The organism is Enterococcus sp. B2E4, assembly GCF_030499455.1.
GTDB classification, from domain to species: domain Bacteria; phylum Bacillota; class Bacilli; order Lactobacillales; family Enterococcaceae; genus Enterococcus_D; species Enterococcus_D casseliflavus.
In genome coordinates this window covers 1-57,671 of the sequence record NZ_JAUKPK010000019.1, presented here as the reverse complement: position 1 = coordinate 57,671, position 57,671 = coordinate 1, and the positions used below count along the sequence as shown (strand labels likewise).

General features: G+C 43.3%; 50 protein-coding genes (1 of these 50 running past the window's edge). 36 read left to right on the top strand and 14 right to left on the bottom strand.

Going from position 1 to position 57,671, the window contains the following annotated elements; all coding sequences use genetic code 11:
* From secA to cls, 5 genes are all read left to right on the top strand, one after another.
* A protein-coding gene (gene secA, locus Q1X33_RS13760; protein ID WP_005228781.1) for a preprotein translocase subunit SecA crosses the window boundary here: on the top strand, positions 1-2,459 show its 3' portion. 46 nt of this gene lie to the left of the window's left edge; only the last 2,459 of its 2,505 coding nucleotides appear in the window; its start codon lies beyond the left edge, outside the window; its stop codon occupies positions 2,457-2,459.
* Between the two features lie 88 nt (positions 2,460-2,547).
* Positions 2,548-3,655 (top strand): peptide chain release factor 2 gene (gene prfB, locus Q1X33_RS13755; protein ID WP_118215357.1). Its coding sequence is split into 2 segments (ribosomal slippage): positions 2,548-2,619 and positions 2,621-3,655, totalling 1,107 coding nucleotides; the frame shifts between segments, so codons are not numbered across the junction.
* Positions 3,656-3,767: 112 nt separating this feature from the next.
* Entirely contained in the window at positions 3,768-4,454 is a 687-nt protein-coding gene (ftsE, locus tag Q1X33_RS13750; protein WP_005228783.1) for a cell division ATP-binding protein FtsE, read from the top strand.
* Positions 4,447-5,331, top strand: coding sequence for a permease-like cell division protein FtsX (gene ftsX, locus Q1X33_RS13745; protein WP_010749773.1), 885 nt, complete (start codon positions 4,447-4,449; stop codon positions 5,329-5,331). The genes ftsE and ftsX overlap by 8 nt, the downstream gene beginning before the upstream one ends.
* Before the next feature lie 122 nt (positions 5,332-5,453).
* The gene (cls, locus tag Q1X33_RS13740; RefSeq protein ID WP_005228785.1) at positions 5,454-6,899 is read left to right on the top strand and encodes a cardiolipin synthase; all 1,446 of its coding nucleotides are present in this window, start codon (positions 5,454-5,456) and stop codon (positions 6,897-6,899) included.
* Between the two features lie 64 nt (positions 6,900-6,963).
* Here the strand turns inward: cls and Q1X33_RS13735 are convergent, their stop codons facing one another.
* A complete protein-coding gene (locus Q1X33_RS13735; protein WP_005237290.1) occupies positions 6,964-7,083 on the bottom strand; it encodes a DUF4044 domain-containing protein in 120 nt (39 codons plus the stop codon).
* Positions 7,084-7,414: 331 nt separating this feature from the next.
* Here Q1X33_RS13735 and Q1X33_RS13730 point away from each other — a divergent pair, with 331 nt between their 5' ends.
* The 19 genes from Q1X33_RS13730 to Q1X33_RS13640 all read left to right on the top strand — a co-directional run bounded on the left by Q1X33_RS13730 (position 7,415) and on the right by Q1X33_RS13640 (position 32,306).
* Complete coding sequence (locus Q1X33_RS13730) at positions 7,415-7,783, top strand: DUF3397 domain-containing protein (protein WP_005228786.1); 369 nt, start codon at positions 7,415-7,417, stop codon at positions 7,781-7,783.
* A 198-nt stretch (positions 7,784-7,981) separates the two neighbouring features.
* Entirely contained in the window at positions 7,982-8,413 is a 432-nt protein-coding gene (gene mraZ, locus Q1X33_RS13725; RefSeq protein WP_005228792.1) for a division/cell wall cluster transcriptional repressor MraZ, read from the top strand.
* A 25-nt stretch (positions 8,414-8,438) separates the two neighbouring features.
* A complete protein-coding gene (gene rsmH, locus Q1X33_RS13720) occupies positions 8,439-9,398 on the top strand; it encodes a 16S rRNA (cytosine(1402)-N(4))-methyltransferase RsmH (RefSeq protein ID WP_005228794.1) in 960 nt (319 codons plus the stop codon).
* 5 nt (positions 9,399-9,403) lie between these two features.
* Positions 9,404-9,823: a cell division protein FtsL gene (gene ftsL / locus Q1X33_RS13715; protein WP_005228796.1), complete on the top strand. Its 420-nt coding sequence runs from the start codon at positions 9,404-9,406 to the stop codon at positions 9,821-9,823.
* A complete protein-coding gene (locus tag Q1X33_RS13710) occupies positions 9,824-12,019 on the top strand; it encodes a penicillin-binding transpeptidase domain-containing protein (RefSeq protein ID WP_270788061.1) in 2,196 nt (731 codons plus the stop codon).
* A 19-nt stretch (positions 12,020-12,038) separates the two neighbouring features.
* Positions 12,039-13,001 carry a phospho-N-acetylmuramoyl-pentapeptide-transferase gene (gene mraY / locus Q1X33_RS13705; protein WP_301969703.1) on the top strand — a complete coding sequence of 321 codons (963 nt, stop codon included), beginning with the start codon at positions 12,039-12,041 and terminating at the stop codon, positions 12,999-13,001.
* Between the two features lie 12 nt (positions 13,002-13,013).
* Entirely contained in the window at positions 13,014-14,372 is a 1,359-nt protein-coding gene (gene murD, locus Q1X33_RS13700; protein ID WP_034869168.1) for a UDP-N-acetylmuramoyl-L-alanine--D-glutamate ligase, read from the top strand.
* Between the two features lie 15 nt (positions 14,373-14,387).
* Positions 14,388-15,482 (top strand): undecaprenyldiphospho-muramoylpentapeptide beta-N-acetylglucosaminyltransferase, encoded by a 1,095-nt coding sequence (gene murG / locus Q1X33_RS13695; protein ID WP_010749767.1) that lies wholly within the window; start codon positions 14,388-14,390, stop codon positions 15,480-15,482.
* A gap of 86 nt (positions 15,483-15,568) precedes the next feature.
* Entirely contained in the window at positions 15,569-16,552 is a 984-nt protein-coding gene (locus Q1X33_RS13690; protein ID WP_015510164.1) for a cell division protein FtsQ/DivIB, read from the top strand.
* Between the two features lie 153 nt (positions 16,553-16,705).
* Entirely contained in the window at positions 16,706-18,028 is a 1,323-nt protein-coding gene (gene ftsA / locus Q1X33_RS13685) for a cell division protein FtsA (protein WP_005228814.1), read from the top strand.
* A gap of 31 nt (positions 18,029-18,059) precedes the next feature.
* Positions 18,060-19,304, top strand: coding sequence for a cell division protein FtsZ (gene ftsZ / locus Q1X33_RS13680; protein WP_005228816.1), 1,245 nt, complete (start codon positions 18,060-18,062; stop codon positions 19,302-19,304).
* Positions 19,305-19,316: 12 nt separating this feature from the next.
* Positions 19,317-19,988, top strand: a complete 672-nt coding sequence (locus tag Q1X33_RS13675; RefSeq protein ID WP_005228817.1) for a YggS family pyridoxal phosphate-dependent enzyme — start codon at positions 19,317-19,319, stop codon at positions 19,986-19,988.
* A 16-nt stretch (positions 19,989-20,004) separates the two neighbouring features.
* Positions 20,005-20,658 (top strand): cell division protein SepF, encoded by a 654-nt coding sequence (locus Q1X33_RS13670; protein ID WP_010749764.1) that lies wholly within the window; start codon positions 20,005-20,007, stop codon positions 20,656-20,658.
* A gap of 26 nt (positions 20,659-20,684) precedes the next feature.
* A complete protein-coding gene (locus Q1X33_RS13665) occupies positions 20,685-20,948 on the top strand; it encodes a YggT family protein (RefSeq protein ID WP_005228822.1) in 264 nt (87 codons plus the stop codon).
* Positions 20,949-20,966: 18 nt separating this feature from the next.
* Positions 20,967-21,749, top strand: coding sequence for an RNA-binding protein (locus tag Q1X33_RS13660; protein WP_005228823.1), 783 nt, complete (start codon positions 20,967-20,969; stop codon positions 21,747-21,749).
* A gap of 20 nt (positions 21,750-21,769) precedes the next feature.
* Positions 21,770-22,525: a DivIVA domain-containing protein gene (locus Q1X33_RS13655; protein WP_005228824.1), complete on the top strand. Its 756-nt coding sequence runs from the start codon at positions 21,770-21,772 to the stop codon at positions 22,523-22,525.
* A gap of 671 nt (positions 22,526-23,196) precedes the next feature.
* On the top strand, positions 23,197-25,992 hold the full coding sequence (ileS, locus tag Q1X33_RS13650; protein ID WP_005231868.1) for an isoleucine--tRNA ligase: 2,796 nt from the start codon (positions 23,197-23,199) through the stop codon (positions 25,990-25,992).
* 367 nt (positions 25,993-26,359) lie between these two features.
* On the top strand, positions 26,360-30,865 hold the full coding sequence (gltB, locus tag Q1X33_RS13645; RefSeq protein WP_005228828.1) for a glutamate synthase large subunit: 4,506 nt from the start codon (positions 26,360-26,362) through the stop codon (positions 30,863-30,865).
* 1 nt (position 30,866) lies between these two features.
* Positions 30,867-32,306 carry a glutamate synthase subunit beta gene (locus tag Q1X33_RS13640; protein WP_005228830.1) on the top strand — a complete coding sequence of 480 codons (1,440 nt, stop codon included), beginning with the start codon at positions 30,867-30,869 and terminating at the stop codon, positions 32,304-32,306.
* Positions 32,307-32,389: 83 nt separating this feature from the next.
* Here Q1X33_RS13640 and Q1X33_RS13635 read toward each other — a convergent pair whose 3' ends face one another.
* The 11 genes from Q1X33_RS13635 to Q1X33_RS13585 form a co-directional block, all read right to left on the bottom strand.
* Positions 32,390-33,520, bottom strand: coding sequence for a vancomycin resistance histidine kinase VanS-C (locus Q1X33_RS13635; RefSeq protein ID WP_034869172.1), 1,131 nt, complete (start codon positions 33,518-33,520; stop codon positions 32,390-32,392).
* The gene (gene vanR-C, locus Q1X33_RS13630; RefSeq protein WP_005228837.1) at positions 33,510-34,205 is read right to left on the bottom strand and encodes a vancomycin resistance response regulator transcription factor VanR-C; all 696 of its coding nucleotides are present in this window, start codon (positions 34,203-34,205) and stop codon (positions 33,510-33,512) included. Before vanR-C ends, Q1X33_RS13635 begins: the two co-directional genes overlap by 11 nt.
* Before the next feature lie 98 nt (positions 34,206-34,303).
* Entirely contained in the window at positions 34,304-36,406 is a 2,103-nt protein-coding gene (gene vanT, locus Q1X33_RS13625; protein ID WP_301969702.1) for a membrane-bound serine racemase VanT, read from the bottom strand.
* Positions 36,403-36,975 carry a D,D-carboxypeptidase/D,D-dipeptidase VanXY gene (gene vanXY, locus Q1X33_RS13620; RefSeq protein ID WP_005228842.1) on the bottom strand — a complete coding sequence of 191 codons (573 nt, stop codon included), beginning with the start codon at positions 36,973-36,975 and terminating at the stop codon, positions 36,403-36,405. Before vanXY ends, vanT begins: the two co-directional genes overlap by 4 nt.
* Positions 36,972-38,024, bottom strand: coding sequence for a D-alanine--D-serine ligase VanC2/3 (locus Q1X33_RS13615; RefSeq protein ID WP_005228844.1), 1,053 nt, complete (start codon positions 38,022-38,024; stop codon positions 36,972-36,974). Before Q1X33_RS13615 ends, vanXY begins: the two co-directional genes overlap by 4 nt.
* Positions 38,025-38,363: 339 nt before the next feature.
* On the bottom strand, positions 38,364-38,912 hold the full coding sequence (locus Q1X33_RS13610; RefSeq protein ID WP_034869176.1) for a TIGR01440 family protein: 549 nt from the start codon (positions 38,910-38,912) through the stop codon (positions 38,364-38,366).
* Positions 38,913-38,917: 5 nt separating this feature from the next.
* Complete coding sequence (locus Q1X33_RS13605) at positions 38,918-39,397, bottom strand: ECF transporter S component (protein ID WP_005228850.1); 480 nt, start codon at positions 39,395-39,397, stop codon at positions 38,918-38,920.
* Positions 39,394-40,182, bottom strand: a complete 789-nt coding sequence (locus Q1X33_RS13600; protein ID WP_005237263.1) for a bifunctional hydroxymethylpyrimidine kinase/phosphomethylpyrimidine kinase — start codon at positions 40,180-40,182, stop codon at positions 39,394-39,396. The genes Q1X33_RS13605 and Q1X33_RS13600 overlap by 4 nt, the downstream gene beginning before the upstream one ends.
* A gap of 103 nt (positions 40,183-40,285) precedes the next feature.
* Positions 40,286-41,812 carry a glucose-6-phosphate dehydrogenase gene (zwf, locus tag Q1X33_RS13595; RefSeq protein WP_010749749.1) on the bottom strand — a complete coding sequence of 509 codons (1,527 nt, stop codon included), beginning with the start codon at positions 41,810-41,812 and terminating at the stop codon, positions 40,286-40,288.
* A 9-nt stretch (positions 41,813-41,821) separates the two neighbouring features.
* Positions 41,822-42,469 (bottom strand): metal-dependent transcriptional regulator, encoded by a 648-nt coding sequence (locus tag Q1X33_RS13590; protein ID WP_015510150.1) that lies wholly within the window; start codon positions 42,467-42,469, stop codon positions 41,822-41,824.
* Between the two features lie 143 nt (positions 42,470-42,612).
* Positions 42,613-43,848: an aminopeptidase gene (locus Q1X33_RS13585; protein ID WP_005228857.1), complete on the bottom strand. Its 1,236-nt coding sequence runs from the start codon at positions 43,846-43,848 to the stop codon at positions 42,613-42,615.
* Between the two features lie 231 nt (positions 43,849-44,079).
* On the opposite strand from Q1X33_RS13585, the gene Q1X33_RS13580 reads away from it, so the two are divergent.
* On the top strand, positions 44,080-44,655 hold the full coding sequence (locus Q1X33_RS13580) for a TetR/AcrR family transcriptional regulator (protein WP_005228861.1): 576 nt from the start codon (positions 44,080-44,082) through the stop codon (positions 44,653-44,655).
* 55 nt (positions 44,656-44,710) lie between these two features.
* Here Q1X33_RS13580 and Q1X33_RS13575 read toward each other — a convergent pair whose 3' ends face one another.
* A complete protein-coding gene (locus tag Q1X33_RS13575; protein WP_005228862.1) occupies positions 44,711-45,157 on the bottom strand; it encodes a flavodoxin in 447 nt (148 codons plus the stop codon).
* Between the two features lie 176 nt (positions 45,158-45,333).
* On the opposite strand from Q1X33_RS13575, the gene map reads away from it, so the two are divergent.
* The 8 genes from map (at position 45,334) to Q1X33_RS13535 (ending at position 53,890) form a co-directional block, all read left to right on the top strand.
* A complete protein-coding gene (gene map, locus Q1X33_RS13570) occupies positions 45,334-46,098 on the top strand; it encodes a type I methionyl aminopeptidase (RefSeq protein ID WP_005228863.1) in 765 nt (254 codons plus the stop codon).
* A gap of 79 nt (positions 46,099-46,177) precedes the next feature.
* Positions 46,178-47,101: a YihY/virulence factor BrkB family protein gene (locus Q1X33_RS13565; RefSeq protein ID WP_005228865.1), complete on the top strand. Its 924-nt coding sequence runs from the start codon at positions 46,178-46,180 to the stop codon at positions 47,099-47,101.
* 19 nt (positions 47,102-47,120) lie between these two features.
* Complete coding sequence (locus tag Q1X33_RS13560) at positions 47,121-48,341, top strand: glycosyltransferase family 4 protein (protein ID WP_005228868.1); 1,221 nt, start codon at positions 47,121-47,123, stop codon at positions 48,339-48,341.
* Between the two features lie 282 nt (positions 48,342-48,623).
* Positions 48,624-49,610, top strand: a complete 987-nt coding sequence (locus tag Q1X33_RS13555; protein WP_301969701.1) for an aldose epimerase family protein — start codon at positions 48,624-48,626, stop codon at positions 49,608-49,610.
* A gap of 140 nt (positions 49,611-49,750) precedes the next feature.
* Positions 49,751-50,197, top strand: coding sequence for a CopY/TcrY family copper transport repressor (locus Q1X33_RS13550; RefSeq protein ID WP_034869179.1), 447 nt, complete (start codon positions 49,751-49,753; stop codon positions 50,195-50,197).
* 37 nt (positions 50,198-50,234) lie between these two features.
* Positions 50,235-50,444, top strand: coding sequence for a copper chaperone CopZ (copZ, locus tag Q1X33_RS13545; protein ID WP_005228873.1), 210 nt, complete (start codon positions 50,235-50,237; stop codon positions 50,442-50,444).
* Between the two features lie 126 nt (positions 50,445-50,570).
* Entirely contained in the window at positions 50,571-53,261 is a 2,691-nt protein-coding gene (locus Q1X33_RS13540) for a heavy metal translocating P-type ATPase (RefSeq protein WP_301969700.1), read from the top strand.
* A gap of 101 nt (positions 53,262-53,362) precedes the next feature.
* Positions 53,363-53,890, top strand: a complete 528-nt coding sequence (locus tag Q1X33_RS13535; RefSeq protein WP_010749742.1) for a hypothetical protein — start codon at positions 53,363-53,365, stop codon at positions 53,888-53,890.
* 163 nt (positions 53,891-54,053) lie between these two features.
* Here Q1X33_RS13535 and Q1X33_RS13530 read toward each other — a convergent pair whose 3' ends face one another.
* Entirely contained in the window at positions 54,054-54,773 is a 720-nt protein-coding gene (locus tag Q1X33_RS13530) for a DUF2087 domain-containing protein (protein WP_005228878.1), read from the bottom strand.
* Between the two features lie 178 nt (positions 54,774-54,951).
* On the opposite strand from Q1X33_RS13530, the gene Q1X33_RS13525 reads away from it, so the two are divergent.
* From Q1X33_RS13525 to tnpA, 3 genes are all read left to right on the top strand, one after another.
* Complete coding sequence (locus Q1X33_RS13525; RefSeq protein WP_005228890.1) at positions 54,952-56,121, top strand: pyridoxal phosphate-dependent aminotransferase; 1,170 nt, start codon at positions 54,952-54,954, stop codon at positions 56,119-56,121.
* A 194-nt stretch (positions 56,122-56,315) separates the two neighbouring features.
* Positions 56,316-57,224 (top strand): phosphate ABC transporter substrate-binding protein PstS family protein, encoded by a 909-nt coding sequence (locus Q1X33_RS13520; RefSeq protein WP_016608721.1) that lies wholly within the window; start codon positions 56,316-56,318, stop codon positions 57,222-57,224.
* 192 nt (positions 57,225-57,416) lie between these two features.
* Positions 57,417-57,671: IS200/IS605 family transposase (gene tnpA / locus Q1X33_RS13515; RefSeq protein WP_301996782.1), on the top strand; the 255-nt coding region annotated here is incomplete at its 3' end.

The window sequence follows — 57,671 nt, the reverse complement described above, 5'->3', positions numbered from 1 at the left end:
TAAAACGTCTTGACCATATTGCGAATCAAGTTGAATCACATGCGGATGAAATGGCCGCTTTATCTGATGAACAATTACGCGGGAAAACCGATGAATTTCGTCGTCGTTTCCAAGAGGGAGAGACTTTGGATAAATTATTACCTGAAGCCTTTGCAGTAGTACGTGAAGCTGCAAAACGCGTTTTGGGTCTTTATCCTTACCACGTCCAATTAATGGGTGGGATCGTCTTGCATGATGGGAATATCCCAGAGATGCGTACGGGTGAAGGGAAAACCTTGACGGCGACATTACCTGTTTATTTGAATGCTTTGAGCGGTCAAGGTGTCCACGTCGTAACTGTCAATGAATACTTGGCAACTCGTGACTCGACTGAGATGGGGGAGCTGTACAACTTTTTAGGGTTGACGGTCGGCTTGAACATCAACTCAAAATCAGCAGAAGAAAAACGTGCGGCATATGCTTGTGACATCACTTATAGTACAAACAACGAATTAGGGTTTGACTATTTGCGGGACAACATGGTGGTTTACCGTCATCAAATGGTACAGCGTCCATTAAACTATGCCATCGTCGATGAGGTCGATTCGATCTTGATCGATGAAGCGAGAACACCGTTGATCATTTCAGGACAAGCAGAAAAATCAACTGCGCTATACAATCGGGTCGACAATTTTGTCAAACGCTTGACGGAAGAAGAAGACTACAAAATCGATATCCAATCAAAAACGATCGGTTTGACAGAACGTGGGATCGAAAAAGCGGAAGAGACCTTCGGCTTAGAAAACTTGTATGATATTGAAAACACGGCATTGACCCATCACTTGGATCAAGCACTACGAGCGAATTACATTATGATTCGCGATATCGATTATGTCGTGCAAGATGGAAAAGTAATGATCGTTGACCAATTTACAGGTCGGATCATGGATGGTCGCCGATATTCTGATGGGCTCCATCAAGCGATCGAAGCGAAAGAAAGTGTCGAAATCGAAGATGAAACCAAAACGATGGCGACGATCACATTCCAGAACTACTTCCGGATGTACAAAAAACTGTCTGGGATGACTGGTACAGCAAAAACGGAAGAAGAAGAGTTTCGAGAAATCTATAACATGCAAGTCATTCAGATTCCAACGAACAAACCAATCTTACGGGATGATCGTGCGGACTTGCTTTATCCAACGCTTACGAGCAAATTCCAAGCAGTCGTTCAAGACATCAAAGAGCGTCACCGCAAAGGACAACCCGTGCTTGTAGGGACGGTCGCTGTTGAGACTTCTGAATTATTGTCATCAATGCTTGATCGTGAGAAAGTTCCTCATGAAGTATTGAATGCCAAGAATCACTTTAAAGAAGCAGAAATCATTTTGAATGCGGGACAAAAAGGTGCTGTAACGATCGCGACCAATATGGCTGGTCGGGGAACGGATATCAAGTTAGGTCTTGGTGTTGCAGAACTAGGCGGCTTGGCAGTTATCGGTACTGAGCGTCATGAATCCCGACGGATCGATAATCAGTTGCGGGGACGTGCGGGACGTCAAGGAGATCCAGGGATGTCGCAATTTTACTTGTCGTTAGAAGATGATTTAATGAAGCGTTTTGGTTCTGAACGAATCAAAGTGTTCTTGGATCGGATGAAGATCGATGAAGGCGACGCCGTGATCCAAAGCAAGATGCTTTCAAAACAAGTAGAATCTGCCCAACGACGAGTGGAAGGCAATAACTACGATACTCGGAAAAACGTCTTGCAATACGATGACGTGATGCGAGAACAGCGGGAAGTTATTTACGGACAACGTCAAGAAGTGATCATGGAAGAATCGGATCTTTCACCACAATTAATGAATATGGTGAAACGTTCCATCAGCCGAGTCGTCGACAGTCATACGCAATTAGAAGAAAGCAATTGGAACTACGAAGGAATCGTTGATTTTGCGGCGAATGCACTTGTTCATGAAGATACTATCAGTATCGAGGACATCAAGGGCAAATCAGCTCAAGAGATCAAAGACTACCTAAACCAACGGGCAGAAGAAGTCTTTGAACAAAAGAAAGCACAACTTAATAGTCCAGAACAATTACTGGAATTTGAAAAAGTCGTCATCTTACGAGTTGTCGATACGAAGTGGACCGACCACATCGATGCTATGGATCAGCTGCGTCAATCGGTTGGGTTACGGGCTTATGGACAAAACAATCCATTAGTTGAGTACCAAACAGAAGGATTCAATATGTTTGAGAACATGGTTGGAGCGATCGAATATGAAGTAACTCGTCTCTTTATGAAGGCAGAGATTCGTCAAAACGTTCAACGGGAACAAGTTGCTCAAGGGGAAGCACAAGGGGTAGAAGAAGCACCTGCTGCCCAAGCACCAAGTTTCAAAAACGTTGGTCGTAACGATCCTTGTCCATGCGGCAGCGGGAAAAAATTCAAGAATTGCCACGGGAAAAATATGTAACACGTTTTGAAAAAGTTGAGAGTAGGCTGGCAGACGTTTTTGTCCAGTCTACTTTCGTTTGTAAGAAAAAAAGAAAGAAGGAATTTTAATGGAAATCGCAGATATTCGGAATCAATTGACCCAGATGAATGAAAAAATAATCAGTTTTAGGGGGTCTCTTTGACTTAGATCAGTTAGAAGAGGACATTGCGGAAGCGGAACACCAAATGGCACATCCCACCTTTTGGGATGACTCAGAAAAAGCTCAACAAGTCATTAACGCAAACAATGCCAACAAAGAGACCTACGATCAGTTCAATCAGTTAGCAGAAGAATTGGAAGAGCTGGAAGTGATGTTGGAAATGATTCAAGAAGAAGCAGACCCAGAAATGGAAGCAGAACTTGAAGCACGGATCACGAAGCTAAACGAGAAAATGGCGTCTTATGAATTGTCGATGCTGTTAGATGAACCCTATGATCGAAATAACGCCATCATCGAGCTTCATCCTGGTGCAGGCGGTACCGAATCACAAGACTGGGGCAGCATGCTGTTACGGATGTATACTCGTTTTTGCGAACAACACGGGTATCAAGTAGAGACCCTCGACTATCAAGCTGGTGATGAAGCGGGGATCAAAAGTGTCACTTTACTTGTAAAAGGCCACAACGCCTATGGGTATTTGAAATCGGAAAAAGGCGTTCATCGTTTAGTTCGGATCTCACCTTTTGATTCAGCCAAGAGACGGCACACGTCATTTTGCTCGGTGGATGTGATGCCAGAATTAGATGGGGCGATCGATGTGGAAATCAACTCAGATGATTTGAAAATCGATACGTACCGCGCAAGTGGTGCGGGTGGACAGCACATCAACAAAACCGAATCTGCTGTGCGGATCACCCATATTCCGACAGGAACGGTCGTTGCTAGCCAAGCCCAGCGCTCACAATTGAAAAACCGTGAGCAAGCGATGGGGATGTTGAAAGCCAAGCTGTATCAATTAGAAGTGGAAAAGAAAGAGCAAGAGGCAGCAGCTTTGCGAGGCGAGCAGTTAGAAATTGGTTGGGGCTCGCAAATCCGTTCTTATGTCTTTCATCCCTATTCGATGGTCAAAGATCACCGAACGAATTTCGAAACTGGGAATGTACAGGCAGTCATGGATGGCGATTTGGATGGCTTTATCGACGCGTATTTGAAGCTGAAACTGAATCAAAAATAACCTTGTGTGACTTAAACAGATTGAAACATAATTGTAATCTGTTGCAAGCAAGGTGAAATATATTCATGCTATAATAAGCCAGAATGAAAATTTGAGATGGAGAGATAGCTGTATGATAGAAATGAAAGATATAATGAAAAAGTACTCTAATGGTACGACTGCTATCCGTAACCTTTCGATTTCAATTGATCAAGGAGAGTTTGTTTATGTCGTGGGCCCATCGGGTGCCGGCAAATCAACCTTTATCAAATTGATGTATCGGGAAGAAAAAGCAACTAAAGGCGTTTTGAATGTCGCAGGATATGATTTGGTCGGCATGAAAAACCGCGAGATCCCATTGATGCGTCGGGAAATCGGCGTGGTCTTTCAGGATTATAAACTTTTACCACGGAAAACGGTCTTTGAAAATGTTGCTTATGCTATGCAAGTTATCGGCCGCAAACCTCGTGATATCAAAAAACGGGTGATGGAAGTGTTAGACTTGGTCGGCCTGAAACATAAGGTGCGGGTATTTCCAAGTGAGCTTTCCGGTGGGGAACAACAACGGGTGTCGATCGCTCGTGCCATCGTAAATACGCCGAAAGTATTGATTGCGGATGAACCAACGGGGAATCTAGATCCTGAAAACTCATGGGAAATCATGAAGTTGCTTGATCGGATCAATGCCCAAGGAACAACGGTCGTTATGGCGACCCATAATAGTACGATCGTAAATACGATTCGTCATCGCGTGATCGCGATTGAAAATGGCCGCATTATTCGCGACCAAGCGGAAGGAGAATATGGTTACGATGATTAGAACATTTTTCCGTCATCTCCTGGAGAGTATCAAAAGTTTAAAGCGTAACGGCTGGATGACTATTGCGTCATTGAGTGCGGTAACGATCACACTGACATTAGTCGGTATTTTTCTAGGTGTAATCTTAAATGCAACAAAACTAGCTGAAGACATTCGCGAGAATGTGGACGTTTCGGTTTTCGTTGATATTGGTACGGAACAAGAAGACATGGATGCTTTGGAACAGTCCTTAAATGATCTGCCGAACGTTTCAGAAGTGAAATTTTCTAGCCGAGACGAAGAATTGCAGAAGATCCAAGATGCAATGGGGGATTCATGGAACTTGTTCGAAGGCGACAGCAATCCGCTGTATAACGTGTTTGTCGTCAGTGCAACAGATCCAGAGTATACGACAGAGATCGCTGAGCAAGCTGGCGAATTGCCAAATGTTTTCAAAGCCGATTACGGCGGAGATTCTTCTGACCGAATCTTTGAATTGTCTGCTGCTGTGCGGACTTGGGGCTTAGCTGCTGCTGTCTTATTGATTTTTGTGGCAATGTTCCTGATCTCTAATACGATTCGGATCACGATTTTGTCTCGTCAAAGAGAAATTCAGATCATGCGTCTGGTGGGGGCGAAAAACGGCTACATTCGTTGGCCATTCTTCCTTGAAGGCGGCTGGATCGGACTCTTAGGTTCGATCGTTCCGATTGCATTAATGTACTTCGGCTACCACCAAGTTTATGCAATGGTCAATCCATCCTTACTGCGTTCAAATTACAGTTTAATTGCACCAAATATGTTTCTATTACAAGTTTGCGGTGTGATGGCACTGATTGGGATCGTGATCGGTTCACTTGGTTCCGTCTTATCAATGCGCCGTTTCTTAAAATTCTAAACCGATGTTTTTTTAGTCGATCGTCAAGATCGGCTTTTTTTGTTTCATCACAGTGTTTCTTTACTTTAGGTACTATTTTTTGATATGCTTTAGTAGCGGGAAATCGGGGAAGAGGTGGAGAAATGGTTGTAATGGATAATTTGGTAACCATTTTATTTATAGTCAATATTTTGTTATCAATCATTATCATTTTCAGAGAAAGGCGGCAGACTGCTCAAACGTGGGCCTGGCTTTTGGTCTTGATGTTCATTCCAATCGTTGGCTTTGTGCTTTACTTTTTCTTTGGTAGAGGGATCTCTAAGGAAAAGATCTTTGATATGCGCTCACAGGCAAAGGTGGGGCTGAATGTTGAATTAGAAGAACAAAAACAAGCCCTCGCTCGTCAGCTGTTTCCGCATCCGCCGACCGCGCAGGTAGAAGTGCAGCAGCTGGTCTACCTGTTGACAGTCTTTGGGCAATCCCTGTATACGACAGCGAATAGTATGACGCTTTATACCGACGGACGGCAGAAATTTGATGCCTTGATCGCGGATATCGAACAGGCAAAAAATCACATTCATATGGAATATTACATTTATCGCAGTGATACATTGGGAAATGAAGTCAAAGAGGCACTGGTGCGCGCGGCGAAGCGAGGCGTAAAAGTAAGAGTCTTATTAGATGCTTGGGGCAGCACCCAAGTATCATTGAAGTTTTTTGATGAGTTGCGTCTACATGGCGGTCAAATTGCCTTCTTCTTTCCTTTATTCGTTCCTTATGTCAATCCGCGAATCAATTATCGAAATCATCGGAAAATCGTGGTGATCGATGGAGAAATTGGCTATACAGGCGGTTTTAATGTGGGAGATGAATATCTAGGGCAAGTGGAAAAATTCGGTTATTGGCGAGACAATCACTTGCGAATTGCCGGTTCAGCTGTCTATTCGCTGCAAAATCGGTTTTTGATGGATTGGAATTCACAACATGCGTTGGAGATCAAATATGATCCTTCCTTGTTTCCTGAAATTAAACAAGTCGGGACAGTTGCAGCCCAAGTCATCACGAGTGGTCCTGATACGGAACATGAAGAAATCAAAATGACCTATCTGAAAATGATCAACTTAGCCAAAAAGGAAATCTTGATCCAAACACCTTATTATATTCCGGATGAAGCTATTCACAATGCCTTGAAGTTGGCACTGCTTTCTGGGGTGAAAGTTCATATACAAATCCCTAACAAACCAGATCATCCCTTGGTATATTGGGCGACCTATTCCTTTGCGGCTGAGCTGCTGCATTTTGGGGCAGTCATCGAAACCTATGAGAAAGGGTTTATGCATGCAAAAACGATGATCATTGACAGTGGGCTCGTTTCGATTGGTTCAGCAAATATTGATGTCCGTTCGTTTCGTTTAGACTTTGAGGTCAATACGATCATCTACGATGCACAACTCGCGACGCAAACGAAAGAAGCGTTTCTGGCGGATTCGATTGATTCCAAGCACTTAACGATCGAAGCGTATCAGCAAAGAAAGCTGACGATCAAAATCAAAGAAGGCTTGGCACGCCTTGTGTCACCCTTGCTGTAAAAAAAGTGCCCTTTTCCAAAAGATGGAAGCCATCATTTTGGAAAAGGGCACTTTTTTAATAGGATTAACCCATAATACTTGTGTATGCTGCTAAGAAAATCGAGCCAACAGTGAGAATAAGCATGGTCCAGATCACGACTTGCGTGATTTTTGCAAAGGTACTTTTTGGTTTTTTCTCGTTCATTTTAATCCACCTTTTAGAGTTATTCTAGTGACAGTTTACCCTCAAATACACAAGAACTCAAGTTGAACCAAGGAGAAATTAAGAAATTTTCAATTTCAGGACAAAAAAATCATTAGAATGGCAAGATAGACTTGTTGAAGATACGCCCTTCTGTTTTAATAGGTAAAGAAATGCATTCTTCAAGACTTTCAAAAGTCAGCTGATGAACAAAGAGGCTCCTTAAAAAATTTCATGACTGTCTTATTCCAGCTCAGATTTTTAAAAGAACTGAAACACGGATGTAAAGAAAATAAAGTATAGTGACACTAGTTGTTAGAAAGGATTTTGCTGTATGTCTGGATTTAATCCAATCGTTTTGTTTTGGTATATCTTCCCTGTGCTCGTCTATTTCGCCTGTCGGTTTATTGTTTCCGCGTTGTCCTTGAATGATCGTTACCACGTGAAGGCACCGGATTTAGCAGTACCGTTTTTGATGGTCGGGATTCATCAATTATCAAAGTATACTTTTGATCAAGCGATCACATTGTACTATTTGATCTCCATTTTTTTATTAGGGATTCTGCTGGCAGTCTTTCAGGCGTATTACTATGAGGAGATCCAATATGGTCGCTATTTAAAGATGTATTGGCGTAGTATTTTTCTATTTACGATCATTTTTCATGTCGTTTTGATCATTCTAAATATTGTTAGTTACTTATAGTGTTTTGACTCTTGATAAACGCCCATTTTTTCACTTAAAGTTTTTTTAAAAACTTTAAGTAGTCGGTTTTCCTCTTTTTCCTCATTTGGTAAAGAAAAGTCAAACAACTTCCCTTTCAAATTTCATATAATTTGTGGTAGAAAGTGGGGGATTGTGGTAGACTGTGAATATCAGGTGGAGATCGGGGGTTATTTATCGATGTTTATGGGTGAATTTCAACATTCGATAGATGCAAAAGGCCGACTAATCGTCCCTTCAAAACTACGAGAAAAACTCGGAGAAAAATTTGTTGTGACACGTGGATTAGATGGCTGTTTATTTGGCTACCCCTTATCTGAATGGGAAAAACTTGAAGAAAAACTAAACGAAATGCCTTTAGCGAAAAAGGACGCTCGGACATTTGTCCGCTTCTTTTATTCTGCTGCAACAGAGTGCGAAATCGATAAACAAGGACGAATCAATATCCCTGTTACATTGAGAAATCATGCAGACCTTACCAAAAGTTGTGTGATCATCGGCGTTTCAAACCGAATCGAGATTTGGGATGAAACGCGTTGGCAAGCATTCTCTGAAGAAGCAGAAGAAAACTTTGATGAAATTGCTGAAACAATGATTGATTTTGGCTTATAGGCTTGATAGGAAGAGGAAAAAACACATGGCAGATTTTCAACACTACACCGTTATGCTACAGGAGACCGTTGATGGGTTAAAGATTCGTCCAGAAGGCGTCTATGTCGATTGTACATTAGGTGGAGCCGGTCATAGTGAATATTTATTGTCGCAACTGTCTGAAGAGGGACATCTCTTTGCTTTTGATCAAGACCAAACTGCTATCGATCATGCGAAAGAACGTTTAGCACCATATGTTGCTAAAGGAATGGTTACGTTCATTAAAAGTAATTTCCGCTATTTAAAGGAAGCATTGCATCAACACGGTGTGAGCCGAGTCGATGGGATTTTGTACGATTTAGGTGTTTCCTCACCCCAATTAGATGAAGCCGAACGCGGCTTTAGCTACCACCAAGATGCACCGCTGGATATGCGGATGGATCAAACTGCAGCATTGACTGCCTATGAAGTAGTCAATCAATTCGACTACCACCAATTAGTCAAAATCTTCTTCCGTTATGGAGAAGAAAAATTCTCGAAACAAATCGCTCGTGAAATCGAGCGGGTGCGACAAGATCATCCAATCGAAACAACGGGTGAGTTGGTCGATATCATCAAAACAGCCATTCCGGCGCCAGCAAGAAGAAAAGGCGGACACCCTGCAAAACGGGTTTTCCAAGCCATTCGCATTGCAGTCAATGATGAGCTAGGTGTGATTGAAGAATCACTTGAACAAGCGATTCATCTTTTAGCAGTCAACGGACGTGTGAGTGTCATCACGTTTCACTCTTTAGAAGATCGCATCGTGAAATCGATGTTCAAGGAATACAGCACACCGAAGGATATGCCGCCAGGTTTGCCGATGATACCAGAAGAATTCCAACCAACACTTAAACTTATAACAAGAAAACCACTACTTCCAACTGAGGAAGAAGTAGCTGAAAATAATCGTTCTCGCAGTGCGAAACTGCGAATCGCGGAAAAAATCAAGGAAAGCGAAGGGTAACAACTATGGCAGAACTAAAAGTTCATGACTATGAATTCAGAGAACCACTTGAATCACAACCTATGGAACACTCTGAACCGACAACTGAAAAACTGCCTACTGATCCCCAGCGTCCTGAGGTCATCCGCGTACCAGCATCTCCGGCTCGTCGGTTAAAAAGCATTTCTACTCTGGAAAAACTGATCGCTGCCTTTGTGATCATCTCTGTATTGACGTTGGCGATCTTGACCATCAATATTCGAACCAATATCAGTCAAGTCGAACACGATATTTCTTTGATCCAATCGGATATCAATGAAAAAACAACACAAGCAGAACAGTTGGAACAAGAGAAAAATGAACTTTCTAAAACCGAGCGCATCCAAAAGATTGCTGAGGATAATGGATTGTCGATCGATGACGGCAATTTAAGGAAAGTGGACTAAATGAAGTTAACAGATAAATTCAAGCAATACTTAAAAAAGAACAATCAAACTACAACGAACAATCGCAAAAAAGTAGGTATTATTCTCTTTGCTACGAGTATTGGATTGTTCTTTTTGTTTGTCACGCGTTTGAGCTACATCGTCATTGTCGGAGATGTTGCAGGGACTTCCTTAGCTGAAAAAACGAAAAATCTTTATGAAGGCAGTGAAGTCATCAAAGCGAAACGTGGAACGATCTATGACCGCAATGGGATTCCAATTGCTGAAGATGTGACCTCGTATTCGATTTACGCTGTTTTGAACCAAAATTACAAAGATGGCAAAAAGAATCTTTTTGCAGAAAAAGCAAACTTCAATAAATTGGGCAAAATCTTGTCGGATGTATTGTCCATCGACCAAGAAACAGCAGTCAATACATTAGAAGAAGGGCTTGAACAACAATTATGGCGTGTTTCTTTTGGAAGCAAAGGAAACAATATTACATTAGAACAAAAGAATGCGATTGAAGATGCAATGGAAAAAGAAGGGATTGCTGGCTTTCATTTTGACAGCCATCCAGCTCGACTTTATCCGAATGGTGTCTTTTCTTCTCACTTTATCGGGTATGCTGTTGCCAATGATGACGATACTGGTCTAGTTGGGAAAACTGGGCTAGAAGCTGCGTACAATGACGTGCTTTCTGGGACTGATGGCGAGATCGTTTATCAAAAAGACAACAATCAAAATCCGTTGCCAGGAACCGTAGCCGAAACTGTTGCAGCGGTGGATGGAAAAGATGTCTATACGACTATTGATAGTCGAATCCAAAGCTACTTGGAAACGCTGATGGACAGTGTCTTTAAAGAAAATAAACCAGAAAACTTAACAGCGAACTTAATGGATGCAAAAACGGGTGAGATCGTGGCGATGGCGCAGCGACCAACCTATAATCCAGAAAATTTGGATTCCATCAATGATTGGCAAAACCTGTTAGTTGAAGACAACTACGAGCCAGGATCAACCATGAAGATCTTGACGACGGCAGCAGCGATCGATCAAGGGATCTTCAATGAAAACGAAACTTTTACCCCAAGCCCTGATGGAATGAAACTTTATGATGCAACCATCAACGACTGGGACTTCGGTCAAAAAGGAACACTGACGATGCGCCAAGCACTTTCATGGTCGAGTAATATTGGAATGGTGACCTTGGAACAGCGAATGGCAGATCGTTGGCAACAATACTTAAAAGAATTTGGTTTTGGTCGCAGTACCTATTCAGGATTGCCTAACGAAAATACTGGGATCACACCAGAGGATAACCCTGTCAGCCAAGCGATGACGTCATTTGGTCAAGCGATTGGTGTGACGAATTTCCAAATGATGCAGGCCTTTACGTCGGTGGCAAATAACGGAACGATGTTGAAACCACAATTTATTAGTAAAATCGTTGATGGCAATACAGGAGAAGAAACGGTCACACAACCAGAAGAAGTTGGCCATCCCATTACAGCAGAAGCGGCAACAAAAGTACGGGAATATATGCGTGATGTTGTCGAAAGTGAAAATTACGGAAGTGCTTATGGTGTCTATGAACTACCGGGCTACAATATTTCCGCAAAAACGGGGACAGCCCAAGTAGCCGATTCAACGACCGGTAAGTATTTGTCTGGTGGTACCAATTATCTGTATTCTGTTGTTTTGATGTTTCCTTCAGAAGAACCAGAATATATTTTGTATTTGACAATCAAATTGCCAGAGAAGCACGAAAGCACCGTGTTGGGTGAAATTGCCAATCCATTGATGAAACGGGTCATGGATCTGAAAAACTCTGCATTAGAAGATAGTACAACCTCTGGTAGTGAAACGACTGTAGGGGATTATCGTAATCTTGATACAGAATCTGCGGCAACTGACGTTCAAAAAGCTGGGTTGACCCCTGTTGTCATCGGTGATGGCGAGAAGGTCATCGCACAGTCCGTTGACAGCGGCACTTCGATCATGCCTGGCGGACGGGTACTGCTGATTACGGATAGCGACAAGTATTACATGCCTGATACGACCTCCTGGTCCAAAGCAGATTTGATCAAATTTGGCAGTCTGTTGAATGTGGACGTCAGTTTTGAAGGGGACGGCTATTGTACCAAACAGAGCGTGGAGCCTTATACTGAGTTATCGGGACAATCGATCAAGTTTACACTAAGCGAAAACGAATAGAATAATAGGAGAGAACGATATGGAATGGACAGAGATGATATTACCTTTGGCAAGTGGCTTTGCGATCGTAACAGCCACAATGCCTTTGTTTATCGGCTATTTTCAAATGAATAAGTACGGACAGGAAATACGTGGGGACGGCCCCAAATGGCATAACGTAAAGGCCGGTACACCAACGATGGGTGGGTTTGTATTTTTGATTTCTGCAATGATCACTGCAATTTGGGTAGGGGCATGGCAAAATCAACTGACTGCTTCATTGTTCATTCTTTTGTTCATTACCTTGGTTTATGGTGCATTAGGATTTCTTGACGATTTCATCAAGATTTTCCGCAAAAGAAATATGGGCTTAAACTCGCTGCAAAAATTGATTGGACAGATTTTAGGCGGGCTTGTCTTTTACTTGGTTTTTCGAGCGGAAGGCAATGCAGACGTATTAAATTTCTTTGGAATCGATATACCATTGTCGATCTTTTACGGAGTGTTCGTCATCTTTTGGCTGGTCGGTTTTTCAAATGCAGTCAACTTGACCGACGGTATTGATGGACTGGTCGCAGGACTGGGCACGATTTCTTTTTCAACTTACGCACTGATTGCTTGGCGGCAAGATCAAATCGATGTGTTGATCGTTTGTCTAGCAATCATTGGCGGATTGATCGGCTTCTTTCCCTACAATCGCAAACCGGCTAAAATCTTTATGGGGGATGTTGGCTCACTGGCTTTAGGCGGTCTGCTGGCAGCAATTTCGATTCTTTTACACCAAGAATGGACCCTCTTGCTTGTCGGACTGGTCTATGTTTGTGAAACAGCAAGCGTGATGCTGCAAGTTGCCTCATTCAAATTAACGGGCAAACGAATCTTCAAGATGTCACCCATCCATCATCATTTTGAAATGAGCGGATGGTCTGAGTGGAAGATCGACACTGTATTTTGGTGTATTGCGTTAGGTTGCTCGTTGCTCACAATAGCCCTTGTATGGTAGGAGATGAAGAAAATGAAAAAAATTAAAACATATCAAAATAAAAAAGTTCTTGTGCTAGGATTAGCGCGTAGTGGATTCAGTGCGGCCAAATTGTTACATGATTTGGGCGCACTTGTGACCGTTAATGACGGCAAGCCATTTGCTGAAAATCCCGAAGCACAAGATCTTTTGGCGTTAGGGGTCAAAGTGATCACTGGCAGCCACCCAATCGAATTATTGGATGAAGGCTTTTCGTTAGTTGTGAAAAATCCCGGAATCCCTTATTCACAGCCACTTGTTCAAAAAGCTTTAGAGAAAAAAATTCCTGTGATCACGGAAGTGGAGTTAGCGTATCAAATCTCTGAGGCACCGATTATCGGCATCACTGGTACGAACGGAAAAACCACCACAACGACCATGATCGCTAATGTCTTAAACGCCGGGATGCAAAAAGGACAGGCACTGCTTTCTGGGAACATTGGGTTTCCTGCAAGTTCCGTTGCTCAAACAGCCAAAGCAGAAGACCGATTAGTCATGGAATTGTCTAGCTTCCAATTGATGGGGATCGATACTTTGCGACCAAAAATCGCCGTGATCACCAATATTTATGAAGCCCATATCGATTACCATGGCAGTCGCCCAGAATATGTCCTAGCAAAATGGCGCTTGCAACAACGAATGACTGCGGATGATTATTTGGTGATCAACTGGAACCAACCAGAGCTAGAAGCACTGTCGGCAAAATCAAAAGCGCAAATCATTCCTTTTTCCACCAAGGAAAAAGTAGCAGGCGCGTACATGCTTGACGGTATCCTCTATTATAAAGAAGAAGTGATCATGGCAGCTGATGAACTTGGCGTGCCAGGAGATCATAATATTGAAAATGCATTAGCAGCGATTGCTGTCGGTAAACTTTGCGATATGCCAAACGAAGCCATTAAGCAAGCGTTACAAACCTTTACGGGCGTGCCCCATCGGACTCAGTATGTCATCACCATCAATCAGGTGAAATTTTTCAATGACTCCAAAGCAACAAACATTCTAGCCACAGAAATGGCATTAGGCGGCTTTGACAATGAGAAACTGATTTTATTGGCAGGTGGTCTGGATCGGGGGAACAGCTTTGATGACTTAGTTCCCGCACTAAAAGGGCTAAAAGCCATCGTGTTGTTTGGTGAAACAAAGGAAAAATTGGCCGCTGCTGCTCAAGCAGCAGGGGTAAAAACAATTGAAATGACAGACAATGTTGAAACAGCCGTCCCATTAGCCTTTTCTTTAAGTGCTGCTGGAGATACGATTTTATTGTCACCTGCGAATGCAAGTTGGGATCAATACCCTAATTTTGAAGTTCGCGGCGACAAATTTATGGCGGCAGTAGCAGAACTTAAATAGAAATGAGTGACGGATATGAAAATACTTGTGACTGGCGGCGGTACTGGCGGACATATTTATCCAGCGTTGTCTTTTGTCGATTATGTAAAAGAGATTGACCCGACAGCCGAATTTTTATACATTGGTGCAACAAGGGGCTTGGAAAATAAAATCGTTCCTCCAACAGGTATTCCTTTTAAAACATTAGAAATCCAAGGCTTTAAGCGTAAGTTGTCCTTCGATAATGTAAAAACGATCCAACTTTTCATGAAAAGTTATTACGCAGCCAAAAAAATCATCAAGGAGTTTCAACCGGATGTCGTGATCGGCACCGGCGGCTACGTTTCTGGCGCGGTGGTCTTTGCTGCAGCGAAGTTGAAAATTCCTACAATTATTCATGAACAAAATAGTGTTCCCGGGATCACGAATAAATTTCTAACCAAATATGTGGACAAAATCGCCATTGCCTTTCACGATGCGTCCCAGTACTTTCCAGCGAAGAAAACAGTGCTGGTGGGGAATCCCAGAGGTCAAGAAGTACGCAACAGTCAAAAGTCAGCGATCTTGTCTTCCTACGATTTAAATCCGGCGAAAAAGACGGTCTTGGTTTTTGGTGGGAGTCAAGGAGCACTGAAAATCAATCAAGCGATCATTGATGCGCTGCCGCTGTTTGCTCAAAAAGAGTATCAGCTTCTCTATGCGTCAGGTGAACGGTATTACAAAGAGATCGAAGAAAAAATCGGCATGTCAAAAGATGCCTTTCCTAATATCAGTATTCGCCCTTACATTGATCAGATGGCAGAAGTGATGGCAAATAGTGATTTGTTGATTGGACGAGCAGGAGCCACATCGATCGCAGAATTCACTGCATTAGGGATTCCAGCGATTTTGATTCCTAGTCCTTATGTGACCAATGACCACCAAACGAAGAACGCCCAAAGTTTAGCCAATGCAGGAGCAGTCAAAATGATTGCCGATCATGAACTAAACAGTCAAAACCTCGTGGAAGCAGTAGACAGTATCATGCAAGATGAAGCCCTTCGTAGTAAGATGGCAAAAGCCTCAAAAGAACAAGGGATCAGCGATGCCTCAGAACGGTTATTTCGACTTGTGCAAGAGGTAATCAAATAGTACAATGTGTGGGATAGAAAGGAGCGATTATCATTAGTAAAGACAAAACACCTCATGATGATCAAACCCCCTCGTCAACGGAAGAGTTGACCCCTTGGCAAAAAGAAAATCTAAAGTATTTGCAAGAAAAAGGCAATCAGCCAGCTTGGTCTTCTCCTGCTCCTGAAGAAACAGAAGATACGTCCAAAGACCATGAAGACGAGCAAGAAGAAACATTTTTTGAAGCAGATGAAGCAATGGAAGAGTCTGTTGATGAGAAGGAAGCATTGCCAGAGCCAGAAAAGAAGGCCCGCTCCTTTGCTGATCGGCTGCCTAACCTAAAGGCGTACCGCAACCAAGTGTTGATTCGCCGTTTAGCCTTGATTATTGGATTGTTGATGATTCCTTTATTGATTGTTTTGTATTTCGTTTCGCCCCTTAGTCGTTTGGCGAATGTGGTCGTCAAAGGCAATCATGAAGTATCCGCAGAAGCAATTCTCGAAAATTCGGACCTAACCGTCAATGAAGAGATGTGGCCGCAATTTTTCGAACGTAATCAAAGCGTGTCTGCCATCAAAAAAGAATTGCCACGTATAAAAAATGCCTCAATTTCTCTATCTGGTATCAATCGCTTCGATATCACTGTCACTGAATTTCAAGAAGTTGCTTTACTAGCCCAAGATGGTGGCTATGCGCCGGTTTTAGAAAATGGCGTTGTGTTAGATGAAATCAGTGAGCAGCCAGTGGAAGGATTGCCGGTTTTAGAAAATTTTTCGGCTGAAGATAAAATCAAAGCAACACTTAGTGCCTATCAAGAATTAAGTTCAGAAATTCGCGATGGCGTTTCTCAAATCAAATATACCCCCCGTGACAGCAATGATGAGCTGCTGACTCTCTTTATGAATGATGGCAATCAAGTGATCGTCAACATTTCGAATATGGTGAGTCAAATGCAGTATTATCCGCAAATTGCCAAAGATTTGACCGAGGACAGTATTGTGGATATGGAAGTTGGAATCTTTACTTACCCAATTTCAAATACACAAGAAGACGATGCAGACGAAAATCAAACAGCTGATAGTGATTCTTAGGAAAAATTCAAGAGTTTTTTTCATTAACTTGTTTCTAAAAAGCGCCATTATATGGTAGAATTGGTAACAGTGAACAAATTATTCGAATGAACTCTAAAAACGGACTGTGATGGTTCGCTATATATCCAATTTAAGTAGGAGGGAACCCCATCCATGGCAAAAACGGGAATGTATGTTGGCCTTGATATCGGTACGACATCTGTAAAAGTTGTAGTAGCCGAATACGTTGACAGCCAAATGAATATCATTGGTGTAGGTAATGCAAAATCAGAAGGAATCAACCGTGGGATCATTGTAGATATCGATAAAACGGTACAAGCCATTCAAAGAGCAGTAAGACAAGCAGAAGAAAAAGCAGGAATTCAAATTCGCAGTGTAAGTGTTGGTGTACCAGCCAATCTTCTTGAAGTGGAAAATTGTCAAGGAATGATCGCTGTCAATAGTGAATCAAAAGAGATCACCGACGAAGACGTGCGTAATGTTGCCTCCGCAGCACTCGTTCGTTCTACCCCTCCTGAAAGACAGATCATTGCTATTTTACCGCAGGAATTTACCGTTGATGGTTTTGAAGGAATCAAAGATCCTCGTGGCATGATCGGGGTTCGCCTAGAAATGTTTGGTGTTGTGTATACAGGACCAAAAACCATCATTCACAACATTCGCAAATGTGTTGAAAAATCTGGTCTGATTGTTAATGAAGTAGTCATTACGCCATTAGCACTAACGGAATCGATTTTATCAGACGGTGAAAAAGATTTTGGTACGATCGTCATCGACATTGGTGGCGGCCAAACAACCACAGCAGCGATGCACGACAAGCAATTGAAATTCACCCATGTGAACCAAGAGGGCGGCGAATTTGTCACAAAAGACATTTCGACGGTTTTAAATACCTCTTTCAACAATGCAGAAGCATTGAAGATCAATTATGGGGATGCGTATCCTGAACGCACTTCAGCCAGTGAAGAATTTCCGGTTGATGTGATCGGGAAATCAGAACCAGTGAAAATCGATGAACGCTATTTATCAGAAATCATTGAAGCCCGTATGGAACAAATCTTCACCAAATCAAAAGAAGTCCTAGACGAAATCGATGGGCTTGATTTACCGGGTGGCGTGATCTTGACTGGTGGCGCTGCAAGTCTTCCTGGTGTCGTAGATCTTGCTCAAGAAGTATTCGAAACAAACGTCAAGCTTTACGTTCCTAATCATATGGGACTTAGAAATCCTGTTTTCACGAATGTGATCAGTATCGTTGACTATTCGGCAAACTTAAGCGAAGTGTACCAGCTTGCCAAAAGTGCGATCACTGGTGAAAAAACAGTGGCGCAACAGCCCGTTGCTATTCAACAACAAGAAGTGCATTACGAACAATATGAAGCGCCAGAAGAAACTTATGAAGAAGCAGAAGAAGAGAAAAAAGGTGAGTCGATCACAAACCGAGTAAAAGATTTCTTCTCAAATATCTTTGAATAATCTAAAACGATTCTCAGGAGGAAGATAAATTATGGAATTTTCAATTGATAATAACATCAATGACGGCGCTGTGATCAAAGTCATCGGAGTCGGTGGCGGTGGCGGCAACGCAGTCAATCGTATGATCGAAGAAAATGTCAAGGGCGTAGAATTTATTGCAGCCAACACTGACGTTCAAGCGTTAAAAAACTCAAAAGCAGAAACAGTCATTCAATTAGGCCCTAAATATACCCGCGGACTTGGTGCTGGCTCTCAACCAGAAGTTGGTCAAAAAGCAGCGGAAGAAAGTGAAGATTCTATTCGCGAATCATTAGAAGGCGCAGACATGATTTTCATTACCGCTGGTATGGGTGGCGGAACCGGAACAGGTGCTGCACCGATCGTAGCGAAAATCGCTAAAGAAATCGGCGCGTTGACAGTCGGTGTCGTTACTCGTCCGTTTACTTTTGAAGGACCAAAACGTGGCCGTTTTGCGGCTGAAGGCATCGCTAAATTAAAAGAGAATGTCGATACCTTATTGATCATCTCAAACAACCGTTTATTAGAAGTTGTTGACAAGAAAACGCCAATGCTTGAAGCATTCCGTGAAGCAGACAATGTCTTGCGTCAAGGGGTTCAAGGGATCTCAGACTTGATCACTGCACCTGGCTATGTCAACTTAGACTTCGCTGATGTGAAAACAGTAATGGAAAATCAAGGCACAGCCTTGATGGGAATCGGTGTTGCTAGCGGGGAAGAACGTGTAATCGAAGCAACGAAAAAAGCGATCTCTTCACCATTACTAGAAACGTCGATCGATGGCGCAGAACAAGTGCTATTGAACATCACTGGCGGATTGGATATGACTTTATTTGAAGCACAAGATGCTTCTGATATCGTCGCTCATGCGGCAACAGGCGACGTAAACATTATCTTAGGTACATCAATCAATGAAGACTTAGGCGATGAGATCCGTGTGACTGTCATTGCAACCGGCATTGACCCTTCAAAAAAAGAACGGGGTTCTCGCTCTAGCAGACAAAGCCAAGGTCAAATTCATTCTATCCCTCAAAAACCAACATTAGATATGGATCAAGCACGCCCAGCGCAAGCAGAAGAAAGCAATGGCTTTGGTGATTGGGATATCCGCAAAGAACAAAATGTACGACCTAAAGTAGAAGAAAACACATTTGAAAATGTAGAAAAGAAAGAATTCGATACCTTCAGCCGTGATGAAGTACGTTCGAATGATGACGACGAATTAAGCACACCACCATTTTTCCGTCGTAAACGCTAGGGGGCAGAGCACATGATTTCTGAGAACTTGCACAAGATTCAGCAAGAGATACAGGATTCCTGTGCTCTTGTTTCTAGAAATGCCAGTGATGTCTGTTTGACAGCTGTGACAAAATCCGTCGATACAGAAACAACAAGAGTCCTTTTAGAAAATGGTGTGCGGGATTGTGCAGAAAATCGAGTAGAAAAACTACTTGAAAAGAAGGCAGCACTAAAGGATTATCCAGATGTCCGTTGGCATTTTATTGGCAATTTGCAACGCAGAAAGGTAAAATCAATTATAAATGAGATTGATTTTTTCCATGCGTTAGATTCAATCAAACTGGCACAAGAAATTCAAAAACGAGCAGAGCATCCGATCAACTGCTTTGTGGAAGTGAATGTTTCGCAGGAAGCAACGAAACAAGGGATTTTTGTTGAAGAGGTAATGGCTTTTATTGAAGCACTTGCTTCGTTCGACAAAATTCGTGTTGTTGGATTGATGACGATGGCCCCGCTCACTGCTTCCAAAGACGAGCAGCATCAGATTTTTAAAGAATTAAAAAGGATTCAACAACAGATCGCTGACCTGCATCTTACACATGCCCCTTGCTTAGAAACGAGTATGGGAATGAGTAATGATTTTCCCATTGCGATTCAAGAAGGTGCAACATTTATTCGTGTAGGAACAGCATTATTTCAATAAAAAAGGAGGTTGACCGATGTCGCTCAAAGAGAAACTGACCAATTTTTTTGGATTGACTGACGAAGAAGATTACTACGAAGAAACATTTGCCACGGAAGAACCGGCACGCACAGCGTCTAAACAAGCTGTGAACCAAGGAGGAGCTTTTACAGCCCCCAGAGCAACCACGAATACGTATGCATCTGGCCAAGCGGCAACACGTACAACAAGTCAACCACAAAATCAAGCCTATCAATACAGACAGCAACCACAAGCAGCTGTCTATCAACAAGCCTCAGCTGCGGCTGAACGGGTAAGACCGGTGACGAAGACGGAAGAAAAAGTCGTTCCGATGGCACAACAAAGAAGCAATACGAGAGTCAAAGAAACAAAAGCAAAAGAAACACCCGCACAAGCAGCTGGTAAAATAACGATCGTAGAGCCACGCGTCTATTCCGAAGCGATGGGGATTGCCAAGCAGGTCATCAATGGGGATGCTGTACTTGTTAATTTTCATTTAATTGAAGAGTATCAAGCTCGTCGAATAGTTGATTTTTTAACAGGAACAGTGTACGCTGAAGATGGTGATATCAAGCGTGTTGGCGATGAAATTTTTCTTTGCACGCCTAAGGGTATGGAAATTGAAGGCACTGCCCAAACATTAGCAGATACCAATTTTTTTGATATCTAAAGTGAGGAGGAACGCCAATTTTATTTTTGAGATTCGTTAAATTACTAAGTGATGCTGTTTATCTGTATACCATTTTATTAGTGATCTATGCACTTTTGTCTTGGTTTCCAGGAGGGTATCAATCCGCTTTTGGCCGTTTCTTAGCAAAAGTGTGTGAACCGTATTTGAGTTTATTTGATCGATTGAAATTAAGTTTTGCTGGTATTGATTTTACGATTGCGTTTGCAATTATCGTCTTACAGCTAGCATCACAAGCATTGATATTGATCTTACAATCAATTTTATTTTAACGTAAGGGGTGGTTATCGGTGAACGCAAATGTCTATCAACATTTTCGAAACGATGAACGCCCTTTTATTGATTCCGCTCAAGGATGGATCGAACAAGTGCAAATGCAGTATGCGCCTTACTTAACTGATTTTTTAGATCCGAGACAAGCGTATATTTTAGAAAGCTTGATTCGTCAATCAACGGATTTAAGCTTCCGCTTTTTTGGTGGTTACGAAGCTGCTGAAAGACGACGTTGTTTGATTTATCCCGATTATTATGAGCCCACCACCGATGAGTTTGACATGACTTTGTTTACGATTCAATACCCGAAAAAATTTACGGTGTTGAGTCATGGAAAAGTTCTAGGCACGTTAATGGGGACTGGAGTCAAGAGGGAATACTTTGGAGACATTCTTTCCGATGGTGAAATATGGCAAGTATTCGTTGCTACTGAAGTCAGTCATTTTATCCAACTCCAAGTGGATAAAATCGGAAACGTATCGGTGCGCTTGGAAGAAACAAAATACACCGAGTTGATCGTTCCTAAAGATGGCTGGACCGAGGAAAGAGAAACGGTTAGTTCATTGCGTCTTGATACAGTGATCTCTGCCGTATACAACATCTCACGTCAGCGTTCGAAACAGTTGATCGAATCAGGAAAAGTAAAAGTAAACTGGACAGAAGCACTACGACCAGATTTTGTTCTGGATTTACTGGATATCGTTTCAGTAAGAGGATTTGGTCGGATTCAAATACAGGGGTTAGAAGGAACCACGAAAAAAGAAAAAGTTAGATTGTTATTAGGTGTATTACGTAAATAAATCAAAGAGGTGTATAGAATATGGCATTAACTCCATTAGACATTCAAAATAAAAACTTTTCAGTAAAAATGAGAGGATACAACCAAGACGAAGTCGATGACTTTTTGGATATGATCGTTCGCGATTATGAAGAAGCGGTTCAACGCAATCGCGAGTTAGAGAAATCATTGAAACACGCCGAAGAAAAACTAGAGTATTTCAATGAACTGAAAGACGCCTTGAACCAATCCATCATCGTGGCTCAAGATACCGCGGATAAAGTAAAAACAAGCGCAAGCAAAGAATCAGAAGTGATCGTTACGTCTGCCCAAAACCGTGCGGATGAAATGGTTGCTACTGCAGAAAAACATGCCCATGCCTTGATGACCTCAGCGGAAGAAAAAGCCAAAGAGATTTTGACGGATGCAACAGACAATGCCCGTCAATTGGCAACAGAAACAAATGACTTGAAGAAGAAAACCAGAGTCTTCCACAACAACTTATTGGTTATGTTACAAACCCAATTAGAACAAGTGAAGAGCCCCGAGTGGGAAGAGATTTTGGCGCCATTTTCAAGCTACGTGCAAGATTCCCATCAAGTAATCAGAGAAGTTTTATCAAAAGAACTTGACAGTGAAAATGGTTCTGGAGTAAACTCAGAAGCAGTGGACACATTTGATGTGGACGTTGTTGAATCAGATGAAAAAATCGTTGATGTAAGCGAAAGCCCTGAAGTGAAAACATTAGATGATGCGAGAAACTTATTAGACGAATTGAACAAAACAGATAACAACTAAGACACAGAACAGAAAAATTTCTTATATTTTTCAAGCGAGTTTGGGAGAGTGGAAGCCAAATAAAACCCTGTAAGAAATCAGATCATCTGTGAGTTGCGTTCTTTAAAGAGCCGATTATCCAAAGACTCAAGTAGAGAACGACGCCTGATCCCGTTACCGATCATCAAAGAATTGTCTAACGACAAGAAAAATTTGGGTGGTACCACGAACACGTTCGTCCCTTGCCAGGGACGGACGTGTTTTTTGCTGTGAATCACTATGATTGGCTTGCGAAGCAAGACAGAATAGATGATGAACAGTACTAGGCGACCATAGGGAGCGTAGTAACCCTACTAGGAATCACTATGATTGGCTTGCGAGGCAAGACAGAATAGATGATGAACAGTACTAGGCGACTATAAGGAGCGTAGTAACCCTACTAGGAATCACTATGACTGGCTTGCGGAAGCAAGACAGAATAGATGATGAACAGTACTAGGCGACCATAAGGAGCGTAGTAACCCTACTAGGAATCACTAGGATTGATTTTTAAAAATCAGTGAGACCTAAACACAAGGAAGTCATGGCAACCAATCCATTTTGATACGTTCAATAGAAGCAATTGATTGGTCGAGTCAATGGATTTAGAAATTATACGGAAACGTAGTGAGACGAAAAGGAGCGAAACAAGAATGAAAATGAAAGAAACACTGCATCTTGGAAAAACCGCTTTTCCAATGCGAGGCAACTTGCCGAACCGCGAAGTGGATTGGCAAAAAGAATGGGAAGAAAATCGATTGTATCAACGCCGTCAAGAATTAAATGAAGGCAAGCCAACCTTTGTCTTACACGATGGTCCTCCTTATGCAAATGGGAACATCCATATCGGACACTCATTGAACAAAATCAGTAAAGACATTATCGTACGTTCCAAATCAATGTCAGGTTTCCGTTCCCCTTATGTACCTGGTTGGGATACCCATGGTTTGCCGATCGAGCAAGTGTTGACGAATAAAGGAATCAAGCGCAAAGAAATGAGCTTGGCAGAATACCGCAAAAAATGTGAAGAATATGCTTTGACACAAGTGGATACACAAAGAGCTGACTTCAAACGTTTAGGGGTTTCTGGTGACTGGGAGCACCCATACATCACACTGACGCCCGATTATGAAGCTGCAGAAATTCGCGTTTTCGGAAAAATGGCAGAAAAAGGCTATATCTACAAAGGATTAAAACCAATCTACTGGTCACCATCTAGTGAATCATCACTAGCAGAAGCCGAGATCGAATACAAAGATGTGAAATCACCATCGATCTATGTTGCTTTCCCAGTCGCAGATGGCAAAGATCTGCTTGATTCAGATACATCTTTTGTTATCTGGACGACGACGCCATGGACCTTGCCAGCGAATCTAGGAATCTCTGTGAATCCAACCTTTGCCTATGTTCAAATCTTGGCTGATAGTCGTAAATTTGTCGTGGCAAAAGATTTATTAGAAACCGTGACGAATGAGATTGGTTGGGAATCTGTCGAAGTATTGCAAGAATTGGCAGGCGATCAATTAGAAAAAATGACGGCGCAACATCCTTTCTATGACCGTACGTCTCTGTTGATGTTAGGGGATCATGTGACATTGGATGCCGGTACTGGTTTGGTCCACACTGCACCAGGACACGGGGAAGATGACTACATCGTCAGCAAAAAATATGGACTGGATGTCTTATCACCAGTCGATAGCCGTGGGGTCTTCACAGAAGAAGCACCAGGATTTGAAGGGGTCTTTTATGACAAAGCCAATCCAATGATCACTGAGCTTTTAGAAGAAAAAGGGGCGCTATTAAAACTAAACTTCTTTACTCACAGCTATCCACATGATTGGCGGACGAAAAAACCAGTCATCTATCGGGCAACGCCACAATGGTTTGCTTCAATTGATAAGTTCCGTCAAAACATTTTGGATGAGATCGAAAAAGTAGATTGGATCATTCCATGGGGCAAAACCCGTTTATACAATATGATTCGCGATCGCGGCGACTGGGTGATCTCTCGTCAACGTGCGTGGGGTGTACCATTGCCAATCTTTTACGCAGAAAACGGCGAAGCCATCATCACGCCTGAAACGATCGAGCATGTGGCAAACTTGTTTGCTGAACATGGTTCAACGATTTGGTTTGAAAAAGAAGCCGAAGAATTGCTGCCGGCTGGCTTCACGCATCCAGGCTCACCAAACGGTAAATTCTCGAAAGAAACTGACATCATGGATGTTTGGTTTGATTCAGGTTCTTCTCACGAAGCCGTGTTACGTCAACGTCCAGAATTGACGTTCCCAGCTGACATGTACTTGGAAGGTTCAGATCAATATCGCGGATGGTTCAACTCAAGTATCACAACTAGTGTGGCGATCAATGAAGTCGCACCATACAAAGCCGTCTTGTCTCAAGGCTTCACCTTAGATGGCGAAGGCCGTAAGATGAGTAAATCTCTTGGAAATACCATTGCACCAGAAAAAGTGATCAACCAAATGGGTGCGGATATTTTGCGCCTTTGGGTCAGCAGTGTTGACTACGAAGCGGATGTTCGAGTGTCTATGGATATCTTGAATCAAGTATCAGAAGTCTATCGGAAAATTCGCAATACCATGCGTTTCTTATTGGCTAACACGAATGATTTTGATCCAGCAAAAGACAGCGTACCATTTGAAAACTTGCGTTCTGTTGATAAATACATGATGGTTCGTTTAAATCAAACGATCAAAACGATCCGAGAAGATGGTTATGAAAAATACAACTTCTTGCATATTTACCGAACAGTCATCAACTTCTTGACAGTCGATATGTCATCCTTCTATTTGGATTTTGCGAAAGATGTCGTTTATATCGAAGCTGAAAATGATTTCCAACGTCGCGCCATGCAAACCGTCTTTTATCAAACAGCGGTTGCGTTGACGAAATTACTGACGCCGATCATTCCGCATACGGCAGAAGAAATCTGGTCACATTTGAAAGAAGAAGAGGAATATGTCCAATTAGCGGAGTTCCCTGGCTATGATACATTTGCTAACCAAGAAGAGCTGCTTGATTTATGGCGTGCTTTCCTTGATTTCCGTGACAATGTCTTAAAAGCATTGGAAGAAGCGCGTAATGCAAAACTGATTGGGAAATCGTTTGAAGCAAAAGTGACTGTCTATCCAACCGAACCGGTTGCGGCATTATTAAAAGCCATTGATTCAGATATCGCTCAGTTGCTGATCATTTCACCGGACTTCTTAACGATCAAAGAAGCAGGTGAAGCAGCACCAGAAGCGGCCTATCAATTCGAAGACGTGGCGATCTTAGTGGAAAAAGCCGAAGGTGAAGTCTGCGAACGTTGTCGTCAAGTCCGTGTGGATGTCGGTGTAGAAGAGCAGCTACCAACACTTTGCGGCCATTGCGCAGCCATCGTCAAAGAAAACTATCCTGAAGCGGTTGCAGAAGGCTTTGAAAAATAAAAAAACGGAATAAGATGATCCCATTGCGGGTCATCTTTTTTTTTGAAATCAATCAAGCTTGTTCCTTGAAAATGGGACATAAGTAGCTGTTTGTGACATCCAAATGAGAAAATCCGCGTTAATTGATAACGATTCTCATTTGTTTGCAATAATTTTACGATAGTTTATTGTATAATAAAAAAACCTTATTAGACGAAGATTCCTGCCTGTGATTTACAAGTAACTACTTGTTCGATGGATGTAAGTAACTCTTGAAGGAAGAAAGCAACGAGATCGGATCAAGTAAAAAAAACTTGCCAGATAGAAAATCAGGTTGTAAACTGTTAAAAATCGGAATATTCAGAAAATTGAAAGAAAGTGTGATTCCATGAGTGATTTAGAGATGATGAAAACAACGAACCAAACGATGTACGATGCCGCTTTTGAAAAAGATGCTTGTGGGATGGGGTTCATTGCTCAGAAAAATGGTCATTATTCCCGAGAGCTCGTCCAAAATGCCTTAACGATGTTAGAACGGATGAATCATCGAGGGGGAACTGGCGCTGAACCTGACACGGGGGACGGAGCAGGAATCTTGATGGCGATGCCAGATCCTTTTTTTCAGCAGCGGGCAAAAGAGGCAGGAATCCCATTGCCTGAAAAAGGCGCCTATGCTGTTGGGATGTTTTTTTTACCGAAAGAAAAGCTCCGAGCAGCACAGGTCCAAGAAGAAGTAACTAAAGACATTCAACAAATGGGTTTTACGGTTTTATGGCAGCGTGACGTTCCATATGATTATTATCAGTGTGGGCCAGGGGCGCAAAAAGTCATGCCATCTTTCGTGCAAGTCTTTATTGAAAAGCCTGTCGATGTAGCAGCTGGCCGTCCCTTTGAAGATCAGCTTTATCGGCTACGACGTAAACTGGAAAAAACATATCATACCGATGAGCTGTCTATTTGCAGCTTGTCCAGTAAGACAGTTGTTTATAAAGGGATGCTGCATGCCTATCAAGTTGGCTTGTTTTTCAAAGATCTTCAAAGCCCAGAAATGACTTCGAGTATTGCTTTGACCCATTCTCGTTTTTCAACGAATACCTTTCCAAGCTGGAGTCGGGCGCAACCTTTTCGTTTCTTAGCCCATAATGGCGAAATCAACACGTTACGCGGGGCGGAAAATTGGATGCATGGACATCAGATCGAAGTCTACGATGACGAAAACTCCGATTCTGCGAAGCTGGAAAATTGTATGGAATACTTGTATCGTCAAGGTCGAGACATTCCCCAAGCACTGTTGATGATGGTACCAGAAGCGTGGTCTAAAGAAGCTGGCTTGACGCCAGAACTGACGGCTTTTAATGAATACAATGCAAGCTTTATGGCTCCTTGGGATGGACCAGCAGCTTTATGTTTTACCGATGGGGAGATGGTGGGAGCTGCCCTTGATCGTAATGGATTGCGACCATCTCGCTACTCAATCACGAAAGCTGGTTTTGTTGTCGTGGCCTCTGAGTCAGGAGTGGTGGATTTACCAGCGTCAGAAGTGATTGAAAAAGGGGTGCTTGGACCAGCAAATATGTTTTTGGTGGATACCCAAAAAGGGATGATCTTACGAAATCAAGAAATCAAAGCGCATTATGCGAATGCCCATCCTTACCAGGAGTGGCTAGCGGAACACCTATTGACACCAGAGCTGCTTCCTGGGACTAAGAAGCAGGAAGAAACAGCAGACGATGCGATCCAGACTCTTTGGAAACGAAATGGCTACACGGATGAGATCATACGCACGTTGATTTTACCAATGGCTCAAACGGGAGAAGAACCAGTGATCTCCATGGGGTTTGATTCACCCTTAGCTATTTTGAGCGAACGTCCCCAATCCTTGTTTACGTACTTCAAGCAACAATTCGCCCAAGTGACCAATCCACCCATTGATGCGATTCGCGAAAAATTAGTGATCGGTACCGAGCTGTTTTTAGGTCGAGATGGGGATGTTTCAAAGGACATCCGAATCAATTGTAATAAGCTGAAGATTGCTAGTCCTGTGTTAAAAACGAGTGAATATGAAAAGATCAAACAGTTAAATCAAAATGGTCAAAAAGCGGTTTTACAGTCGATTCTTTATGATTATGTACCAGAAAACGGGGTAGCTTTGCAACAAGCGTTAGAAGCGCTTTTTAAAGAAACGGAGCAAAAAATCGATGCTGGGGCAACGATCATCATTTTAAGTGATCGGGAAGTCATCCAAGCGCAAGAAGGAAAAGTGGCGATTCCGATTCTCTTGGCGGTATCAGGCCTGCACAATTATTTGGTGCGAAAAGGCAAACGTTCCTTGGCATCGATCGTTGCGGATACAGCGGAAGTCTGTGAGGTCCATCATTATGCCATGTTAGTCGGCTACGGAGCAAGTGGGGTCCATCCTTATGGGGCTTACCAGACATTGGCGCATTTTGAGCTTTCAGAGAAGATCGAAAGTTACCGCAAGGCATGTGAAAAGGGCATTGTCAAAATCATGTCACGAATGGGAATCTCAACGATCGCCGGTTACCACGGGGCACAATTGTTTGAAGCGGTTGGTATCTCTGAGAAAGTCATCGCTGAATATTTTACCGGCACGGTTACCCGTATCGGTGGTCTCTCGTTAGCGCAAATCGAGCAAGAATATCTGACGCGTTATGAGGCCGCATATGGTGAAAAACGAATGGATTATCTTGATTCTGGCGGTAGTTTCCAGTACAAAGCCGATGGGGAGCATCATTTGTTCAATCCAAAAACGATCTATGGGTTCCAAAAAGCCGTTCGCACAGGCAGTTATGAGCTTTATAAAGAATATGCGGCGGAAATGAATCAAGAGGCATTGGCCAATCCAACGACGTTACGGTCTATGTGGACCTTTGCGAACACAAGACGCAGTATTCCGTTAGCTGAGGTGGAGCCTGTCGAAACGATCGTCAAACGATTTAAAGTCGGGGCGATGTCCTACGGCTCACTAAGTGAAGAAGCGCATCGCTGTATTGCTGAAGGAATGAATGCGATCGGGGCAAAATCCAACAGTGGAGAAGGTGGCGAAAACCGAAATCGTTTCAAACCAGTGGAGGGCATTAATTATAATAGTCGCATCAAACAAGTAGCTTCTGGCCGTTTTGGTGTCAACGCCGAATATTTAATGAGTGCAGATGAACTCCAGATCAAAATGGCGCAAGGGGCGAAACCTGGAGAAGGCGGTCAATTACCAGGCAATAAAGTCTTCCCGTGGGTCGCCGAGATTCGAGGGTCCACGCCTGGTGTTCGGTTGATTTCACCGCCACCACATCACGACATTTATTCGATTGAAGATCTAGCCCAGCTGATCTATGACTTAAAAGCCATCAATCCGTATGCACGGATCAATGTCAAATTGGTTTCTAGTACGGGCGTGGGTACGATCGCTACCGGTGTCGTCAAAGCTGGCGCAGACGTAGTCGTGATCTCAGGCTATGACGGTGGGACCGGTGCTTCTCCGAGAAATTCGATCCGTGATGCCGGCTTGCCTTGGGAGATGGGGCTTGCAGAAGCCCATCAAACGTTAGCTATGAATCATTTGCGGCAGCGAATGACCTTAGAGACCGATGGAAAATTGATGACGGGTCGGGACATCGCCATTGCTGCTCTTTTAGGAGCAGAAGAATATAGCTTTGCCTCTTTAGCGCTAGTTGCGATTGGTTGTGTCATGATGCGGGTATGCAGTATCAATACATGTCCTGTGGGAATTGCTACACAGAACCCAGCGTTGCGAAAATTTTTTGCTGGAAAACCTGAGCACATCATCAACACGATGTACTTTTTAGCAGAAGATCTACGGGAAACGATGGCTGAGTTAGGCTTTCGTACTATCGATGAGATGGTAGGACATGCGGAATTGTTGACACCACGCTTCGTTGCTAAAGGCAAAGCAAAATCATTAGACTTTTCGAAAATGATTGGGACGACGATCCCAATCGAACGCAAAGTGACCGATCCATTCCTTGAGAAACGTCAATGGCCAGAATTAGATGCTTTTGCACAAGCTGCTATCGACAACAATCAAGAAATCGTGACGAATCATACGATCAATAATGTTCAACGCTCAGTCGGCGCGCGTTTAGGAGGCTGGATCGCGGAACGTTTTGGCAATTATGAAGTTACCCCAGGTCTGTTGCAGTTTACGTATCGAGGTATTGCTGGACAAAGCTTTGGGGCTTTTGCCACCCAGGGCATCCAGTTGAAACTGATCGGTGAGGCCAACGATTATGTAGCCAAAGGGTTAAGCGGTGCCCGCTTGATCATTGTGCCACCGGAAGATGCCGCTTATGACGCAGAACATTCACCAATTGTTGGTAATGTAGCGTGCTTCGGGGCAAATCGAGGCGAAGGCTATTTCCGAGGCATTGCTGGCGAACGCTTTTGTGTTCGTAACAGTGGAGCCAATGTCGTTGTCGAAGGTGTTGGCGATCATGGCTGTGAGTACATGACTGGCGGTGTCGTGGTGATATTAGGAAAAACCGGCCGCAACTTCGGTGCTGGAATGTCCGGTGGCGTGGCGTATGTTTACGACCCCGATCAAACCTTTGCCGATAAATGCAATCGGGAAATGGTTGATTTATATCGGATTGGCGAAAGCGGCGATGACCACCAACTAAAAGAAATGATCCAGCAGCATTTCGCCTATACAGATTCATTGAAGGCGGCTGAGATCCTAGAAGATTGGGAAAATCAGCAGCACCATTTCATCAAAGTCTATCCGACAGAATACCATCAGATGATCCAAGCGACGGAGAACTTGGCGGACCAAGGGTTTGTCGGAGATGAACTTGTGACGAAAGCCTTCGAAGCTGTCGTCGGTCCACAATTGACCATCCCAGGAAAGGAGCGTGACTAATATGGCAGATCCATTTGGTTTTTTAAAGTACCCAAGAGTAGAAAATCCTACCCGACCAGTGGCAGAACGAATCGAAGACTGGCAAGAATTACAGACGCCATTGCCTGAAAATGAGCGTCAAGAGCAAGCAGCACGCTGTATGAACTGCGGGATTCCTTTTTGTCATACCGGTTCTTTTTACGGGGGGCAACGAGCGGTTTCAGGTTGTCCCAATGACAACCTGATTCCTGAATGGAATGACTTGGTTTATCAAGGGCGTTTCCAAGCCGCTTTTGAGCGTCTTGCCAAAACCAACCCATTACCTGAAATGACTGGTCGTGTTTGTCCAGCTCCTTGTGAAAAAGGCTGTACCGAAGCACTGAATGGCTCAGGTGTCACGATCCACGACAATGAACGCTTTATTATCGATACTGCTTTTGAAAATGATTGGGTCAAAGCCTCGGGATTGCCTCAAGAAGCGACTGGGTTCAAAGTTGCCATCGTCGGCAGCGGACCAGCTGGTTTATCCGCTGCATGGCGCTTGAATCAACTAGGGCATCAAGTGACGGTCTATGAACGCAGTGATCGCTTTGGCGGTTTACTGATGTACGGTATTCCAAATATGAAATTAGATAAAGACGTCGTTCAGCGACGGATTGACTTGATGGCAGAGCTAGGCGTGACCTTTGTCGCTAATACGGAGATCGGTCGTGACTTGTCAGCAGAAGAATTGGCCGCTCAGTATGATCGGGTCATCTTGGCAACAGGAGCTAGTGTTCCTCGTGACTTGAAGATTCCAGGGCGTGAATTGACTGGGGTGCAATTTGCAGTCGATTATCTGACGGAAGCAACCAAAGATGTGTTAAAGCATGGCAAAGCGGCAACAAGTAAAAAACTTGCTGGCAAGCATGTTATCGTGATTGGTGGCGGCGACACTGGAAATGACTGTATTGGTTCAGCGATTCGGCAAGGAGCCGCTTCTGTGCGTCAATTGGAGATCACGCCCCAACTGCCATTGACACGGACCGACAGCAATCCTTGGCCAGAATACCCAATGACAGCCCGCACAGGATATGGGCAAGAAGAAGCGGCTGAAGTGCTACAAACACAAGTGACGTATCATGGAGTGTCCACAACGGCCTTTATCGGCGCCGAACGCGGCCAGTTGATCGCCATCGAAACGGTCTCAGTAGATCAACAGTTTCAGCCGATCCCTGGCACAGAGCAAGTGATCAAGGCGGATTTGGTCTTGCTGGCAATGGGCTTTGTTGGTGCAGAGACCCAACTCTTCGATGCCTTTGGTGTGCGAGAAGTGTACGATGATTACACGACGAACAATGAACGAGTGTTAGTCGCAGGAGATGCCAAACGAGGACCGAGTTTAGTCATCTGGGCGATTCGTGAAGGACGCTTAGCGGCAGAAAAAGTCGATCAAGCGTTACGATCGTTGGTGTATCAATAAGCAATCAATAAAAAACAACCTGAGCAGCTATTCCTCCTTCTGAATTAGAAGGGGAGCAGCGAAATGCTCAGGTTGTTTGCCTGTTAAGCGGTTGGTTCAGATGGATGGGGCTTTGACAGCTGTTCATTTTTTTCCATTGCTGCCTTCGGTAGGCGAATCGAAAAGACGATGGTTTCATCACGGCTTTCCGCCCAAATCTTTCCACCTAATGCTTCAACGATTTCTTTGGCGATCGGCAAACCAAGACCCGTCCCACCCGTCGCTGTTGCTCGGGAAGCATCCATGCGGTAGAAAGGCTCAAAAATCAAGACGATCTTTTCAGCTGGGATCGTTTTTCCTTGATTGGTCAAACGAATCAGGATATCATCAGACTCGCTGATGGCTAATCGCAAAGGGGAGTTAGGATAGCTATAATTGATGGCATTGCGGATCAAGTTATCAAAAACGCGTTCCATTTTCTCCGTATCAACGGTCGCAAAGACTTTTTTCTGTAGCTGAAGTTGCCAATGGAGGTTTTTTTCTTCTAACAGCGGCAAAAATTCAAACGTCAATTGTTCCAGCATCAAGCTCAGATCCGTGGTTTCAGTTTGCAGGGCGATCGTTGTAAGATTAAAGCGGGTGATTTCGAAAAATTCGCTGATCAATAGTTCCAGCCGTTGGGCTTTTTGCAAGGCGATCTTCGTATAGCGTGCGCGTAGTTCGGTAGAAAGCTGCGGTTCCTCTTCTAAAAGCGTCAAATAGCCGATCACACTGGTCAAAGGCGTTCGTAAATCATGTGCGAGATAGACGATCAAATCATTTTTTCGTTGTTCCGCTTCTTTGGCGGCTCGTTGATCCTGTAAGTTTTTCTCCCGCAACTGGTTCATTTCTTCTTGCACATCAATCATATTGCTGGAAAGAACGATTCGCTTCGTGGGTTCGGCAATCAGTTGGTTTGTGGCTTGGATCGTTTCATTCAAATAACTGATAGCTTTACTCATATAATAAATCGTTGTGCTCACCCAAATCAGTAAGGCCCCGATGGCTAAGCAAAGAAGCCAATAGTCAGCAAAAAGACGTAAAATTTGATAAATGGGTTCATAGCCATACCAGACCCTCATTCCAGCAACGAAGCGTACTGCGAAAGGAATGATGATCAAGATCGCCATCAAGATGCCCGTGGTGATAAAGTATTGGGTCAAGAGCTTGCGGATCAATGGACTTCTATTTTTCAATGATATAGCCGACCCCCCATACGGTTTTGATTAATTTCGGTTTGCGGGGTTGTTCGTTCAGTTTTTCCCGCAAACGGGCGATATGTGCCATCACTGTGTTATTGTTGTCTAAATACTTTTCTTTCCAAACTGCTTCAAAAAGGGTTTCCGAGGCAACGACCGATCCTTGGTGTTCAAATAAGTAAAGCAAGATTTTAAATTCGATGGGGGTCAAGAAAACCTCTTTGCCATAAAGAAAACATTGGTGGCTGTTGATTTTCAACAGTAAGCCTTCCTTTTCGTATTCTTCAATCTTCTGGGGATTCGCTGACTGGTTGTAACGCTGGTATCGCCGCAGCTGCGTTTTGACCCGAGCAACGACTTCTAAAGGATTGAAGGGCTTGGTCACATAATCATCTGCCCCAAGGCTTAGACCGGTGATTTTATCCAAGTCTTCCCCTTTTGCCGTGAGCATCAGTACTGGGAAAAAGTGGGTCTTACGAATTTGCTGCAGCAGCTGAAAGCCGTCGATATCCGGCAGCATCACATCTAAAACCGCCACGTCGACCGTTTCTTTTTCAAGATAAGCCAAAGCGCTCGTTCCATCATAAAAAGGTTCTACTTGGAAGCCTTCATTCCTTAGAAACGTCGTGACTAACTCCGCGATTTCTTTTTCATCATCAACAACAATTATTTTTTCTGCCATCCTTGATTCACTCCAACTATCTACGATCATTTTTCATTTACACAACCATTTACTCTACACCCATCATACCGTAATCGGTAAGCGAATGCATTCGTTTTCTACTTTGAACTAGAGGTGATGCGGGAACCTAGGCGGCTGATCAATTCATTGGTAATGGTTTGTGCTTGATCAGCGGTAGTCGTCCAATCGCTGATTACTTCGAGCGAACTTTCGACCGCCAGTTCTGGATAGTCCGTTAAATCGATCAAGAGCATATCCATACAAACCAACCCAATCTGCGGGAGTAAAGCACCCTGATAAGAAAGTTGGAACCCTTGGTTTGATAGGGCACGTGGAACCCCGTCGCAGTAGCCGATGCTAACGATCCCGATCGTGGCTGGTCGATCAAAAACAGTGCCTAATCCATAGCCGATCGCTTCACCAGCGGCAACTGTTTTTTTGTCTACCAGTAAGGCTTTGAGTGTCAAAATTGGCTGTACGTTTATCTTCTGCTTCGTTGGTTCGTTCGGGACGCTCAATGAACCAGTTAGAAGAATACCTGGACGTACATAATCATAGTGTTTCTCTGGGTAATTCAATATTCCGTAGCTGCTTTGCAGATGTGTCAGTCCATAGGCGATATTTCTAGCGGATAAGCCAGCCAACAGATCATCAAAACAAGTGATTTGGGCTTGTGTCCGCAAGATACTTGCCGTATCCAGCTGATCTGAAGAGCCTAGATGGGAAAAAATGCCTGTGATCTTGAGAGATGGCAAGGCGTAAAGTCCAGTAACTGTCTCAAGATCAGGTGCAACGCCTAAGCGGTGCATACCAGTATCTACCGCTAAATGGCATTCGATCGGAATGCTTGTTTGGGCTAAAGCATGCCCATGGGCCTCACTAACGATGGTTTGAATCAAGGAATAATGTTTCAGCTCTTTGGCACGTTGGGCAGAAGTGTACCCTAAAATCAGTAAGCGACTTTTGATGCCAGCTCGCCGTAATTCAATGGCTTCTTCAAGGGTAGCAACGGCAAAGAAATCAACGCCGGCTCTTTCTAGGGTACTGGCGACCGTCTTCGCATCACAACCATAAGCATCCGCTTTAACCACCGCCATCACTTTTGTTGTTGCTGGGATCAATCGCTTGATTTCCTGCAAGTTGTGCAACAAAGTGGGGGCGGAAAATTCTTTGGCTGCTCGCTGCAAGTGAAGCGGCGTTTTTTTCGAAAACGGGAACAGCTTTTGCAAAGCAAAGAGACCATGCACTACCCCAATGGTCAGTCCTAAGACCACGAAGAAATTGATCAGATTGTTTTGCAGCAAGGGCAGCTTTTGACTAAGAAAATGGGTCACTGCAATGGTATAAGGATGGAGCAAATAGAGCCAAAGGGACAGTCGACCCGCTTGTTTCCAGATCATGGGTGCTTGCCATTGCTGGATGATCGGAAATAAAAACAACAGGACGAAGGGCAAAAAAACATACATGCTGTCATGTTTCGGCGTGGTAAAGTGATGCAAAAGGTAACTTTCCAAAAGCAAGCAAATCAGACTGATCAGCAGATAACTATAGCGATGGGGAGAAGCTGGTTTCTTGGAAAATCTTCTGGCTAGTACCCCTAAGATCAAAAACAAAGGAGCAAAAAAAATGCCGTTGCGAGTTCCATCCAATAGTTGAAAAATCAGTGAATAGAGTGGCGTAATGGGTGTTTGTGCAGCCAGGCCAGACCAACTGTCCCCACCTAAACCAACCACATACAAACCGACAGCAATGAAAAACACCTGCTTGAAAGAAAGCCGTGTCAAGAGGCCCATCACTAGTAGACTGCCGGTAATGATCGCAGGAAAATACCAAAGATGGTAAAGAATGCCAGTGACCAACAATGTTTGGATAAAGGTGCCCAGCGGCATGTTCAACCCAAGCATGCCGCTGTACCAAGCAAGCGGCAAAAAGAGCAGTGTGGCTATGAGGTAGACTTGCAGCTGCTTTTTAATAAACTGCCAGACACGCTGTCTGGCAGGATAGCTGTTTTGGGTGGCTAAGTCGCTGAACACGTAATATCCGCTGATCATAAAAAAGAAGGGAACGGCAATTCTGAAGAGCGTCAACGTGATCAGGATATCACCATCAGGCCATAAGTGATGAAGAGGCAGACAGTGGATCGCCACCACCATCATCGCCAAAATCACCCGGAATTGCTCGATTCCTTGATTCTTCTTCATGCGAACTGCCTCGCAGTTTGTTCAAGGTATTGATGGTATTCTTCCAAGGTCCACTGTTGACTGGCGATGATTTGACTATGAGGCAGACCGACATAACGAAAATGCCATGGTTCATAGCCAATCCCTGTAATTTCCTGTTTGTCTGCGGGATAGCGTAAAATAAACCCATAGTTCATCATTTCCTGGGTAAATAAATCAGCGGCTGCGCTGTCACGAAATCGTGGGCAGATCAAATCATCCTGGCTGCCCTTTAAACCAACATCGATCGCTAAGCCTAACTGATGTTCACTGCAACCGGGCAACGCCACAAATTGTTTCGTATAGGCTAGCCCATTTTCTTTCAAGGAATATTCCCATAAATACCGTTGCTGCTTTTCGGTTCGGTAGCCATCTAACAAGCAGATCTCGTTTTCAAGCTTTAAGGCTTTGACGAGCCGTTTCCATTGTTTGGCTGCTTCTGGCTGCAAGTAAACCTCGTCTTCGCTGAAGGCAGCAAGGACTAAATGAGGGGGTTCTTGGTTTTTTTCTAACGGAAATTCTTTGCTAACTAACTGTAGATAGGGATTCATTTGACTTCCTCCTTTGCTAAGACAAGCAGTTTTTGTAGTAGTTCTTGATAGGATAAGCCGACCGCTGCCATCATGGCAGGATAGCGGGAGTGACTCGTAAAGCCCGGCATAGTATTGATTTCATTCAAGTATAGTTCTCCTTGATCCGTGACAAAAAAGTCGATGCGAGCAAGACCTTTAAGACCAAGACTACGATAGAGCAGCTGAGCTTGTTCTTTGACCTTGGTTTCAATCGTTTCAGGCAATGGCGCAGGGACGGTGATTTTGGCGCTGATCAGCTGGTACTTTTCTTCAAAATCGAAAAAGCCGTCTACTAATGAAATGGTGTCACAAGCACCGACAGTCAAAGAGTCGTTGCCCAAAATACCGCAACCGATCTCAACACCGACAATATTTTTTTGTAGGAGCACTGCGGAACAATAAGTAAAGGCTTCTTTTAAGGCAGAAGCGATTTCTTCAACGCAGGTGACTTTAGTGATCCCTTTTGAGGAGCCCGCTTCATTAGGCTTAAAGAAAACTGGAAAGCCATGGGTCTGGATAAAAGCTTCGATTTGTTCTTGCTGGTTGGCTTGATTTGTCAAGAGAATCGTAGGAGCACTTTGTACGCCAATGGCTGCTGCAGCTTGATGCAGCAGCCATTTGTTCATACATAAGGCAGAACCTGCCACCCCGCAGCCTACATAAGGCAGCTTCATCAATTCAAACAATCCTTGGATACTGCCATCTTCCCCGTATTTGCCATGCATAATGGGAAATAAAACATCAGGTACCAACGTTTGCTGCTCTTCACTTAGCCAAAAGCCGTTTCCTTCGAATAGCGGCTGTATTTTCTGTTTATGTTTCGTATCCAACAACCACGTGTCTTGTCGGATGTTTTCCAGTTCTCCTGTATACAAGTACCAATCCATAGCATCTGGGGTGATCCCGATCAAAGAGAGGTCATAGTCATAGGGAGATGATTGGAGTGCTTCGATTGCGCTAGTTGCTGAGGCTAAAGAAACGGTGTATTCCGGTGAATTGCCTCCAAAAATAATGGCGATTTTTTTCATGTTTTTCTTCCTTCCGCTTTTCGATTCTTACTACATTCAGTCTATCAAGGAAAGAAAAAAGAAATTTGCGGGCTTACTGGTATCTTTCTTTTCTTTTTGTGATGAAATTCTGACGAATTTATGACAAAAGGAAAGCGACAGCTGCCGCTCCTTTTACACCAGAAAGAAACTTGCCTTTGAAGTAGAAAAAGCTGCCATAAAATGGAATGGAAAAAATAGTGAAAAAAGAGCACTCTGAAGGAAAGGGGGAGGCAATAGCAGGAACGTTGACACAAAAAAAGCACGCCGAAGCATGCTTTTTCTTTTTGATGAGGGCTTTTCGATTATTATACGATTTGCTTATTGTGCGTAATGCGCACGAGGACCACCAATATATTTGGGCCGTGATCCCAGAGCTGTGACATGGGCAGCGCCGAGGGACTTGATAGAGGGACGGATCGGGATTTGAACATGTTTGACATGCATGCCGATTGCTGTGTCGCCAATATCGATGCCAGCTTTTGCTACTATGTGCTCCACTTCAATAGGCTCATCGAACAGCTGGAAAGCGGCAACTGAGCAAGCACCGCCTGCATGCAGCTGGGGCACTACTGCGACTTCTTCTAATTGATATAGTCGAGCCGTTTCACGCTCAACAGCTAAAGCCCGATTGAGATGTTCACAGCCTTGAATGGCTAAATGAATATTTTTGGGACGCAAGATCGCTCGTAGTGTTTCAACGATAACCATGCCTACTTCTTGACTGGAATTTTTGCCAATCAAGCCGCCCACGACTTCACTTGTTGAACAACCAAGGACAAAAAGATCATTTTCACCAACGTTCGCTGTCGTAATGACTTCTTCAACGATCGTAGTTAAATCCGTTTTTAATTGATTGATATCTGTCATAAGAATCACCTTTCATTTAAAGAAAACTTTTTCGTGCGGCGCAAGGCATGCGTCAGGGGTAAAGCAACGATGCTGCCAAAGACCGTTTGGATCAAATTACTTGGGATCGAGGCGATCCCAGCGCCTAAACCGAATAGCAAAACCGTTGCTGCTGCATAGCCGGCGATCATGATTAAACTGCCGACAATGACGGCTGCTAGTGGCCGATGGCTCATTCTACCTACGATCCAGCCTTGCACACCATGGATCACGATGGAAAAGAAGGCCCATTCAGGGTAACCTGATAGAAAATCAATGATGCCGCCGCTCATTCCACCGACGAAGGCACCGGCGCTAGGTCCGAACAAAAGGGCCGAGATATAGATCCCTGCTTCACATAAGGTCACAAAGCCCTTCGTTTGCGGAACAGGAATGATAATGGTCAAAGAAAGTGCACACGTGAGTGCCGTCAACATAGCGATCGTCGTTAGGTTTCTTACTTTCATAGGTGTTCCTCCTTTTTAAAATAGGCGAGCTGATTGACGTTGCCAGAGGTACCTAAAGGCAGACCGTCTTCAATCCCTGCCCAAACAAATGCTTTTGCGGTTTGGATAGCTGCTTCCAACGAAGTGCCTTTAGCAAGCATTGCGGCAATCGCTGATGAGAGGGTACAGCCAGCACCGTTGGTTGTGGTTCGCGTACTTTTTTCTGCCTCAAAAACGGTAAATTGTCCTTCTTGATACAAAACATCATAGGCTGTTTCCCCAGTTAGTCGACTGCCACCTTTGATCAGAACATTTGGGGCACCCAGCGCATGGATTTTTTTTGCCGCCGTTTTCATCTCTGCTAAAGAGGTAATGCTTTGTCCAGATAAGTGTTGTGCTTCGAGCAGATTAGGTGTTACTAATGCTGTGTAAGGAAACAATGAGATCAATCCTGCTTGATAGGAGTGGTTAAAAGCAGTATCTCCTTCTTTGAAGGCGAGAACGGGATCGAGCACGATCGGTCCGGTAAATGTTTGTAAAAAATCTCGCAGCAATTCAATGATGGCGGTTTGATGAAGCAGCCCGATTTTGATTGCATCTAGGGATACGACCGAACGCAGTGAATCCAGCTGTGCTTGGATCACAGGCTCAGGGAGATCATGGAACATAAGATCATCCTTGATGGCGACCACACATGTTAATAGGGCATGGCCAAACACCCCGAATTCCTCAAATGTTTTCAAATCAGCCGTCATGCCGCCACCTGCCAAACTGTCGAGACCGGCGATCGATAAGACTTGTTTCATGTCTGCTGCTCCTTTCATTTCTCATTTCTTTCTATTATAAACAGTCGGTAAAAAAGAAAAACGGCCAATTGGATGTTTTTTCCTCATCCAATTGACCATTTGCTTATTTCTCATTTAGTAAATCTCGCTCACGATACCATTCATCGGGACGCCAGATCCATTCAAAGCCATCGGCAGCTAAGAGATCATAGGCTGCTTGGGGGCCCATCGTTCCTGCGGCATAATTTGGAAAATCAGGTGTTTCTTGGTCCCAAGCGTGACGGATCACATCAACGATGCGCCAAGACTGGGCAACTTCATCCCAGTGGGTAAAGTTAGTGCCATCACCGTTCAAGGCATCTAGAATTAGTTTTTCGTAAGCTTCAGGGGTGTTTTCGACGATTTCAGTACTATTTCGGTAATCGAGCTTCACTGGCAATGTCTCAAACCCTTGGCCAATTTCTTTTCCGTTCAAGGAAAGAGAGAAGCCTTCCGTCGGTTGAATGTAAATCGTCAGCACATTCGGTGCCAAACTCTCGATTTGCTTTTGTTCATTCAGGTCTTGCTTAAAGACATTGACTGGGACTTGTTTAAAGACAATGTTGATGCGAGTGCCTTTTTCCGTCAACCGTTTCCCAGTGCGCACATAAAAAGGTACGCCGGACCAGCGGAAGTTATCGATCAAAAATTTCCCAGCAACGAAGGTTTCCGTTGCCGATTCTTCATCCACATTGGCTTCTTCACGGTAGCCAACAAATTTCTTGTCTTCTAATTGTCCTTTATCGTATTGACCACGTACGAAGTGTTGTTTCACTTCTTCTTCGGAGTATATACGGATCGCATTTAAGGCTTTGATTTTTTCTGTCCGTAATTCTTTTTCAGAAAAAGCCACTGGCGGTTCCATGGCTAATAAGGAAAGAATCTGCAGAATATGATTTTGGACCATATCCTTCAAGGCACCGCTCTTATCATAATAGCCGCCGCGTTCTTCTACGCCTAAGTTTTCTGCGATATTGATCTGAACATTGTCAATGTAACGATTGTTCCACATTGACTCAAAAATGTTATTGGCAAAACGAATCGCAGAAATATTTTGGATCATTTCTTTTCCTAAATAGTGATCGATTCGGTAGATTTCTTGTTCCGTAAAGACTTGATTGATCTCTTCATTCAATTCTTTTGCTGAATTATAGTCGCTTCCAAACGGTTTCTCGATGATCACCCGATGGTAGCCGTCAGTATCCAGCATTCCTTGGGATTTCAAGTGAGAAACGATCGTCCCAAAGAAATTAGGGGACATTGCTAAGTAAAAAATCTGATTGCCTTCTAAATGGTATTTCTGATCTAAGGTTTCCGCCAAATCCTTTAATGAATCATAATGGCTCGTATCTGTTACATCATGTGATTGGTAGTAGAAATGAGAAGCGAATGTCTCTGCTTGTTCTTGTGAGTCACTCAACTCTTTGATCGTACCCATCACCACTTCACGATAGTGTTCATCCGACCAAGGACGGCGTGCAGTACCAATGACTGCAAAATCTTCTTTCAAATCGCCTTTTTTGTACAACCGAAACAAAGAAGGATATAGTTTGCGTTGGGCAAGGTCGCCCGTACCGCCAAAAATCGTAAAAAGGACCTTTTTTTCCATCATCTTCACTCCTTACAGTTTATCGACAAAAATCGTGCTGGCGGCTTTGTAGCTGACAGCAATTTCTTTTGTGTCATTTTTGATCGTAATCGGACCCTCGTATGCTGCCGCATCGATGATCTCGTATTCTTCATGAATATTCAATTTGATCGAAACGAGATAATCCAGCAGTTCTCGTTCGTCAAGGACACGGGCGATACGAATCTTGGTTCCTACCGGATAAGAACTCATGGTGTTTTTTTCGCCTTCGTGAATGAGTTCTCCTTGTTCAGGAATCATTCCCCCATGTGGGCAATACCGAGGATGATCAAGGTAGGCTTCTAAGCGGCTCGCCAACGTTTCTGAGGTGACATGTTCTAAAACTTCTGCGTCATCATGAACTTCATTCCATGAATAATGCAGGTGCTCTACAAGAAAGACTTCCCATAAACGATGCTTACGAATGAGGGCACTTGCAGAAGCTAAACCAGTTTCAGTCAACTGTACCCCTTGATAAGGTGAATGTTCCACTAAGCCTTCTTTTAATAATTTTGAAATCATTTCACTTACTGAAGCTGCTGAGACGTCCAGACCTGACACGATTTGTTTGTTATTGATCTTCTTTTGGTCACCACCAAGCTCTAAGATGAGCTTTAAATAATCTTCACGATTTGGTGTCATCTGATCCATCCTCTCTTATCAAAGACTATCAAAGTAGATTTTATCAAAAAAGCCAGCTGATTACTATGAAAAAAGCCGCCGGTTCTCAATATTCTATGTAAAAAGAAGACCGAGGGGAGCAACTCCACCTCAGCCTTTTTTTATTAAGCCCAATCACCATTGCGGAAGACAGGAACTGTGGTGCCATCTTCTTTGATGCCATCGATGGACATTTGGTCAGAGCCGACCATGAAGTCTACGTGGGTTTGGCTGCGGTTTAAACCAGCCGCTGCCAGTTCTTCTTCACTCATCTCAGTGCCGCCTTGTAAGCTGAAGGCATAAGCGGATCCTAAAGCCAAGTGGTTTGAGGCATTTTCATCAAACAACGTATTGAAGAAGATGATGCCAGATTGTGAGATAGGGGAAGGGTCAGGGACTAAAGCGACTTCACCTAAAGATTTCGCTCCTTCATCGATCGCTAGCAATTTGCCTAACACTTCTTCGCCTTGTTCTGCAGAAAAGTCCACGACTTTACCGTCTTTGAAGGTGAATTTCATGCCAGAAATAATCGTTCCTGCGTAGCTCAATGGTTTCGTACTTGAAATATAGCCATCGATGCGACGATTATCTGGGGCAGTAAAGACTTCTTCTGTCGGCATGTTCGCCATGAATTTTTCATTGCGGGTGTTATAGCTGCCAGCCCCTTCCCACAAGTGATTTTTTGGTAGGCCGATGATCAAATCGGTACCCGGTGCTGTATAATGTAATGCGCTGAATTGTTCTTTGTTCAATTCTTCTGCCTTGACTTGCAGCGTTTCATCATGTTTTTTCCAAGCAGCAACAGGATCTTCTTCGTAGATACGCGTCGTTTTGAAAATTTGATCCCAAAGCTTGTCTTGTGCTTCTTCTGGGGAAGCATCAGGGAACACTTTTCGTGCCCAATCTTGACCTGCAGCAGCAACAACGGTCCAGCTGACTTTGTTGGCTTGTGTTGCTTGACGCAGTTTCATCATCGCTTTACCAGAAGCTGCTTGGAAAGCGGCGACCCGATCTGAGTCAACGCCCGCTAACGCATCGGGATTGGCAGAAACGACACTGATGCGGCTCGCACCTTTTTCTACCCAATCTTCTGTTTGATCAATTTTGTGTTGAGGGATCGTAGACAAACGATCCTCAGCTGCATGCGCAAGAAATTCTTTTTGAACCACATCGTCGGTCCATTGAACGATTACTTCGTCAGCGCCTAGCTCATACGCTTTTTTTGTCAATAGTCGAGCTAACGGTGCTTGGTCCACGGCGATTTGGATGACGATGGTGTGCCCTTTTTGGACATTTACACCAACTTCTGTGATCAGTTGGGCATATTTTTCAAGGTTCTGATTAAAGTTTGGTAAAACCATTAAAATTCCTCCATTTATTCTAAAATTATAACTGTCTTCATGATAGCACTAAGTATTTTTGAAAACAAACGAAAAAGAGAGCAAAAAAACAGAGGTCTTCAAATTGAAAAACTGGAAACACTAGGGGCAATAATTTTAAAAGTTTTTTTGCAAACTTAAAAAAACATGATACAATAAGTAAAAGGTATTTCTGAAAGCGATGTATAGCAGAATTAAGGAGATTAAAAAATTATGGCAAGAAAGAAAACTATTACTAGAGACCAGATTTTAAAAGCTGCCTATGAAGTTGTCGCAACCGAAGGATTTACACGTTTTACCGCACGCAATATCGCAGCGAAGATGAAATGTTCAACGCAACCGATCTACTTAGAATTTAAAAATATGGATGACTTAAAAAATGCATTGATCAATCAGATTTACGACTACTTAGCGACAGAAGTTTTTCCAGTTGAAAGACGGGGAGATGTCATCGTTGACTTAACGTTAAATTATATTGGCTTTGCAAATAAAGAAAAACGATTATACCGAGCGCTATACTTAGAAGAGCATGGTGGTGGGGATTCCATGCAGCAGTTTTCATTTGACCTTTTTGTGAAATCAGTGAAAAAAGAACCAAAGTATCAAGATCTATCGGACGTGAAATTACAGTCCTTGCATACTGGTGTCTGGATCGTCGCTACTGGCTTAGCGGCATTGATGTCTTCGGGGATCATTCATCCCACAGAAGATCAGATTGCTAAGCTGATGACGGAAACCACCGATAATATTTTAGCAAGAGAAACACCCATCGATATCAGTTATCATTAAGCAAACAAGAAAACCTCCGACAGAATCAAGTGATTTTGTCAGAGGTTTTCTTGTTTTATTCTGCAAATGCTTCCGCTAGCTTTTTGGCAAAGGCTTCTAAGTTTTGAATATCGTCTTCTTCCGCAGCCAAGTCGACCTTGACGCTATCTGCCCCTTTTGTTGCACCTGTCTTACTAAAGACGGCTTCAAAGTCATCGACGGACTTACAAAAGTCATCATAAAACGTATCGCCAGAGCCGCAGACCCCAAAGATTTTGCCACTTAAATCAAGTTCTTGCAAATCTTCGTAAAAATCGACGATCTCATCAGGCAATTCACCGTCACCGTATGTATAGGTTGCGACGATACAGATATCGGCGTCTTCAAACTCATCGGCATCCACTTGGGTACACTCATTCATTTCAACTTCCATGTCAAGATTTTCAAGGGCTTCAGAAACGATATCTGCAATTTCTTCCGTATTCCCCGTCATACTCGCATAGACGATTTTTGCTAAAACCATGGGCTTTTTCCTCCAATCTCATTCCTATTCTCAAGGAAAACTCTCTTACAGATTATAGCAAATGCACGAAAGATTGAAAACAAAACTTGAAAAACTCTTTACAATGTCTGTGAATTTTGTAAAATAAGGGATTTCTATGGTAAAATAAGAGGAATTTAATTAAGGGAGACGAGAACATGATTACATTAAAATCTGCCAGAGAAATAGACCGCATGGCCGAATCCGGCGCGCTGTTAGCAGATGTCCACAAACAATTACGCAGCTTCATCAAACCTGGTATCACCAGTTGGGATATCGAAGTGTTTGTCAGAGATTATATTGAAAGCCATGGCGGAATTGCCGCCCAAATTGGTTTTGAAGATTACAAATATGCCACTTGCTGCAGTATCAACGATGAGATTTGTCACGGGTTCCCCCGAAAAAAACCATTGAAAGATGGCGATTTGATCAAAGTTGATATGTGTATAGATTTAAAAGGCGCCATTTCTGATTCTTGCTGGAGTTATGTGGTAGGAAACTCGACACCTGAGATCGATCGTTTAATGGAAGTAACCAAAAAAGCGTTGTATCTAGGAATCGAACAAGCCCAAGTTGGCAACCGAATCGGTGACATCGGTCATGCCATTCAAACCTATGCGGAAAAAGAAGGCTACGGTGTCGTGCGCGATTTCGTAGGACACGGCATTGGCCCAACGATCCATGAAAGTCCGATGATTCCTCACTACGGAGAAGCCGGCAAAGGCTTACGTTTAAAAGAAGGAATGGTTATTACCATCGAACCTATGATCAATACAGGGACGTGGAAAATGAAAATGGATCCTAACGGCTGGACCGCCTATACTCTAGATGGTGGCTTAAGTTGCCAATACGAACATAGTTTGGCGATCACCAAAGAAGGGCCACGCATTTTGACTTCTCAAGGAGAAGAAGGAACCTACTAAATTTTGGCGGTAGGAGACTTCTGATTGTTACGTATGACAAAGAAAAAAAGGCAGATGATTCGCTGGCGGAGGAAGAAACATGAAAATCGTTGATAAAGTAAAAAGCAATCAAAAGCTGATGCGTTTCATTGAAACAACGCAAAATAGAATAACGGATTCAGAGATGGGGACCACATCGGTCGTCGTCGCCTACTATTTATTGCTTTCACTTTTCCCGTTAATGATTGCGCTGGGAAATCTGTTGCCTTATTTATCGATTGATCCGAACACGGTTTTATCTTATGTACAAGAATTGATCCCTAGTCAAATCTATGACTTTATCGGACCAGCGATCGAAAACCTCCTCACCACAAGCTCTGGCGGGTTGTTATCGATTTCCGCCTTGGCTGCGTTGTGGTCTGCGAGTCAAAGTATCAATGCCTTGCAAATTGCGATGAACAAAGCCTTCGGTGTGGACCAACGTTCCAATTTTATCGTGGTGCGCGCAGTATCATTTGTGATCATCCTGCTCTTTATGATTGCGATCGTTGGTGTTACGATGGTATTTGGGCTTGGAAAAATCATTCTTGATTTTTTGCAGCCGATTTTTAAGTTTCAAGACAATCTGATCGATACGTTCCAAACAGTCAAATGGCCAGTCACGATCGTTGCTTTGCTGTTTATCATGATGCTGATCTATTGGTTAGTGCCGAATGCAAAGGTCAAGTTGCGTTCGACTTTGCCAGGGGCGATCTTTGCAACGATTGGCTGGATGTTGCTGTCACAAGTGTTTGGCTTATACGCCCGTTACTTTGCTGCGAAAATCATTGGCTATCAAATTATTGGAAGTTTTATTGTTTTAATGATCTGGTTGAATCTTGCTGCGACGATTATTATCTTGGGTGGAATCATCAACGCAGTGGTAGAAGAGTATGTGTCGGGACAAGAGATCAAAGAACGAACAGATCCTGTTCAGCGGATTTCTTCGAAAATCGAAGATACATTTACCAATAAAGAGAAATAATGGAAAGCGAGAATAAACGATGGATTTTGCATTCAAATTTGTAATGCGCTTATTTATAACAATGATCGTGTCTTTAATCCTAACACCGATCATTAAATTGATCTCTTTTAAGATCGGCGCAGTCGATCGACCAGGAGAGCGTCGGATCAATACGAAGACCATGCCTTCAGCTGGGGGATTAAGTATTTTTTTAGCCTTTTCCTTTGCGCTGCTTTGGGAATTTCGAACAATGATTCCTTTCAACTTCGTTTGGCCGATTCTTTTAGGTGCAACAATAGTGGTGATTACAGGATTGTTGGATGATATATTTGAACTGTCGCCAATGCAAAAATTAATAGGTCTGACATTCGCAGCGCTGGAAATTTATTTCGTTGCTGGAATAAAAATCAGCACAGTCACGATTCCTTATTTTGGCTTTATTGATCTGGGATGGTTTGCCTTGCCTATGACTTTGATTTGGATACTGGCAATTACCAATGCGGTGAACTTGATCGATGGTCTCGATGGGTTGGCGAGCGGCGTCTCTATTATCAGTTTGACGACGATAGGGATTATCAGCTATTTCTTTCTGCCGAATTTTGTGGAAGTACCAATGGTCATTTTTACTTTGATCGCAGCAATCATCGGTTTCTTTCCATATAATTTTTATCCAGCAACCATTTTTCTAGGAGATACCGGAGCATTGTTTTTAGGGTTTATGATCTCTGTGCTCTCACTACAAGGATTGAAAAACGCAACTTTTATTTCTGTTCTGACGCCCATGTTTATTCTCGGTGTACCGATCACGGATACCGTTTATGCGATGATCCGAAGAAAGTTTAATAAACAGAAGATTTCCTCTGCCGATAAAATGCATTTGCATCATCGATTGCTGTCGTTAGGGTTTTCTCATCGCGGTACAGTGTTGACGATCTATGCCTTGGCACTAGTCTTCTCTTTTATTGCTTTACTAATGAATTACGCGAGCAATACAGCGATTGTTTTATTAATCATTAGTACAGGATTTGGAATTGAGCTGTTTATTGAGCTGATCGGATTAGTCGGTGAAAATCGCCAACCACTCATGTGTGCGTTAAAGTTTCTGGGAAATCGACGGTTCAGACAAAGTGTACTAACTGAACGTGCTGAAAGAAGAAATGCTGATCAAGAAAAAGAAAACCAAGATTTAGCTGCTAATGTTTCTCGGACTAAAGAAAAGCGGCGAAAGAGAAAACATTACCAAGCAAAACACAAAAAATAAACGATACAGTTGCGGCAAAGGTGTCCAACAGGTGAGATGAATACGAGTGATCGTTGAAGGTCAGGAGGAGTCAGTGCTTCTTCTAGCGCGTTCTCTTACGATCAGCTGTCGATGATTCGATCAATCCGTTGGCGATGCTTGCCGCTTTTTGTTTGTTTGAAAAATGGTCAGACAAACAGTATTTCCTGTCGAATTCTTCCGTCTTGAATTGACGGATCTAGTCCTAAACGTCTATACTTAAAAAGAGCAGCAGACTAACCAAAGAAAGAAGGATATGAACGAATGCCAAATGTGAAACAACTGACGTCAGAAAAAATGGGAACAATTTATGAGCTTTCCAATGATAGCGGTACCATCGTAAGGCTAAGTCCTGAAGGCGCACGCTTATTGGATTGGGTCGTTCCAGTAGAAGAAGGTCGCGACATCGTGGTCGGTTATGACACGATCGAAGGACATCGCCAAGCACGTTATTATGGCGCAACGATCGGCCCTGTGGCGGGAAGGATCGCAGGTACTCGCTTTGAGATCGACGGACAAGAATACCAAACGGAAGACAATGATGGCGGCAATACGCTTCATGGCGGTTCAAAGGGGCTGGATACTGATACATGGATCACTGAAACCTTTGAAGAAGCAGACAAAGCTGGGGTGATTTTTACTACCACACGGCAAGATGGCGATGGCGGGTTTCCTGGGAATGTTCGTTATCAAGTCACCTATACGTTGACGAATGACAATGAACTAATGCTTGTTTACGATGCCAACACAGACAAAGCGACTTTATTTAACCCAACGAACCACGGTTATTTCAATTTGACAGGTGATACCCAACAGCCGATCGATGACCACTTGGTTCAAATCAATGCCGAACATGTGGCTGAAACGAATGACGATGTGACGACGACCGGTGAAAAAACGCCTGTCGCAGGCACAAAGTTTGATTTTAGACAAGAACGCCCGATGGGAACGACGATGTTGGATGATCCGTTCTTATTAGATCATACACAAGAGTGGGATCTAAAAGTAACCAGTCCCGATCAAAAAGTGCAGCTGACTGTAACTACTGACCGTCCTGCCGTTGTTATTTACACAACGGGTGAGGGAGAAGCTGGTGCACCAATGAAGACTGGTCCTTTTGCCAATCATGGCGGGATGGCGATCGAAACACAAGGTGTTCCTGGCTCTGAGAAGTTTACCCACTTTGGTGAGATCGTGTTGCGTCCAGAAGAACCCTTCCACTCTGTGACGACGTATCAGGTCCACTTTTAAGCATAGGAACCAAATCATTTTTAATGAAATAGAAAAAAGCATTGTCAAAACGCAGAAAGTTGGCGATGCTTTTTTTTGACAAAATCCGATTACAGATGTAAACTTAAAAATGTGAATCACTTATGAAAGGAAGTGGACAAATGCAATCTGTGGTCGAACCAATCAAAATCAGCGATTCTGAATGGGAAGTCATGCGTGTGATCTGGACATTAGGACAATCCGACGCGAAAGAGATCACCGCTTTATTGAGCGAAAATAAAAATTGGAAAGCAGCAACGGTCAAGACGCTTTTAGGACGACTCGTCAAAAAAGGCGTATTGAAAACAGAAAGCCAAGGGAAAAAATTTGTTTATTCGCCGCTTGTTTCCGAAGAAGCAACCGTTCGCAGCGCAGCTGAGAATCTTTTTTCTCATATTTGTGCCAAAAAAGTTGGGCAGACATTAGCAGAAATGATCCAAGAAGCAGCATTGACGGCAGAAGATTTGGCGATGCTCCAAGCAGCAGTCGACCAAAAAGTGCCAGTAGCAGCGATCTCATGTAATTGTATTCCTGGTCAGTGCCAATGCAAAACCCATGCAACAGAATAAGTAGCCAACGAACTGTTAAAAGAAATGAGGAATCGTAATGAAAAAAAACATGCAAATCAGCGGAATGAATTGTGCCCATTGTGCCGCAAAAGTTGAAAAAGCGCTTAGTGAAGTACCGGGTGTGAAAAAAGCCAAAGTGGACTTGAAAAAAGCTCGCGGAACAGTCAAGTTTGACGAGTCGCAAGTGACAGAAACAGCCTTAGTCAATGCGGTCACCGAAGCGGGTTATCAAGGGGTATTTGAGTAAGCAATGGAATTGCTAAAGTGAAAATGAAAAATCAAAACAAATGAAAAGTGTCCAGCCGCTTGAAGCTTTTGTATGAAGGAGCAAGACTGTACGCACATTCAGTGAAATAGGAAGGGGAATACTAGGATGAATCAGAAAAAAACGTCTTCCGCAAGTAGTAGTCAGACGTCAAGCCATCATAGGCATGAACCTGCTTTGAATGAGCGGGATAATGGTACACAGGGAAAAGAGCAACATGCGCAATCACAAGTGACAGAAGTCCCTGAGCCTAGCCATGAGATGAATGGGATGGATCATCACAAGGCGACATCAAAACAGCAGGAGCATGAAAGCTCCGATAGTAACCATGGTCCTATGGATCATGAAGTGTCCAGCATGGACTATAGCCATAAGGGCCATGAGATATCTGGCATGGATCACGGCCACAAGGACCACGAGATGTCTGGCATGAACCATAGTCACATGAATCATGAGATGTCTGGCATGAACCATAGTCACACGGATCATGAGATGTCTGGCATGGAACATAGTCACAAGGATCATGAGATGTCTGGCATGAACCATAGTCACATGAATCATGAGATGTCTGGCATGAACCATAGTCACACGGATCATGAGATGTCTGGCATGGAACATAGTCACAAGGATCATGAGATGTCTGGCATGAACCATAGTCACATGAATCATGAGATGTCTGGCATGAACCATAGTCACACGGATCATGAGATGTCTGGCATGGAACATAGTCACAAGGATCATGAGATGTCTGGCATGAACCATAGTCACATGAATCATGAGATGTCTGGTATGGATCATAGTCATATGGATCATGGAATGGGTGGCATGGATCATAGTATGCATATGGGAAATTTTAAGCAAAAGTTTTGGCTATCCTTGGTTTTGGCGATTCCAATCGTCATTTTATCACCAATGATGGGCATCGAATTGCCCTTTCAGTTCACGTTTCCTGGCTCAGATTGGGTCGTATTGCTTTTAGGAACGATCCTGTTTTTCTATGGAGGGCAGCCGTTTTTAAGTGGTGCGAAAATGGAATTGAAACAAAAAAGCCCAGCCATGATGACGTTGATTGCTATGGGGATCACGGTTTCTTATTTTTATAGTCTTTACGCATTTATCGCCAATCATTTTCTTGCTGTTCCTCATGTAATGGATTTCTTCTGGGAACTAGCGACTTTGATCGTGATCATGTTGTTGGGCCATTGGATCGAGATGAATGCCGTTTCTAATGCTGGCAATGCATTACAGAAATTAGCAGAACTATTGCCAAAAGAAGTGATTCGGAAAAATGCGGATGGATCAGAAGAACAGATTCCATTAGAAGAAGTGACCAACAAAACACAGTTGATCGTTCGCTCAGGAGATAAGATTCCTACCGACGGAACGATCCTTGAAGGAGAAACAACAATCGATGAGTCGGCAGTGACTGGTGAATCCAGACGGGTACCTAAAACCGTCGGCAGTACTGTCATTGGAGGATCTGTCAACGGCAATGGTACCATCACGATGGAAGTCACAGGAACTGGGGAAGACAGCTACTTAGCGAAAGTCATGGAAATGGTGCGAAAAGCCCAAGCAGATAAATCCCGCTTAGAAGCACTTTCGGACAAAGTGGCAAAATGGCTGTTTTATATTGCGTTAGTTGCTGGTGTCTTGGCATTTGCTGTATGGCTGTTTGTTGCTGACCTACCGACTGCTCTTGATCGAATGGTCACGGTATTCGTCATTGCCTGTCCCCATGCGTTAGGGCTAGCGATTCCCCTCGTGGTTGCTCGCTCGACATCGATCGCTGCCAAAAATGGCTTGCTCTTAAAAAATCGCAACGCACTGGAGAATGCGCATCATGTTGATTATCTGATCCTCGATAAGACCGGTACGTTAACAGAAGGAACGTTTACCGTAACTGGCATCGAGGCGACAGGCAGTCTTTCTGCATCAGAAGTACTAGCTTACCTAGCAGGTCTTGAGAAAACCGCCAATCATCCGATCGCAGAAGGTATTTTAGCCCAAGCTGAAAAGGAAAACATCACAGCCAAAAAGGCGACTGATGTTCAAACAAGGACAGGGATTGGTCTGGAAGGCGTGATCGATGGACAGAAGTGGGTGATCGTCAATCAAAAAGGATTGGAGCAATTAGCCATTCAGTATCAAGGGAACTCCTTGGAAAATTATCAAGAACAGGGCAATACCATCAGCTATTTGGTTCATGACGGCAAAGTGGAAGGAATCGTCGCATTAGGGGATAAGGTGAAACCAGAAGCGAGTCAATTTATTCAAAAAGTGAAAGACTTAGGCATCACACCAGTTATGGCTACTGGAGACAACCAAGAAGCGGCGCAAGCCGTAGCCGATTACCTAGGAATCGAAGCCTTCCATGCGGCAATGTTGCCAGACGATAAAGAACGTCTAGTCAGTGACTATGTCAAAGAGGGCAAGCGCGTCGTAATGGTAGGCGATGGGATCAATGACGCCCCAAGTCTTGCAAGAGCGACGATCGGGATTGCGATCGGAGCGGGTACCGATGTAGCGATCGATTCAGCCGATGTCGTTTTGACGAATAGCGAACCTCAAGACATCTTGCACTTCTTGACTTTGGCGAAAAAAACAAGACGCAAGATGATTCAAAATCTCTGGTGGGGCGCAGGATACAATATTTTTGCCATTCCTTTGGCAGCTGGCGTCCTCGCACCGATCGGGATCATTTTGAACCCAGCAGTCGGAGCTGTCTTGATGTCTATGAGCACGATCATCGTTGCCATCAATGCAATGACCTTATCAATCGAAAAAAGCGGCGATTAGCCGCTTTTTTGTTTCTTTTCCTAGGAGCAGTGAAATACCTCTATAATCTGCTTCTGGATTTATGCTATAATGTGTTCGTTGAGACAAGGAGGACGTTGATTATGGAACTGAAGAAATTGGATGTTCCCACTACTTCAATTACTGAAGTAAAAAAATCTCCGATGGATGTATTTAATCAAGCGCGAGAAGCAGGAACAGCAGTATATGTATTCAATCGTGAAAAAGTGGCGGGGGTCATGTTGACACAAGAGCAGTATGAAACGTTATTGCAGGAATTAGATTATTTGCGTCAGCGACCGATGATGGAAGAAGAACCCGAACAGCCGCCAGTGGCAGGGCTAGAGGAATTCTTACAAATCATGCGGCAAGCGCTGATCACCGGTGCGAGCATCTCGGCAAAAAATTTAGATGAGCGAATGGTGGCGTTAGGGTTCATCACTCGTAAAACTGGTTTTGGCGGTGTCGTTGACATGGTGAACGAATTGAAAGAAACAGGCAAGATCGTTTACCAGCTACGTAAAAAACAAGATGGTAAATCGGTGACCGCTGAAGTCATTGGAGAACAAGACAATCAAACGCAATTATTTGATAAATTGATCATCAAAAAAATCTTTCTAAAAGAAAAATAAACGCTGGAACTTGTCCCAGCGTTTCAGACGGTAGACAAAGTACGGATGTGTTCGTACTTTGTCTTTTTTTCTATAAAATACTGGAGCTTGTTAATTTTTTTAAAACTGTGAAAGATATTGCTCATCCAACCAACAAAAGTTCCAGCCAGTTACAGACTAGGTTTTAAGTCAGCCAGTAAGTTTTCCCGTCTTTCGTCCGTTGCATAAATCCGTATTCGATCAAATAACGTCGGACAGTGACGTAATCGGTGATCGCTTGTTTTAATACATCATTGACGGCAGCTTCTGAATAATTTTTCTTCGGATCAAATTTTTGTGCCAGTACACTCAAGACAACGATCTTGCGCTTTTCTTTGCTGGGAAACTGTTTGATAAACCCCGTTTCATCAAAATAAGTAGCAATGATCTTTTCTCTTTCACTAGCCGTAATGGCATAGCGATCATCAAGCATCGTCGCCCCTTTGTGAGGCGGCAGCAACGGGGTATCTTGCAACAAGGACATGATACTTAAAAAAACAGTCGCTTGTCGCTGTTTTTCTTTTAGTTTAAAGCGATGATTCCTGACGGTCGAAGAAGAGATACCTAAGCGCTGGGCAATCACAGTATCGCTAACATCTTGGGCAAACAGTTGTAAAATCTCCTGTTGGCTCTCTGATAAGCCTGTTTGTTCTTTGGGTAAAGCCAACAATGCGGATAAAACGGTTCCGTGATGCTCAGTGATATGCTGCATCATTCGTTTTTTTGCTGTAAAAAAGGCGCCACCAACGGGATAGATTTCTTCTTTGTCGAAGGTCTCCTGACAAAAGACGCAACAATAATCCGTTGGTGTTGCGACATATCCTTGCTGATAATCAGAAATGGTAAACTCTTGATAAGGTTTCATTTTGGGTTCTCCTTTTGTTGTTTAGATATATACTAACATAAGTTGAATTTGTTTGTAAATAAGCAAACGAATTTATCATTATTAGATAAATTTCATCCGTTGCTTAAAATCGTCGCCTTTTTGTGTTAGGATTAACAACAATAGCGAATGAATTTGCTTAATTCAAAGGAGTGATACTATGGCAGACGTAAGCCAACGCTTCAATCACGAAGTGTACAATATAGCTGTTTCATTGATTCGTAAATTTGATGAACGGGTTTCTTCAATTCCAGATATTTTAAAGTTAACGTTAGGCGAGCCGGATTTCAACACACCGGAGCACGTGAAAAAATCGGGTGTCCAAGCAATCGAACAAAATTTCAGCCACTATTCTGGAATGGCAGGCTTAGCAGATGTTCGGCAAGCAGCCAGTCTCTTTTTGAAAAATAAATATCAGCTTGATTACGACTTTCAATCAGAAGTATTAGTGACGATCGGTGCAACGGAAGCAATCTCAGCTTCGTTATTATCCACGCTGGAACCTGGGGATAAAGTGATTCTACCAGCACCAATTTATCCAGGCTATGAACCAGTCATCCATTTAGCCCATGCCAAACCGATTTATCTTGATACGACGGATAATGACTTTGTTTTAGCGCCAGAAGTTTTGGAAGCAGCCTTAAAAGAACATGGGGAGCAAGTCAAGGCAGTCATTTTAAATTATCCTAGCAATCCAACAGGGGTCGTTTATACCCGAGAACAAGTCAGAGCATTGGCAGAAGTTTTAGAAAAATACTCCGTTTTTGTTATTAGCGATGAAATTTATAGTGAGTTGACTTATGATGAAACCCATGTGTCCATTGCTGAATACTTGCGGGATCAAACGATCGTGATCAACGGCTTGTCGAAATCACACGCGATGACTGGTTGGCGCGTCGGCTTCATTTTTGCACCAGCAGCGTTGACTGCTCAGATCATTAAGGTCCACCAATACTTAGTGACCGCGGCCTCAACGATTTCTCAAAAAGCCGCAGTGCGAGCATTGATCGAAGGCATCAACGATGCAGAAGTCATGAAAGCCGATTACCGTGAACGCAGAGATTACTTGTTTGAAAAGATGACTGCCCTTGGTTTTGAAATGGCGAAGCCATCTGGTGCATTCTACATTTTTGCCAAAATACCAGCAGGTTTCAACCAAGATTCCATGGCTTTTTGTGTCGACTTAGCCGAAAAGAATCAATTAGCAATCATTCCAGGGATCGCCTTTGGTCCCGAAGCAGAAGGCTATGTTCGTTTAAGCTATGCGGCAAGTATGGAAAACTTGGTGGAAGCGATGGATCGCTTGACACGCTATATGCAAAGCAATTGATTCTACAAACGTTTCTTTAGTTCATAAGTGTTAGATAAAGTAAGCCCCCTCTGATGGATGCATCGGGGGCTTTTTTAGGTAATCGACGAACTTTACAAAAGATTTACATCGCTTTATCGATTCTTTACATGAAATCCATCAAGGGTTTACACCGCCTTGCTAAACTAAGCATATAACGAAAGGAGATTTACTAAATGAAAAAATTGGGACTTTTATTTTTTGCAACTGGATTATTATTAGCTGGCTGTGGGAGCGGTGGCGCAAGCACTGAGAGCAGTCAAGCATCAGGCGGATCTTCATCAGGTGCCGCATCAAATGAAAATGTAGAAATTTTAGCTGTGGGCTCAACGGCATTGCAACCCTTGGTTGAAGCAGCAGGTGAAAGCTTCTCAGCAGACAATCCCAATTATACAATTACGGTTCAAGGTGGCGGTAGCGGAACTGGCTTAAGTCAAGTAGAAGCAGGCGCTGTGACGATCGGCAATTCCGATGTGTTTGCGGATGAAAAAGATGGTGTAGATGCCAGCAAATTAGTTGACCATAAAGTAGCCGTAGTTGGTATGGCACCAGTGGTAAATAAAGACGCAGGCGTTACGGACCTTAGCCAACAAGATTTAATCGATATCTTTACAGGCAAAGTGAAGAATTGGTCTGAACTAGGCGGAGCAGATCAAGAAATCTCTGTAATTAACCGCGCATCAGGCAGCGGTACGAGAGCGACCTTTGAAAAATGGGGCTTAGATGGTGCAGAGACGATCCAAACACAAGAACAAGACTCTTCTGGAACAGTCCGTAAAATCGTTGCTGAAACACCAGGAGCAATCAGCTACCTTGCTTTATCCTATTTGGACGATTCGATCCAAGCGCTATCTCTTGATGGGGTAGAAGCGACTCCTGAAAACATTGCAGATAACAAATGGCCAATCTGGTCTTACGAGCATATGTACACGAACGGCGAGCCAGATGCAAACGTCAAAGCGTTTCTTGATTACATCATGACAGACGATGTCCAACAAGGAATCGTTATCGAATTAGGTTACTTGCCAATCACTGATATGAAAGTAGAACGCAGTGTAGACGGCGAAGTAACGAATGTTGAATAGTGAAATGACCGAAGAAGGAGAATGCTCCTTCTTTTTTTGTTATTGACTTTAGTCAGTTTCGTTCGCGTAGCGTACGAAACAAAAAAACCGCGCGTTTCTACGCGTGGACGAAATAGCTTTAGCGATAAAAAACTCCTTTCGATATACTAATAGTGGCTACCAACCGCATATCAGATCGAAAGGAGTTTTTTTATGTCTAACGACGATAAAAGTTTAGCACATACTAGATGGAATTGTAAGTATCACATAGTCTTCACCCCGAAGTATCGACGAAAAGTGATTTATGGAAAGTTAAGAGTAAGTATTGGTCAGATATTAAGAAAATTGTGTGAGATGAAAGATGTTGAAATCATTGAAGCTCATGCAATGCCTGACCATATTCATATGTTAGTAAGAATACCACCAAAGATTAGTATTTCTAGTTTTATGGGCTACTTAAAAGGACGA

Bases quoted from the DNA above. Each gene is read 5' to 3' on its own strand.
- ftsE (WP_005228783.1), top strand. From the start codon at position 3,768: ATGATAGAAATGAAAGATATAATGAAAAAGTACTCTAATGGTACGACT.
- ftsX (WP_010749773.1), top strand. From the start codon at position 4,447: ATGATTAGAACATTTTTCCGTCATCTCCTGGAGAGTATCAAAAGTTTA.
- cls (WP_005228785.1), top strand. From the start codon at position 5,454: ATGGTTGTAATGGATAATTTGGTAACCATTTTATTTATAGTCAATATT.
- Q1X33_RS13735 (WP_005237290.1), bottom strand. From the start codon at position 7,083: ATGAACGAGAAAAAACCAAAAAGTACCTTTGCAAAAATCACGCAAGTC.
- Q1X33_RS13730 (WP_005228786.1), top strand. From the start codon at position 7,415: ATGTCTGGATTTAATCCAATCGTTTTGTTTTGGTATATCTTCCCTGTG.
- mraZ (WP_005228792.1), top strand. From the start codon at position 7,982: ATGTTTATGGGTGAATTTCAACATTCGATAGATGCAAAAGGCCGACTA.
- rsmH (WP_005228794.1), top strand. From the start codon at position 8,439: ATGGCAGATTTTCAACACTACACCGTTATGCTACAGGAGACCGTTGAT.
- ftsL (WP_005228796.1), top strand. From the start codon at position 9,404: ATGGCAGAACTAAAAGTTCATGACTATGAATTCAGAGAACCACTTGAA.
- Q1X33_RS13710 (WP_270788061.1), top strand. From the start codon at position 9,824: ATGAAGTTAACAGATAAATTCAAGCAATACTTAAAAAAGAACAATCAA.
- mraY (WP_301969703.1), top strand. From the start codon at position 12,039: ATGGAATGGACAGAGATGATATTACCTTTGGCAAGTGGCTTTGCGATC.
- murD (WP_034869168.1), top strand. From the start codon at position 13,014: ATGAAAAAAATTAAAACATATCAAAATAAAAAAGTTCTTGTGCTAGGA.
- murG (WP_010749767.1), top strand. From the start codon at position 14,388: ATGAAAATACTTGTGACTGGCGGCGGTACTGGCGGACATATTTATCCA.
- ftsA (WP_005228814.1), top strand. From the start codon at position 16,706: ATGGCAAAAACGGGAATGTATGTTGGCCTTGATATCGGTACGACATCT.
- ftsZ (WP_005228816.1), top strand. From the start codon at position 18,060: ATGGAATTTTCAATTGATAATAACATCAATGACGGCGCTGTGATCAAA.
- Q1X33_RS13675 (WP_005228817.1), top strand. From the start codon at position 19,317: ATGATTTCTGAGAACTTGCACAAGATTCAGCAAGAGATACAGGATTCC.
- Q1X33_RS13670 (WP_010749764.1), top strand. From the start codon at position 20,005: ATGTCGCTCAAAGAGAAACTGACCAATTTTTTTGGATTGACTGACGAA.
- Q1X33_RS13655 (WP_005228824.1), top strand. From the start codon at position 21,770: ATGGCATTAACTCCATTAGACATTCAAAATAAAAACTTTTCAGTAAAA.
- ileS (WP_005231868.1), top strand. From the start codon at position 23,197: ATGAAAATGAAAGAAACACTGCATCTTGGAAAAACCGCTTTTCCAATG.
- gltB (WP_005228828.1), top strand. From the start codon at position 26,360: ATGAGTGATTTAGAGATGATGAAAACAACGAACCAAACGATGTACGAT.
- Q1X33_RS13640 (WP_005228830.1), top strand. From the start codon at position 30,867: ATGGCAGATCCATTTGGTTTTTTAAAGTACCCAAGAGTAGAAAATCCT.
- vanR-C (WP_005228837.1), bottom strand. From the start codon at position 34,205: ATGGCAGAAAAAATAATTGTTGTTGATGATGAAAAAGAAATCGCGGAG.
- vanT (WP_301969702.1), bottom strand. From the start codon at position 36,406: ATGAAGAAGAATCAAGGAATCGAGCAATTCCGGGTGATTTTGGCGATG.
- vanXY (WP_005228842.1), bottom strand. From the start codon at position 36,975: ATGAATCCCTATCTACAGTTAGTTAGCAAAGAATTTCCGTTAGAAAAA.
- Q1X33_RS13615 (WP_005228844.1), bottom strand. From the start codon at position 38,024: ATGAAAAAAATCGCCATTATTTTTGGAGGCAATTCACCGGAATACACC.
- Q1X33_RS13610 (WP_034869176.1), bottom strand. From the start codon at position 38,912: ATGACAGATATCAATCAATTAAAAACGGATTTAACTACGATCGTTGAA.
- Q1X33_RS13605 (WP_005228850.1), bottom strand. From the start codon at position 39,397: ATGAAAGTAAGAAACCTAACGACGATCGCTATGTTGACGGCACTCACG.
- Q1X33_RS13600 (WP_005237263.1), bottom strand. From the start codon at position 40,182: ATGAAACAAGTCTTATCGATCGCCGGTCTCGACAGTTTGGCAGGTGGC.
- zwf (WP_010749749.1), bottom strand. From the start codon at position 41,812: ATGATGGAAAAAAAGGTCCTTTTTACGATTTTTGGCGGTACGGGCGAC.
- Q1X33_RS13590 (WP_015510150.1), bottom strand. From the start codon at position 42,469: ATGACACCAAATCGTGAAGATTATTTAAAGCTCATCTTAGAGCTTGGT.
- Q1X33_RS13585 (WP_005228857.1), bottom strand. From the start codon at position 43,848: ATGGTTTTACCAAACTTTAATCAGAACCTTGAAAAATATGCCCAACTG.
- Q1X33_RS13580 (WP_005228861.1), top strand. From the start codon at position 44,080: ATGGCAAGAAAGAAAACTATTACTAGAGACCAGATTTTAAAAGCTGCC.
- Q1X33_RS13575 (WP_005228862.1), bottom strand. From the start codon at position 45,157: ATGGTTTTAGCAAAAATCGTCTATGCGAGTATGACGGGGAATACGGAA.
- map (WP_005228863.1), top strand. From the start codon at position 45,334: ATGATTACATTAAAATCTGCCAGAGAAATAGACCGCATGGCCGAATCC.
- Q1X33_RS13565 (WP_005228865.1), top strand. From the start codon at position 46,178: ATGAAAATCGTTGATAAAGTAAAAAGCAATCAAAAGCTGATGCGTTTC.
- Q1X33_RS13560 (WP_005228868.1), top strand. From the start codon at position 47,121: ATGGATTTTGCATTCAAATTTGTAATGCGCTTATTTATAACAATGATC.
- Q1X33_RS13555 (WP_301969701.1), top strand. From the start codon at position 48,624: ATGCCAAATGTGAAACAACTGACGTCAGAAAAAATGGGAACAATTTAT.
- Q1X33_RS13550 (WP_034869179.1), top strand. From the start codon at position 49,751: ATGCAATCTGTGGTCGAACCAATCAAAATCAGCGATTCTGAATGGGAA.
- copZ (WP_005228873.1), top strand. From the start codon at position 50,235: ATGAAAAAAAACATGCAAATCAGCGGAATGAATTGTGCCCATTGTGCC.
- Q1X33_RS13540 (WP_301969700.1), top strand. From the start codon at position 50,571: ATGAATCAGAAAAAAACGTCTTCCGCAAGTAGTAGTCAGACGTCAAGC.
- Q1X33_RS13535 (WP_010749742.1), top strand. From the start codon at position 53,363: ATGGAACTGAAGAAATTGGATGTTCCCACTACTTCAATTACTGAAGTA.
- Q1X33_RS13530 (WP_005228878.1), bottom strand. From the start codon at position 54,773: ATGAAACCTTATCAAGAGTTTACCATTTCTGATTATCAGCAAGGATAT.
- Q1X33_RS13525 (WP_005228890.1), top strand. From the start codon at position 54,952: ATGGCAGACGTAAGCCAACGCTTCAATCACGAAGTGTACAATATAGCT.
- Q1X33_RS13520 (WP_016608721.1), top strand. From the start codon at position 56,316: ATGAAAAAATTGGGACTTTTATTTTTTGCAACTGGATTATTATTAGCT.